This window comes from Streptomyces sp. NPDC047000 (genome assembly GCF_040644295.1).
Classification (GTDB): Bacteria; Actinomycetota; Actinomycetes; order Streptomycetales; family Streptomycetaceae; genus Streptomyces.
The window spans coordinates 1-57,671 of the sequence record NZ_JBEYWE010000014.1 but is presented as its reverse complement, the minus strand read 5'-3'; the positions used below and the strand labels follow the sequence as shown (position 1 = coordinate 57,671).

Here is a 57,671-nt window from a genome sequence, read left to right as displayed (position 1 = left end):
TGCGCAGCGACCGGCTGGGCGAAACGCTCCTGCCGAAGCGCATCGCGCTTCCCGTCTTCGCCTCCGACCCGTTGTCCTCCGTGGCATACGCACCGGGCGAGGTGCTGCTCGTCCTGTCCATCGCGGGCGTGTCGGCCTACCACTTCAGCCCGTGGATCGCGCTCGCGGTCGTCGTGCTGATGTTCACCGTGGTCGCCTCGTACCGGCAGAACGTGCACGCCTACCCCAGTGGCGGCGGCGACTACGAGGTCGCCACCACCAACCTCGGCCCCCGGGCCGGCCTCACGGTGGCCAGCGCCCTCCTCGTCGACTACGTCCTCACCGTCGCCGTGTCGATCGCCTCCGGCATCGAGAACCTCGGCTCGGCCGTCCCCTTCGTCGTCGAGCACAAGGTGCTCTGCGCCGTCGCCGTGATCGTGCTGCTGACCCTGATGAACCTGCGCGGTGTCAGGGAGTCCGGCAAGCTCTTCGCGATCCCGACCTACGTGTTCGTCAGCGGCGTCTTCATCATGATCGCGTGGGGTGCCTTCCGGGGCCTCGCCCTGGGCGACACCATGCGGGCGCCGACCGCCGCGTACACCATCAAGGCCGAGCACCAGGGCCTGGCCGGCTTCGCCCTGGTCTTCCTGCTGCTGCGCGCCTTCTCCTCCGGCTGCGCCGCGCTCACCGGCGTCGAGGCCATCTCCAACGGCGTGCCCGCCTTCCGCAAGCCCAAGTCGAAGAACGCGGCGACCACGCTCGCGATGATGGGCCTGCTGGCCGTCACCATGTTCTGCGGCATCATCGTCCTCGCCCTGGTCACCAAGGTCCGGATGGCCGAGAACCCGGCCACCGACCTGCTGCACAACGGCGTCGGGGTCGGCCCCGGCTACGTACAGGACCCGGTGATCACCCAGGTCGCCGAGGCGGTGTTCGGCAAGGGCAGCTTCCTGTTCGTCCTCCTGGCGGCGGCCACCGCGCTGGTGCTGTTCCTCGCCGCCAACACGGCCTACAACGGCTTCCCGGTGCTCGGCTCCATCCTCGCCCAGGACCGCTATCTGCCCCGCCAGCTGCACACCCGCGGCGACCGGCTCGCCTTCTCCAACGGCATCGTGCTGCTCGCGGGCGCGGCGATGCTCCTGGTCGTGATCTACGGCGCCGACTCGACCCGGCTGATCCAGCTCTACATCGTCGGCGTGTTCGTGTCCTTCACGCTCAGCCAGACCGGCATGGTCCGGCACTGGAACCGCCATCTGGCGACCGAGACCGACCCCGCGGTGCGCAGCCGCATGCTCCGCTCCCGCGCCATCAACACCTTCGGCGCGTTCTTCACCGGCCTGGTCCTGGTCGTCGTCCTCGGCACCAAGTTCACCCACGGCGCCTGGGTGGCGCTGCTGGGCATGTGCTTCTTCTACGCGACGATGACCGCGATCCACCGCCACTACGAACGCGTCTCCGCCGAACTCGCCGCCCCCGAGGGCCCGAGCGACGACAGCGTGCGCCCCTCGCGGGTCCATGCCGTCGTCCTCGTCTCCAAGATCCACCGCCCCGCCCTGCGGGCCCTCGCCTACGCCAAGCTGATGCGCACCGACACCCTGGAGGCCCTCACCGTCGGCGTGGACCCGGCCGAGACGAGCGAACTGCGGCTGGAATGGGAACGGCGCAACATCGAGGTACCGCTGAAGGTGCTCGACTCGCCGTACCGGGAGATCACCCGGCCGATCATCGAGTACGTCAAGCGGCTGCGCCGCGAGTCCCCGCGCGACGCCGTCTCGGTGATCATCCCGGAGTACGTGGTCGGCCACTGGTACGAGCACCTGCTGCACAACCAGAGCGCGCTGCGCCTGAAGGGGCGGCTGCTGTTCACCCCGGGCGTGATGGTCACGTCGGTGCCGTACCAGCTCCAATCCTCCGAGCTGGCCCGCGACCGGGCCCGCAGGCGCCAGGAGTGGAACGCCCCGGGTGCGGTGCGCCGCGGCCCCGCCGAGGAGGAAAAGCGCGCCAAGGAGACGGGGACACGCGGCTGACGGGAGCGCGGGGAACCGGCCCGTCGGGCACCCACCCCTTCGGGGAAGCGGCCCTTCGGGGACCACGTAGACTGGTGGGCTGTTGCCGACCGGGCACCGTCGCGCCGTGCGCGCGGTGACCGACCGGCGACGCCCACCGGTCGCGTACCGGGCCCTCTCGTCCCGTCCCCCTTGTCCCGTACCTCTCGATGTGGAGTCACCCCGCCATGCAGGCAGAACCGAAGAACTCGCTGGTGGGGCAGGAGTACGAGGTCGAGGTCGGCCCCGTGGCCCACGGCGGCCACTGCATCGCCCGCACCGAGGCCGGTCAGGTGCTCTTCGTCCGGCACACCCTGCCCGGTGAGCGGGTCGTGGCCCGGGTGACGGAGGGCGAGGAGGACGCCCGGTTCCTGCGCGCGGACGCGGTACGGGTGCTGGAGGCGTCCAAGGACCGCGTCGAGGCCCCCTGCCCCTACGCCGGCCCCGGCCGCTGCGGCGGCTGCGACTGGCAGCACGCCAAGCCGGGCGCCCAGCGCCGGATGAAGGGCGAGGTGATCGCCGAGCAGCTCCAGCACCTGGCGGGCCTCACCCCGGAGGAGGCCGGCTGGGACGGCACGGTGATGCCGGCCGAGGGCGACAAACTGCCGTCCGGCCAGGTGCCGCAATGGCGCACCCGCGTCCAGTACGCGATCGACGACGAGGGCCGCGCGGGCCTGCGCCGCCACCGCTCCCACGAGGTGGAGCGGATCGACCACTGCCTGATCGCCGCCGAGGGCGTCAGCGAACTGGGCGTGGAGAAGCGGGACTGGACCGGCATGGCGTCGGTCGAGGCCATCGCGGCGACCGGCTCCCAGGACCGCCAGGTGATCATCGAGCCGCGCCCGGGCGCCCGCCTCCCGCTCGTGGAACTGGACCGCCCGGTGTCCGTCCTCCGCATCGGCGAGAAGGACGGCGGCGTCCACCGCGTCCACGGCCGCCCCTTCGTCCGCGAACGCGCCGACGGCCGCACCTACCGCGTCGGCAACGGCGGCTTCTGGCAGGTCCACCCGAAGGCCGCCGACACCCTCGTCACGGCGGTGATGCAGGGCCTGATGCCGCGCAAGGGCGAGATGGCCCTCGACCTCTACTGCGGCGTCGGCCTCTTCGCCGGAGCCCTCGCCGACCGCCTCGGCGAGAAGGGCGCGGTCCTCGGGATCGAGTCCTCCAAGCGCGCCGTCGAGGACGCCCGCCACAACCTCGCCGGCTTCGACCGCGTCCGCATCGAGCAGGGCAAGGTGGAATCGGCCCTGCCCCGCACCGGCATCACCGAGGTCGACCTCATCGTCCTCGACCCGCCCCGCGCCGGCGCCGGCCGCACCACGGTCTCCCACCTGACCTCCCTCGGCGCCCGCCGCATCGCCTACGTCGCCTGCGACCCGGCAGCCCTGTCCCGCGACATCGCCTACTTCCGCGACGGCGGCTACCGGGTGCGGACCCTGCGGGCGTTCGACCTGTTCCCGATGACCTCGCACGTGGAGTGCGTTGTGATCCTGGAACCTGCCGGGAAGAGGCGCTGACCTGCGCGTTCTTGAATCCGGTAGGACCGCTCCACCTCTTTTGGGGCCTCGGGCGGGTACACCGTGCGGAGTGCGGCGGAGTGCCTGAATCTAACGCCGATATGAGGGTGATGGCGCCTCACGTGAAGGGCCGGCCGAATGTGGACCCCGCCGCCTGATGCCTCCAGGCCGGTCAGAACAGGTAGGGGCCTACGTGGGGTTTGTGACTCATGTGGTTCGCCGCCGTGGTGTTCCTGGCTGTCGGGTCGGGAGCACCCACGGCGGGCCAAATACCACGAAGATGAGCACATCAAGGCCATCTCCGGTAAGAACTCGGTTTCCGGTGCCGTCGCCGCAGCAGACGAGAAATGGGAAACGCGGCAGTACCTGGACGCGTCCCGACGCATACGCGCCGCGGTCGTCGCCCGCCTGCAGGAACTCAACGCCGACGGAGAGATCAGCAAGACCGACCTGCGGCGCTTCGTCACCATCACCGTCGCGTGGGACGAGAAGAAGAGAAAAATGTGCTGGGCGGCGCTCAAAGCGGCCACAAACGGAGACGCTGGGGTCTGCTCCGAGGACCACTGTGACGAGGAGACCGTGAGCAACGGCTCGGCAAAGGAAGACCTTCAGTATGCAGAGACTCACGGTGCCCGCAATGATCGGGAGATCTCCATCTGTACCCGGTGTCAGGAGAGTCGCGAACTCGAGCAGTTCGAGGCATCAGGGGCCGATCTGCGTGAGAGTGGTCGCCTCTGGCTGCAGCAACAGGCCGAGTCCGGTGCAGAGGCGCAGGAGGAAGCGATGACAGCAGCCGAGGAAGAGGCGGAGGTACTGGCCCAAGGACTCGCGCAAGCACTCGAGGACTAGTAGCGGTCAACGCCAGGCGTCCGGATGGAAACGGGCGGCTGGCTGTCTGCGACTTCGCGGGGGGGTAGGGTTGCTGTTACTCAGTTCTGGGCCCGTTGCGGGCCCAGCGGTGTGCGGTCGGCAGAGGCGTGCCGGGGGCAGCGAAATACCACCTGTGCGGACGGCGCTGTGTAGAGATGACGGAGCGGCGGACGATCTCCTCGAACCAGTCGGCAGCGATCCTCCCCAATTCCTCCGGTGATCCGGTGGCCTCCAGCGTCTTCACGTCCTTGCTGGGCTCTGGCCAGAAGTTATCGTTGCGTTCCATGCAGATGAGCTTGGTGTCGACCAGGGTAGCGCCCAAAACTTTGAGGCGAAGATTCCCTTCGAAGTCGATAAGATATACGATCGCCTCGAGCACGGGTTCCTTGTTGACGAAAGCCTGCTCCAGTGCGGCGTCATACTCCGCGTACCCGGACGGGTGGGGTGCGACGAACTCTTGATCTTCGTCATCCGGGTCTGGAAACAGAAGCACGGCAGTTTCATCGGGAGAGCATTCGGGCCATGAGCGCGCGGACTCTCGCACGACGTCCAGGAAAGCCTTCTGCTGGCTGTCAACGTCCTCATCGTCGAACCAGTCATCATGCATGTACCTAGTGTATAGCGGGTCTTCGAATTTAATTGGGGTGCGCCTCCAGTCGGTTCCGGCGGGTAGTTGCACAGCGTGAGCGCAGGCGCTGGTTCGTGCGGTTGCGGAAGCCGAAGGCGTTGCGTGCTTCGAGCTCGATGAGGCGGTTGTTGCCTTCGGACGCAGCGTTGGTGATGCCGGTGGCCAGGTAGGTCTCGATGCCGTCCCACCAGTGCTCGACGGTCTCGGCCAGGACGAGGAGTTCGGGCGGGTGGGCATGGTCAGCGATGTGGGCGTGGAAGCGGTAGCGGGCGGCGGAGATCGCGGAGCGGTCGGGGACGGTGTGGGCGCGGGTGACGGCGAGGTGGAGCACGTCGCGCAGGAGTTCCTTGGCCTGCCGGCCGGCGTGGATCTGCTTGCCGTAGGTTCCCGTCTGCTCCAACTCCGCTTTGAGGACGGTGAGTTGTTCTTCGCCGAGGTCTTCCTTGTTGCGGCGCAGGAGTTTGCGGACGGTGTAGATCGCGTCGCCCTTGCGGGCCCGGCGTCCGTGCTGTTTCCAGGTCAGGCGGCCGGTTTCGCAAGGAAGGGCAGGACCTTCAGGGTGCGGCCCTGGACGCCGGACCGCGCCTCGCTGCAGTCCTCAGCTTCATCGATCCGACGGACTGGGAGCAGTGCGCGGGGCCCGGACCACGAAGCCATTGACGCGATCGGCAGGATGGCCCGGAACGGCGCGCTGGGAATCCACGGAAAGGTCGCGAGCGTGGCCAGGCGGGCCACCGACACGCCGACGATCCCGGCTCAGGCGGCACATCGGAACAGAGCCGCACCGGCTGCTGTGATGGCCACGCCCATGATCGGGTGGCGTCCGGCCGGCAGTGCCCGGCGGGCGGCTCACGGCCCGTCTGCGAGTGGCTCCGCCAATCGGTCGACCTCCGGTGTGGGTCGGTTTCCGCCCCACGGGGGGCTGGGACGATGCGCGCATGGCACCCGGGACAAACACCGCCGAAAACCCTGTAACGGCGCGGACCGTTCTGCTGACACTCGCGGCCGGTCAGTTCCTGATGGCGCTCGACAGCTCGGTCATGAACGTCTCGATCGCGACGGTGGCCGAGGACGTGGGCACGACGGTGACGGGTGTCCAGGGCGCCATCACGGCCTACACCCTCGTGATGGCGATGTTCATGATCCCCGGCGGCAAGGTGGGGGCACTGATCGGCCGCAGACGCGTGTTCATGATCGGCTGCGTCATCTACGGCTGCGGCTCCTTCACCACGGCGCTCGCGCCGAACCTGACGGTGCTGCTGATCGGCTGGTCGTTCCTTGAGGGGATCGGGGCGGCGCTCATCATGCCCGCGATCGTGGCGCTCGTGGCCGGCAACTTCGCCACCGAACGCCGTCCCGCCGCCTACGGTCTCGTCGCGGCCGCGGGGGCCGTGGCGATCGCTGTCGGGCCGCTCATCGGGGGTGTCGCGACGACGTACTTTTCCTGGCGGTGGGTCTTCGCCGGTGAGGTCCTGGTGGTGCTCGGCATCCTGGTGCTCGCCCGCCGTATCGCCGACGCGCCGGTCGGCGAAGGCGCTCGCATCGATGTCGTCGGTGCCGTGCTGTCCGCGCTCGGGCTCGGGGTCTTCGTCTACGGCGTGCTGCGCTCCGACGAGTGGGGCTGGTTCCAGCCGAAGCCCGACGCGCCCTCGTGGCTCGGGGTCTCGCTGGTCGTGTGGCTGATGCTGGCCGGTCTTCTGCTGATCTGGCTTTTTCTCCGCTGGGAGGCCCGCACGGTGAAGCGGCGCAGGGAGCCGCTCGTCGACCCGGCCCTGTTGCAGAACAAGCAGCTCACCGGCGGACTGACGATGTTCTTCTTCCAGTACCTCGTCCAGATGGGTGTCTTCTTCGTCGTACCGCTCTATCTGTCGGTCGCCCTGGGCCTGTCCGCGCTCAAGACCGGTGCCTGGCTCCTGCCGCTCTCCGTGACCCTGCTGGCGGCCGCGGTCCTGATCCCCCGCTACCTCCCGGACGTCTCGCCCCGGAGGGTGGTGCGGCTCGGCGTTTCCGCGTTGTTCGCGGGGGCGGTGGTCCTGATGGCCGCGCTCGACGTGGACGCCGGCGCGGAGATCGTCACCATCCCCCTGCTGTTGATCGGGCTGGGCATGGGTGCGCTGGCGTCCCAGCTCGGGTCGGTCACCGTGTCCGCGGTGCCGGAATCGGAGAGCGCGGAAGTCGGCGGCGTCCAGAACTCCGTCACCAACCTGGGCGCCTCGATCGGTACGGCGCTCGCCGGGTCGATCCTGATCGCCTCGATGGCGACCTCCTTCCTCACCGGCGTGGAACAGAATCCGGCCGTCCCGGCCGAGGTCAAGAGCCAGGCGACCCTCCAACTCGAAAGCGGCGTACCGTTCCTGTCGGACGCCGACCTCGAGTCCGCGCTCGACGAAGCGGGCACCAGCGAGAAGGTGACTCAGGCGGCACTCGACGCGAACAAAGACGCCAGGATCGACGGGCTGCGCGCCGCAGTCGCCATCCTCGCCTTCATCGCGCTCCTCGCGATGTTCTTCACCGCACGGATCCCGAAGACCCAGCCCGGTTCGACGAAGCCGGAGCAGCCGGACGGCTGAGCCCGAGCCGTCTCCGTTTCACCGCCCCGACGGGACCAGGGCGTGACATGGAGCGCCCGGAAGGGTCGGCGTCGCGGGCCGGGTGGTCCCCGCGCCGCGCCGGAGCCATGCGCCCACCCGGAGCCGGTGCGGCCGTCGCGGTGCACGGTGCGCGCACGCGGTGCACGACTGGCACGGCCTCCGATCCCGGCCGGACGGCACATCCGGAGCGCGGGACCTACGGGCGTTCCTGTGCAGGCCGGCCACCGGCACATCGGATACCACCTTCCTGGTGTTCGAAAACCACGCCGCAGGGGCGTCGTCCCTGCGGACGGAGGCGTGGCGACTGCTGCTCCGCCAGGGTGATCTCCACGGTGGGTCCGCCGAGTGCGGTTCCGTATCCCTCGGGACGGGTGAGGGCCGGCAGCCGGCTTCCCGGCCGTGGCGTCGACCGCGGAGTGGAGCTGCGGGCCCAGTCCCCTCATGGCCTGTGCGGCACGTTCCGGCAGCCCCTGGGACTGCAGCCGTGCGGCGATGTCCGAGGCGGCCCGGCCGCCGTCCACCTGTACGTCGGCGGCAAGGGTGATGCGTTGGACCGCCGCGTCCTCGATCGCCGGTTCCGCGGCCGACGGCGGGACCGTTTCCACGTTCCGGTCGGTGTCCAGAGCGATGTCGTGCATCCACACGGTGAGCAGGGCGACCGGCGATCACCCCCTCCGGGTGAGGTGGTACGCGGCAGACCCACCTCTCATGGGAGTGCACCACGCCACGCCCGGGAAGGAATCGTGAACCACGGCCCGGAAAGAGACAGGCGCCGCAGGTGTCGCCGCCCTCGCCGAAGCGGACGTCCCGTAGGGGAGACGCTCGTCCGGACGACCCTCGACACGTTCGAACGTTCCGGGCCGGACCAGGAGACGTACCTGCCGGCATGTATCGCCGCACTGGTGGCCATGGACGCCTCCGCACCCTCCTGTCTCCTCGACCTTCGGGCGGGACGCACGAGCAGGTCCGCCGGGTCCCGCCGAGGTCCTGGCGGACGACACCCAGAGGAGAAGCAATGAGCAGCAGTGTGAACCTGGCCTACGACTTTCCCGTTCTGGGAGCTTTCTGGGCGATCATGTGGTTCTTTCTGTGGATCATGTGGTTCGTCCTGCTCTTCCGTGTCATCGTCGACATCTTCCGCGACGACGACCTGAGCGGATGGGCCAAGACCGGATGGCTCGTCTTCACCGTCGTCCTCCCCTTCCTGGGCGTCTTCGTCTACGTCATCGCCCGGGGCAAGGACATGGGCAAGCGCGAACAGCGCCACGCCAGAGCCCGGCAGGAGCAGACGGAGCGGTACATCCGCGAGACCGCGGGCAGCGCGGGCCCCAGCGAGGCGGACCAACTCGCCAAGCTCTCCGAGATCCGCGCCAGGGGCGACATCACCGACGAGGAGTACCGCCGGGCCAAGGAGAAGGTCCTCCACTGACCCGCACGTGCCCGTCCGGGCGCGGGACACCGCGGGTGCCGCCCCGGGTCGGTCGGCGGACCGGGGCGGACATCACGTGCCAGCCCGCGATGGGGCGCCCGACGGCCTCGACTTCTCGCCGAGGAACCCGACCTCGTCCGGGCAGGGGACATGACCGAGATCGACACCGGCGAGGGCAAGCTGTACCTGGCGACGGTGATCGATCTGTCCTCCCGCCGACTGCTCGGCTGCGCGACGGGCGCCCGGCACGATACCGAGCTGGTGGTGGCGTCGTTCCACATGGCTGCGGCCACCCGGGGCGGCGACGCCCGCGGCGTGATGAAGAGCTCCTGATCTGCTGTTTCCTGCGCGCAGGGTGTGCGGCGCGGGCGTCATGGGTGATCCGTCCGACTCCGCCCGCTGTTTCTGTTGCCCCGATGCTGCGGGGTCCTGAGAACCACGCGCGCCCCCGCACGCGTCATTCTTAAGGGTGACGGCGCGGGCGGCGGAGGGAACTGGGCGTGGGTATCGGTGACTTCATCAGTGACGTCACGCCGGATGCGGTCGAGGACGCGGTCGAGGACGGTGTCGAGTGGGTGGGCGGCAAGGTCGAGGACGCGGGTGACTGGACCGCCGACCGGCTTCAGGACGTGGGCTGGAAGTCCGGCGCCGACTGGGTGCGTGAGCAGTCCCGTTCGGTCGCGAACCGGCTGGGCGCGGAGGTCGACGAGCTGGACCTGGGGCAGACCGAGGACAAGACCAAGCTGATCTACGGCAGCCCCGCCAAGATCGACGCGACCGCCAGGCAACTCCAGGCTTTCCAGGTGGCGTTCGACACCACCGGGGGCGGGCTGAAGGGTCTGGACTCCTCCCGTCTCAAGGGCGGGACGGCCGAGGCGCTGCGCACCGCGGTGAGCACCCAGCCGCCGAAGTGGTTCACCGCCGCCGACGCCTGCACCAGCGCGGTCGGTGCGCTGGGGGCGTTCTCGGGCACGGTCACCTGGGCGCAGGCCCAGGCGCAGACGGCGATCGACCTGTGGAAGGCGGGGGTGAAGGCGTCCGAGGATGCCGCCGACGCCCACCGCAAGAAGATCGACGACTACAACAAGGCCGTCGACCTCTACAACGCCCGGCCGGCCGACCGGCGTGACCCCGCCTCCCTGCCGCCGAAACCCGCGGCGACGTTCGAGGATCCGGGCAGGACGCTGATGCAGGACGCGCAGGACATCCTCGCCGCGGCCCGCAAGCAGCGGAACACGGCGGCGGAGAGCGCGCGTTCGGTGATCCGTGCGGCCCGTGACACGGCGCCGAAGAAGCCGTCGTACGCGGAGCAGCTGCGGGACGGCTACGACGAACTCCAGGTCATGCAGGACCACGTGGCCGGTGGTCTGATCAAGGGCACGGCCGGGATGGTGAACTTCGTCCGCAGTGTCGATCCCATGGACCCGTACAACCTCACGCACCCGGCGGAGTACCTGACCTCGCTGAACAGTCTGGCCGCGGGTCTGGTGGTGGCCGCCAACGATCCGGTCGGCACCGGCATGCAGATGGTGAAGGACTTCATGAAGGACCCGGCCGAGGGTTTCGGCCGGCTGATCCCGGACATCGTGCTGACCGTGGCCACCGACGGCGGCGGCGCCGCGGCCAAGGGCGCACGCGTCGCGGAGGACGCGTCCGACGCGTCGAAGCTGCGCAAGCTCGTCGACGACGTCCCGGAGGGCACCCACACCCGTCCCGACGGCATACGGACCGTGGCCGGTACCGATCCGGTGGACCTCGCGACGGGCCGGATGTTCCTGCCCCAGACCGATGTGGAGATCCCCGGCGTCCTCCCGCTGGTCTTCACCCGCCGCACCGAGTCCGGTCTCGCGTCCGGCCGCTTCCTGGGCCCTGCCTGGACCTCGACGGTCGACGAACGGCTGGAGATCGACGCGATCGGTGTCGTCCACGTCACCGCCGACGGCCTCCTGATCACCTACCCGCACCCGGTCCCCGGCGACCCCACCCGCCCGCAATCCCCCTCGGGCAGCACCCGCACCCTGCTGGCACGTCACGCCGACGGCGACTACGAACTCACCGACCCCGACTCGGGCCTGGTCCGTCGCTTCACCGCCCCGGCGGCCACCGGACCCGGCGGCGACGGCACCGCCTGGCTGTCCGACGTCAGCGAGCGCAACGGCCACACGATCACCGTCGACCGCACCGACGACGGACTGCCGCTGGCCCTGGTCCACTCCGCGGGCCACCAGGTGAGGCTGACCACCGCCGACGGGCGGATCACGGCGCTCTCCCTGCCGGGCGCCGGGGAGGACGGCGCGGACCTGGGGCTGATCGGCTACGGCTACGACGAGGGGACCGGCGACCTGACCGCCGTCACCCGCCCCTCCGGCGCCGTCACCGTCTTCACCTACGACGACCGCCACCGCGTCACCGCCTGGACCGACTCCAACGACCGCCGCTACGACTACGTCTACGACGACCACGACCGCGTCGTCGCCGAGGGCGGCGAGGCGGGCCACGTCCAGATCGCCCTCGCCTACAGCGACCCCGACCCCGACACGGGCCACCGCACCACCACCCTTACCACCCCCGACGGGGCCGTCACCCGTCACCTCATCGGCCCCCACTGCCGCCTCCTCGCCACCACCGACCCCCTGGGCCACACCACCCGCTTCACCTACAACACCCACGGCAACGTCCTGACGCGCACCGACCCGCTCGGCGCCACCACCGCCTTCACCTACGACGACGAGGGCCGACTCGTCATGGTCACCCGTCCCGACGGAAGCGAACTGCGTGCCGTGCGGGGCCTGTTCGGACTGCCCACGGAGTTCCGCGGGCCGGACGGGGCCAGTTGGGTCCAGGAGTTCGACGCATGCGGCAACCGCACCGCTGTCACCGACTCGGCAGGATCCGTCACCCGATATGCCTATGACGACCGGGGCAGGCTCACCGCGGTCACCGACGCCCTCGGCGCCACCACCACCGTGCACTGCGACGCCGCCGGTCTGCCGGTGGCGGTGACCGACGCGGTCGGCGGCACCAGCCGACTGGAACGCGACGCGCTGGGCCGGACGGTGCGCACCACTGATCCGGTGGGCGGCGTCACCCGACTCGAATGGGACGCGGACGGCAATCTGGCTCGCCGTGTCGCCCCGGACGGTTCCACCGAGTCGTGGACCTACGACGGTGAGGGGAACCGCCTCACCCACACTGACGCCACCGGTGGCGTCTCCAGCTTCGCGTACACCCATTTCGACCTCTTGGCCGCCCGCACCCACCCCGACGGCGTCCGCCACGAGTTCGAGTACGACACCGACCTGCGGCTCACCCGGGTCACCGCCCCTCAGGGGCTTGCCTGGTCGTACACGTACGACCGGGCCGGCCGGCTCGTCTCCGAGACCGACTTCGACGGCCGCACCCTCACCTACCGTTACGACGCCGCCGGGCAGCTCGCCGCCCGCGTCGACACGCTCGGCGGGACGGTCTCCTTCGAGCGCGACCGGCTCGGACAGGTGGTCCGCAAGGACGCCGCGGGCAAGGTGACCATCTACACGTACGACCGGGCCGGACGCCTGCTGCAGGCAGTCGGACCGGACTCCGAGGTCGCCTACGTGTACGACCGGCGGGGGAGGATCAGAACCGAACTCGTCGACGGCCGCCCCATGAACTACGCCTACGACGCCCTGAGCCGTCGGATCCGCCGCGTCACGCCCACCGGCGCGGTCACCGAATACGACTACGACGCCGTCGGCCACCCCGCCCGGATGACCGTCGGCGGCCGCGAGGTCGCCTTCACCCACGACGCGGCCGGCCGGGAACTCGAGCGCGTCTTCGGCGGCGCACTCACCCTGGCCTCCGCATGGGACGAGGCCGGAAGGCTCTCCGTCCAACACCTGACGATCGGTGAGCGCTCCCTCAACCACCGACGCTACTCCTATCGGGCCGACGGCCATCTCACCTCCCTGTCCGACGATCTGTCAGGCTCCCGCACCTTCGCTCTGGACGCGGTCGGCCGGGTCACCGCCGTCCACGCCGAGGGCTGGACCGAGCGCTACGCCTACGACGCCGCCGGCAATCAGACCGAGGCGTCCTGGCCCGCCTCCCACCCCGGGCACGAGGCCACCGGCCCGCGCACCTACACCGGCACCCGCGTCACCCGCGCAGGGGGCGTCCGCTTCGAACACGACGCCCTCGGCCGGGTCGTCCTCCGCCAGAAGACCCGCCTGTCGCGCAAGCCCGACACCTGGCGTTACACCTGGGACGCCGAGAACCGGCTGATCTCCGTCACCACCCCGGACGGCACCCGCTGGCGCTACCGCTACGACCCCCTGGGCCGCCGCACCGCCAAGCAGCGCCTCGCCGCCGACGGCGAGAGCGTGGCTGAGGAGATCCGTTTCACCTGGGACGGCAGTACCTTGTGCGAACAGACGGTCCACGAACCGGACCTGCCGCATGTCGTCGCCCTCACCTGGGACCACCGCGGCCTGGCTCCGCTGTCCCAGACGGAACGCCTCCTCACCCCGGACGACCGCCAGGAGGAGATCGACCGGCGGTTCTTCGCCATCGCCACCGACCTGATGGGCACGCCCACCGAGCTGATCGGCGAATCGGGCGACATCGCCTGGCGTGCCAGGAGCACCCTCTGGGGGGCCACCGCCTGGACCCGCTCCAGTGCCGCCTACACCCCCCTGCGCTTTCCCGGCCAGTACTACGACCCCGAGACCGGCCTCCACCACAACTGCTTCCGCCACTACGACCCCGAGACCGCCCGCTACCTCTCCCCGGACCCTCTCGGTCTCGGACCCGCGCCGAACCCGGTCGCCTATGTGCACAACCCGTTCACCGTCTGTGACCCGCTCGGCCTGTCACCCTACTCACGGTTCAAAGGACTGGGCTGGCTGACCGACAAACAGCTCGCACGTCCGTCGTTCCGATACCAGCGACTCGTCACCGGTCAGAAATACGAGGAGCAATGGATCCTGCGGGACGGCCGGGAGGTTCATATCGACGGCGGTCCACGGGACGGCTGGATCACCGAAGCCAAATGGACCGGAGGCGACAACTACGGCGAGTGGGAGAAATCCCCGTACAATCCCGCTTCCGAGTTCTATGACGAGAACCGGATCACCGCGCAGACCGATAAGCTGCTCGCTCTCAACGAGGACCTTCAGGGCAAGGGGGTCCGCTACATGGTGTCCAACGAATGGGGCGCCGCGCACCTGAACGAGGTGCTGTCCAAGGCATTCCCCGAGGCCTACGCCAAGGGGCAGCTGAAGGCTTATTACGTGCCCGGCAACGGCATGAGTGGAATGAGTTCATGGCTGCAGTGACCGCGATGCTGGAAGAGCTCCGGGACCTGGTCCCGTTGACCGCCGAGGGTGCGGCGGGAAGGTTTGCCGCTCAGGAGTGGACGCCCGGTGGCAAGTCCCGCGACGGCGTGGAGACGTCCTGGCGCAAGGACGGCATCCGGGGGTGGATCCAGGAGTTCCGCAGCGGTGCCGTCCGTGTCTCGTTCGCCGTCTGGACCCGCGATGTCGACGAGTCCGGTTACTTCGACGACTTGGACGCCGTCTACGAGCAGGGAGAGCAGGCGCTGGCCACGTGGCTCCCCGAGATCCTCGACTCCCCGCTCGCCGGCCACTTCGCCGAAGCCGAGCCGACGTCCGCGGACGAGGACGAATACATCACGGCCCGCACCTGGACGCTCGGCGGACGTACCCTGACCGCCGGCGTGGTCCAGCAGGACACGGACCTGCCGGTGATGGTCGTGATCGTGCTGGAGGAACCGGCCCCCGCAGCGGAGTGACCACTGTTCCGCCGGTGTCCGGTTCCGCTCGTCAGCATTCCGCCGCCGGTCGCGGTGATGCCCACCGAACCCAACGGCCGGCCCTCACCGCAGCCGTGACTCGATGGTGTTTAGGGTGGTGGGTCGGGTCGGAGGCGATGGGGGGTCGTCGGTGGGGAGTCGGTGTCGGCAGGAGCGCGTGGTGCGCGGCGGGTGGTGCATGTGCGCCGCGGTGGGCGGGTGACCGGGCGGTCGGTGTCCGCGGTGCTGCCTCCGGTGCTGCGCGTGTGGCTCGGGGTGGTCGCGGGGCTTGCCGCGGTGGTGGTCGTCGCGCTCGGGGTGGTGTACTCCGGGCACAGCGGGCCCGGGAGGGTGGACGCGGGGATCCAGTCGGCGCTCGGCGGGCTGCGGCCGCCGTGGCGGGATGTCGCGCTGGCCCTGGACTTCCTGGGGGAGCCCGTGGGATCGGCGGTGGTGATGGTGGTCGCTGTGACGGGCTGCCTGCTGCTGCGGCGTCCTCGTGCGGCGGTGCTCACCGTGGCCGGCGTCGGTCTGGCCGTGGGGACGGCGACGCTGCTCAAGCACCTGGTGGGGCGCACCATCCACGGCGACGGCAACCTGTCCTACCCGAGCGGGCACACCGCCTTCCTCACCGCGCTCGCCCTGGTGGCGGCGCTGCTCGTGGCGGGTCGGCTCGGTCTCGGCAGGGTGGGCGGTACGTCACTCGTGCTCGGTGCGGCGCTGGTCGCCGGGGCCGCCATGGGGTGGGCGCAGGTCGCCCTGGGCGCGCACTACCCGACCGACGTCCTCGGCGGCTGGTGCACCGCGCTGGCGGTGACACCGGCGGCCGCGTGGCTCGTCGATCGGGTGGCCGACGCCGGTCGGCAGGAGCCTCGCTGACGGCGCGTCATACAGGGAACGTCACGCCTGGCGGCGGAACACCGGCCGCACCGGTCGGCCGCCCAGCCAGGGGGTGGGGTCGGCGGCGTCCAGTGCCTTCCGGTACACGGCACAGGCCTGGGCCACCACGTCGACGGTGTGATCGATGTCGGCGTCGCTGAGGGCGCTGCTCACCACGAACGACGGGGCCAGGACCCCGCCCGCGAGGAGCCGGCGCAGGAACAGGGTGCGGTACTGCTGGGACGGCTGCCGGTTCTCGTCGAGGGTGGCGAACACCAGGTTGCTGGCCCGGCCCCGGACGACGACGTGGTCGCCGACGCCCGCCTCGGCGGCGGCGTCGCGGACACCGGCGGCCAGCCGTTCACCGAGGGTGTGCAGGCGTGCGGTGACGCCTTCCTCGGTGTAGGTGGTGAGCACGGCCATCGCGGCCGCCAGGGAGTGGGTCTCCGCGCCGTGTGTGGTGGACAGCAGGAACACCCGGTCGCCGGAGTGCCGCAGCCCGCCCAGCTCCATCAGGGCGCGGCGCCCGGCCAGCGCGGCGACGGCGAACCCGTTGCCCAGCGCCTTGCCGAACGTGGAGAGGTCGGGGACGACGCCGTACAGGCCCTGGGCGCCCGCCTCGGACCAGCGGAAGCCGGTGATCATCTCGTCGAAGACCAGGACGCAGCCGTGCCGGTCGGCCAGTTCGCGCAGTCCGGCGAGGTATCCGGGGGGAGGCTCGGCGAGGGCGGCGGGTTCGAGGATCAGGCAGGCGACCTCGTCCTGGTACCGGGTGAGCAGTTCCTCCGTGGCGGCCAGGTCGCCGTAGGGGAAGGAGACGGTGAGTTCGGTGGTCGCCGCCGGGATGCCGGCGGACATCGGGGTGGTGCCGATGAACCAGTCGTCGACGGAGAAGAACGGATGGTCGGCGCAGACGGCCACCCGGGGGCGTCCGGTGGCGGCGCGGGCGAGGCGTACCGCGGCGGTGGTGGCGTCGGAGCCGTTCTTCGCGAACTTCACCATCTCGGCGGTCGGCACCGTGGCCAGGAAGCGTTCCGCGGCCTCGAGTTCGACGACGGACGGCCGGACGAAGTTGCTGCCGCGGCCGAGTTCCCACCGTACCGCCTCGATCACGCGGGGGTGGGAGTGGCCGAGGCTGACCGACCGCAGGCCGGAGCCGTACTCGATGTAGCGGTTGCCGTCGATGTCCCAGACGTGGGCACCGCGGCCGTGGCTGATGACGGGGGCCAGGCCGACGGGGTACTGGTCGTCGCCCTTGGCGTAGGTGTGCGCGCCCCCGGGGATCAGGGCGTGCAGCCGCTCGTTGGCCGTGCGCGACAGGGGCAGGGAGAACCCTCCGGTGTCTTCGGTGTCCACGGGGACCTCAGCTTTCTCTGTGCTTCAGGACCTCGGCGAGGCTCGGTGCCTCCCGGTCCCGCCGGGACATCGACGCGGCCGGCAGCGGCCACGGGATGGCGAGTTCCGGGTCGTCGAAGGCGATCGTCACGTCCTCGGCCGGATCGTGCGGACGGTCGATCCGGTACGAGGTGTCGGCGGTCTCGGTCAGGGACTGGAAGCCGTGCGCGCACCCCGCCGGGATGTACAGGGTCACCTGTGTCTCGCCGGACAGCTCGAAGAAGGCCCGGCCCAGATAGGTCGGCGAGTCGGGCCGCAGGTCCACGACGACGTCGAAGATCCTCCCGTACGAGCACCGCACCAGCTTCGCCTCGCCCGCGCCGGAGCGCAGGTGCATGCCGCGCAGCACGCCGCGGACCGAGCGGGAGAGGCTGTCCTGGACGAAGGCGTCCGGGTCGAGGCCCACCGAGCGGACCACGTCGGCGTCGAAGGTGCGGCAGAAGAAGCCGCGTTCGTCGGCGTACGGCGTCGGCTCGAACAGGTACGCGCCGGAGATCTCCGGGACTGCGGTCGCTCTCATGGGGACTCCTGCCGGGCGGGGACGGGGGTACGGCCGGTCGCCGGGAACAACGCCGCGGTGAGGGCGGTGAATTGCTCGTCCAGGTCGCGGGCGGCGGCCCGGTTCCGTTCGGCGAGGGTCTCGCGCAGCCGGGGCGATCGCTTCTCCAGCTCCCGGAACTGCTCCAGCAGCCGGTCGGCGTCGACCTCGCGCGCCGGGTGGCAGTACGCGCCGAGGCCCATCCGGGCCATGAGCGCGTCGCTCTTCGCCGCATAGCTGAGGGCCAGCACGGGCGTGCCGGTCTTCAGCGCGCAGATCAGGTTGTGGTAGCGGACCGCCACCACGGTGTCGGCGGCGGCCATCTCCGTCATCAGGTCGGCCAGTGAGGTCGGCTCGGCGGCGGTGACCAGCGGTGAGTCCACCGCGTCGAGGATCGCGGCGACCACCGACGCGTCGCACCGGTCGCCGGTGAGCAGCCGGACGGGCCTGTCCTCCTCGACCAGCGCGCGGACGAACCTGATCGTCCCGTCGAGGTAGCGCCGGTGGATCTCCTCGGCGCGGGCCCGGTCGTCGTTGCCGCCGTGGAAGTCCATGACGCCGACACAGACCGTCCCGGGCGAGCCCGAGTGCGCGCTCGCCGGCGGGGTCGGCAGCGAGAACGCGAGGTCCGGGTAGACCTCGTCGCGCGTGGTGTCCACGCCCATCGCCCGCATCGCGTCCCGTGACGGGGCGTCCCGGTAGGACCGGTAGGCGGCCAGCCGCGCCGACCAGCGCACCAGGGCCCGGGTGGGCCGGTTGCCGATCCCGGCGGCGCCGACGCTGACCAGCGCGACCCGGGTGCCGAGCAGCCGGCCGCTCGCGCAGAGCAGGAACAGCGCGTACGGGAAGCCCCAGGGCCGCAGCGGCAGGGTGGCCTCCAGGACGCCCATGCCGGGGACGATCACCACGTCGTGGCGGCGCACCCAGGCGGCGGTGCGGAAGACGTCGACGAGCTTGCCGAGCCCCTTCGACGCGATCGCGCCCGCGCGTGACGCGGTCCGGTACTCCGCGCGGTTCCAGTGCAGCCGGGTTGCCGGGATCCCGAACCGGGCCGTCACGGCCTCGGGTCCGCCGCACAGCGCGTCCACCACCGCCTCCGGGTGCGCGGTGCGGAGGTAGCCGAGGACGGCTTCGAGCGATCCGTCGTTGCCGAGGTTGCCGGAGCCGAGCAGGCCGAACACCCCTACGCGCACGGAAGTCCCGTCCGTCGGCGTCATGTCCGCCGCCCCTCGCGGCCGGCGACGAGGGCGTCGACGGAGACCGTGAGCCGGGCCGGGTCGACCGGGGCGCGGTCCTCGACCCGCTCGCCGGCGCCCGGCCGGACCCGGCTGGTCAGCCACGCGGCCAGGTGGCGGTGGCAGGCGCGGCGGTCGGCGGGGGACAGCGGTGCCCGCCGGATCGCCGAGGCGAAGCCCCAGACGTACTCGGCGAGCAGCCGGGGTGTCGGGTGCAGCGGGCCCGCCCGGCGCGGGTCCAGGTTGACGCACCGGGCGCGCTTGGACGGGTTCGCCCGCTCGGCGCGGGTGGGGTGGTCGCGGCGGAAGTACAGCAGCTCCGGCACCTGGTGGAAGGGCCCGTGCAGGGTGATCTCGGCGACGAACGTGCGGTCCGCGTGGTGGTAGCTGTCGAGCGGCTTCACCCGGCGCAGCATGTCGGCCCGCATCACGCCGTAGAAGTCGTCGCCGCCCGGCTCGAACAGCAGACTGCGGAAGCGCTCCGGCGCGTGCGGCGAGTCGGTGGTGAGCGTGTACGCGTAGGGCACCTTCACCCGGCCGTCGGCGTCGATGACCGCCTGGCCGGTGTGCGCGAGGACGACGTCCGGCCGCTCGTCCAGTGCCTCCACACAGCGCCGCAGCAGGTCGCGGCCGTAGAGGTCGTCGTGCGAGGCCCACTTGAACAGCTCGCCGCGGGACTCGGCGAACACCAGGTTGTGGTTCGGGGTGGCGCCGATGTTCCGGGGCAGCCGGTGGTACCGGATGCGTGCGTCCCGCGCGGCGTACCTGCGGCAGATCTCCTGGGTGCCGTCGGTCGAGGCGTTGTCGGAGACGATCAGCTCGAAGTCCTCGTAGGTCTGGCCGAGCAGGGCGTCGAACGACTCGGCCAGGTACTCCTCGCCGTTGTACACGGGCAGGCCGATGCTCAGCCTGGGTCGGGCGGTCATGAGGTCCTCACTTCGGGGACGGTGGTGTGGTGGTGGTCGCGCAGGGCGGACCGCAGGTGCAGCCACCACACGGCCGACCCGCTGACGGTCGCGGCGGCGACGCCCCAGGCCGAGCCAGCCGTACCGGCGAGGGCCGCGCCGCCGAGCCCGCCGCCGACGTAGCAGGCGGACGCGAACAGCTGGCAGCGCAGGCTGCGCCGGGCCGCGCCGAGGGCGCGCAGCCCGGCCGCCGCGCCGGTGCCGAGGCCCGCGCCCGCGACGCCGAGGGTGATCTGCACGATGAGCTGCGAGGAGGAGTGCCAGACGCCGCCGAGCGCCAGTTCGCCGAGCCGGCCCGGCATCAGCAGCAGCGCCGACCCCCACAGCAGCGCCCCGGCGGCCTGCCCGCCGCCGAGGAGGAGACAGAACCCGCGCAGCCGGTGCGGGGCCCGCCGCAGCACCCGGGCCGCCTCCGGGACGGTGACCAGCGAAAGCCCCATCAGCACGGCGAGGAACGGGCCCATCAGGAGCTCGGCGCCCCGCACCGCGCCGACCGCGCCGACCCCGGCGATCGCGCCGAGCCCGTACGCCCGCAGCTGGCTCGCCCCGCTGAGGCTGACGTTCTCGACCAGGTAGCGGTAGCCGAGATCACGCTGCTCGCGGAGCCAGCCGCGTGCCTGGGCCGGCCGGGGCCGGATGCCGGACTGGAGGCAGCCGTACCCGGCCGCCACCGTGGCGGACGCGCCCCAGGCGAGCACGAAGGCGGCCACGGTGTCCACCCGGGCGGCCACCACCAGGGCCGGGACCAGCGCGATGCCCCACACGACGTCGTTGACGAACGCCTTCCGCCCGGCGCCCGCGGCGAAGAACGCGAACCGCCAGGCGTCCTGGAGCAGCAGCCCCGGCAGCATCAGGGCGAGGGCGGTGAACGCGGGCCCCACCCGGCCGCCGAGACCCAGGCCGGCCACCAGGCACACCGCGCCGACGGCCGCGCCGACCCCGAGCGCGGTACCCGTCGAGCGGGTCACCGCCCCGCGCCAGGACGCGTCCGGCACGCCGCTGAAGCGCACCACGAGCGGGTCTGTGGCCAGGCCCCGGGAGACGTTGAGCACCACGCCGTAGGTCACCCAGGCCAGGCTGAACACGCCGAACGCGGTGACCCCCAGCGAGCGGGCCACATAGACGCCCACCGCGAAGTTGCTGATGCTGGACGCCGCCTGGTCGGCCAGTCCCCAGGACAGCCGGCCGACCAGGGCCCGCCGGGCGGACCGGGCCGGCGGTGCCGCCCTGGGCGGTTTCTCCCCCTCGGTGGTCATCGGCCTCATGCCTTGATCAGCCCGGCGTCGTGCAGGGCGTCGGCCGCGGCGGCGACGGCGTCGAACGGCAGCCCGGACCGCTCGGCGACGTCCAGCAGACCGTGCTCGCCGTCGGAGAGGCTGAGCACCCAGAGCATGGCCAGCTGGGCCTGCTTGGTGTCGCTGCGCCCGCCGAGCGCGTCGTACAGCCCGCGCCTGCCCAGCTGCGGTTCGCCGTAGGGGCTGAGGTTGACGTAGCGCCGGTTGCGGTCGAGCACGGCGAACGCCTCGCGGCAGACGGCGAGGGTGTCCGCCATCGCCGCCGGGGAGACGAGGTCCAGATCGTCCGCCGAGGTGTGGTACTCGGGGTAACCGGCGTACGGGGTCCGGGTGAGCGAGCCCACGCCCAGGTCGAACCCGGGCGAGCAGTACTGCCGCTCGTCATAGCCGTACGGGGTGAACTCGACGACGCGGTGCGGGCGTTCGGAGGCGGTCAGCACATGCCGCAGCACCCGGTCGATCTCCGCGTCGCCGCGCCTGCTCCGCTTGTACGTCAGCGGACCCGGGTCCCCGGCGCAGGCCAGCACCAGGCCGTGCCTGACCAGGTCCACCCGCTCCGCGTTGCGGGCCAGCCAGGTGATCGCCCCGATGGTGCCGGGCGCGTAGATGAACCGGTAGGTGTAGTAGGGCGTCTGCTCCGCCAGCGCGCGGGCCAGGAACGTCGCCACCGCGATGCCGGCCAGGTTGTCGTTGGCCAGCGACGGGTGGCAGACGTGGCAGGAGACGATCACCTCGTCGGGGACCCGGCCGGGGACCACGTGCTCGGCGTAGGTGAGGTGGCCGTCGGCGAGGGTGGAGTCGATACGCACCTCGTACTCGCCGTCCGGCAGCGCGTCCAGGGTCTCCTGCGCCAGGCAGAACCCCCATTCCGGCTGGTAGTAGCTGGTGCGGTACGGCACCCAGGACGGGTGGTCCGGCAGGGTGTGCAGGTGCTCGCGCAGTTCGGACAGGGGCATGGTCCGCGACACCGGCACGCTGTAGCCGAGCACGTGCAGGCTGGACGCGGCGAAGTCGACGACCCGCCGGCCGGCGGCGTCGGCGATGTACGCGTCCCTGATGTTCCACTCCTGCGGCACCGTCCAGTCGAGCACCTGCGTCCCGGTCGGCACCTCGTGCACCCGCAGCGGGACGTACTCCCCGACGATGTCCAGGGTGGCGCGCACCCCGTCGCCGGTGATGCTGCGGCACAGCGGGTACAGCCGCTCCACCAGCGCGTACATCTCCCCGCTCACGTCGGTCACCTTGCTCGCCGCGCTCGCCTCGCTCACGTCGGTCACCGGCGCCACCGCAGGGTGTCGTCGACGGTGCCGGCGCCGGAGGCCGCGCGCAGCACGGCGAGCCGGGTGAAGCGCTGCTCGAAGTCCTCCCGGGTCAGCCCGAACTTCTGGTACGCGTCGGCGAGTTCGAGCGCACCCCGCTGCACCGTCCATTCACACGCGAAACCGGGCACCGCGGCGCGGAACCGGGAGAAGTCCACCTGGTACGAGCGCGGGTCGGCGCCGGTCTCCCCGGTGATCACCACCTTCGCGCCCGCCACCGCCTCGGCGACCTGATCGGCGATCTCGGCGACCGTGACGTTGTTCGTCTCGCTGCCGATGTTGAACGCCCGGTCGTGCACCGCCTCGCGCGGCGCGGTCAGCGCGGCCGTGAAGGCGCGGGCGATGTCGGCGGCGTGCACCAGCGGGCGCCAGGGGGTGCCGTCGGAGAGCACCAGCACCTCGCCGGACAGGAGCGCGTGGCCGACCAGGTTGTTCAGCACGATGTCGGCGCGCAGCCGGGGCGAGAAGCCGAAGGCGGTGGCGTTGCGCAGGAACACCGGGCTGAAGTCGCCGTCGGCGAGCGCGTGCAGGTCGTCCTCCACCCGCACCTTGGACTCCGCGTACGGCGTCACCGGGCGCAGCGGGGCGTCCTCGGCCACCAGACCGGCGTCGCCGGCGGCGCCGTAGACCGAGCAGGTCGACGCGTACAGGAAGCGCCGCACCCCGGCGTCGCGGGCCAGCCGGGCGAGCCGCACGGACGCGTGGTGGTTGATGTCGTAGGTGAGGTCGGGCGCCAGTGAGCCGAGCGGGTCGTTGGACAGGGCGGCCAGGTGGATCACGGCGTCCACGCCGGCCACGTGGTCGGCCGTGATGTCGCGCAGGTCGACCTGGAAGCCCGGCGGGTCCGCGGGCGGCGGGCCGAGGACGCAGTCGGCGAACAGTCCGGCGTCGAGACCGGTGACCTCGTGTCCGGCTGCCGCGAGGACCGGGGCCATCACGGTGCCCAGGTAGCCCTGGTGTCCGGTGAGCAGTACGCGCAAGGTTCAACCCCCCAGGTTGAGCGTGAGTTTGGTGACGGAGAACGCCTCGGCGTACCGGGCGTGGCATTCGATGCCGCGGATCCGTGCCAGGCCGAGGAACGCCTCGCGGTCGTACCAGGGCCGGTGCCGCTGCGAGGGGTAGTGCTCCTGCAACAGCCGCACCTTGTGTTCGGCGGTCTCCGGCGACAGCGGCTGGTAGGCCGCCGGACGGCCGAGATCGCCGTCCCACTTGACGATCTCGTAGCCGAGCACGAGGTGGTCGCGGAACGCGGTGGTCATCAGCCGCGCCAGGCCGCGGTGGTCCTGGTGCGCGTCATCGGTGCGCGGCGCGAGGACCAGTTCCGGCTCGGTCCCCGCGCGCAGTTCCTCGACCGCGGCCTTGGCCTCCTCCCAGTGCGCGGGCAGCCGGCCGTCCGGCAGCTTGTGCACGGCCAGCCGCAGGTCCGCGCCCGGACAGAAGGCGGCCAGCGCGGCCCGCTCCTCCTGCTCCCGCTCACTGCCGCCGCCGGAGAGCACCAGCGCGTCGACGCGGATCCCCGGCCGCGCCAGGCACAGCGTCAGCAGGGTGCCGCCGGCGCCGATGGCGATGTCGTCGCAGTGCGCGCCCACCGCGGCGATCCGGTCCAGGGGGCCGGCCCCGAGCCGGATCACGCTCTGGCCCCGGCACTGTCCCGCTCCCACACGGCCCACGGCCGGTCGCCCCGGGCGTAGGCCTCGTCGAGCGCGGCCCGCTCCTTCACGGTGTCGGTCGGCTTCCAGAAGCCGCGGTGCTGGTGCGCCACCAGCCTCCCCCGCTTGGCCAGTTGGGCGCATCCGTCGGCGACTAGGTCCCCGTTCTCCGGGATGTGGTCGAAGACCTCCTGGCGGAGCACGAAGTAGCCGCCGTTCTCCCACAGCGGCAGTTCGCTCACCGGGGTGATGCCGCCCACCAGGCCGTCGTCGCCCAGGTCCACGCAGTGGAACGAGGACTGCGGCGGCACCACCATCATCGACGCGCCGACGTCCCGCCGCTCGAACCGGTCGATCATCTCCGGCAGCGGGGCATCGGTGAGGACGTCGGCGTAGTTGGCGAGGAACATCTCGTCGCCGTCCAGGTGGTGGCGCACCCGGCGCAGCCGCTCCCCGATCGGTGACTCGACGCCGGTCTGCACGAACGTGATCGTCCAGGAGGCGATGTCGGTGGACAGCAGCTCGGTCCGCCCGCCGCGCAGCACGAAGTCGTTGGACGTCGTCTCCTCGTAGTTGAGGAAGAAGTCCTTGATGTGGTGGGCCCCGTACCCGAGGCACAGGATGAACTCCGTGTGCCCGAAGTACGCGTAATAGCGCATCACGTGCCAGATCAGCGGCCGCGGGCCGACCATCGCCATCGGCTTGGGCACGTCGTCGGAGGTTCCGTTGCGCATCCGCAGCCCGTAGCCGCCGCAGAACAGTACGACCTTCATGCTGTGACCTCTCGCGACGCGGCCTCGACGATGCTCAGTTCCGGTACGGGAAAGACCAGCCGGCCGCCCCAGTCGTGCACGAAGGACAACTGCTCGGTCAGCTCGGCCCGCAGGTTCCACGGCAGGACGAGGACGTAGTCCGGCCGGTCGGCGGCTATCCGCTCGGGCGGCAGGATCGGGATACGGGTGCCCGGGGTGAACCTGCCGTGCTTGTAGGGGTTGCGGTCGACCGTGTACGGGAGCAGGTCGGGCCGGATGCCGCAGTGGTTGAGCAGGGTGTTGCCCTTGCCCGGGGCGCCGTAGCCGACGACCGTCTCACCGCGCTCGGCCGCCTCGATGAGGAACCGCAGCAGATCGCGGCGCACCTTGGCCACCCGGGCGGAGAACTCGGTGTACCCGGACAGCTCCCGCAGCCCGGCGGCCTTCTCCCGGTCCAGCACCTCGGCCACCCGGCGGCCGGGCTCGCCGGCCGCCTCGGCCGGCCGGGCCCACAGCCGGACGGAGCCGCCGTGCGTGGGCAGCAGCTCGACGTCCACGAGGGTGAGTCCGCCGCTCGCCAGCGCGCGGGCCGCGGACGCGACCGTGTAGTACTGGAAGTGCTCGTGGTAGATCGTGTCGTACTGGTTCTCCTCGATCAGGGTCAGCAGGTGCTGCACCTCGATCGAGACCCAGCCGTCGTCGGCGACCAGGGCGCGCAGCCCCCGGGTGAAGCCGACCACGTCGGGGATGTGCGCGTACACGTTGTTGGCCACGACCAGGTCCGCCGGGCCGTGCTCCGCGCGGACGCCGGCACCGGTGGCCGGGTCCAGGAACGCGGTGAGCGTCGGAACGCCCGCGTCCCGCGCCGCCGCTCCGACGTTCACCGAGGGCTCGATGCCGAGGCAGCGGATCCCGCGGTCCACCACGTGCCGCAGCAGGTACCCGTCGTTGCTCGCCACCTCGACCACGAAGGCGTCGGTGCCGAGCGTAAGCCGCTGTGCGGCGTCCTCGACGAACGTGCGTGCGTGCTCCACCCAGGACGTCGAGTAGGAGGAGAAGTACGCGTACTCGCTGAACGTCTCCTCCGGTGTGATCAGCGGAGGGAGCTGCGCGAGCCAGCACTCGGTGCAGACCCGCAGGTGCAGCGGGTACGCCAGCTCCGGCAGGTCCAGTTGGTCCGCGGCGAGAAAGCTCTCACACGGCGGCGTCGCCCCGAGATCGACGACGCTCGCCATCGCTTCCGAGCCGCAGAGTCGGCATCGTGTCATCTGCTGTCCCCATCCCCCCTGCCCACGCGGGACTCCCCGCCGCGGGCCTGTGCCGACCGACCCGCGATCGCGGTGCGGTACCCGTCCACCAGGCGCTCCAGCCCGACGGCCGGGCTGAAACCCTGCTCGTAGCGGCGCCTGGCCGCCCGGCCCAGCTCCCGGCCCAGGGCCGGGTCGGCCGTGATCCGGCGCAGGCAGGACGCGAGCGAGGCGGCCTCGCCCGGCCGGTGCAGCAGCCCGGTCACCCCGTCCTCGACGAGCTCGGCGAAGGCGCCGTGACCGGCGGCGACGGCCGGGACCCCGGCCGCCATCGCCTCCACGACCACCAGGCCGAACGCCTCCAGCCACGTCGAGGGAGCCACCACGGCGACCGACCGTGCGACGGCCCTGCGGCACTCCGCCGCGTTGTACAGGCCGACGTAGCGCACGTCGTCCCGGCCCGCCGCCCAGGCGGTCACCTCGCCCTCCAGCGGCCCCGCGCCGGCGATGACGAGCGGCACGCCCACCCCGCCGCCGGCGGCGAGCTCGTCCCACGCGGCCATCAGCAGCCGCACGCCCTTGGCCTCCGCGAGCCGCCCCAGGAAGAGCAACTGCTCGCCGTCCCCGGACCGGCGGACGTCCGGGTCGGGCACGAAGTTGTGCTTCACCGCCAGCCGCCCGGCCGGCATGCCGGCCCGCACCAGGACGTCGCGCTGGGCCGCGGAGATGCAGAAGAACCGCTCCACGCCCGACCACCACCGCCGCCGGTTGACCGCCAGGGAGACCGCGAGCGGCACCGTCGCCGGCCGGGAGCCGCGATAGCAGCCGTGCCGGACGGCGGGCAGCGGCACGGCCCCGACGCACTCGGTGCACGGCCGGCCGTCCCGCTGCAACGTGCCGGGCGGGCAGACCTGGGTGTAGTTGTGCAGCGTGGCCACGGCGGGTACGCCGGCGTCGGCACAGGCGGCCAGCACCGCCGGCGACAGGAGCGGGAAGACGTTGTGGACATGCACCACGTCCGGCCGCTCGGCGCGGAGCCGGGCGGCGAGCTCCGCGCGGACCGCCGGGTTCCACGGCACCAGCAGCGCCACCGCGGCCTTGCCCGGCAGGGACCGGCCGGCGATGTCGTCGCTGCGCCGCTCGAACAGCCCGACCCGGTGGCCGGCCTCGCGCAGCAGCGCCACCTCCTGGTCGACGACCTTGTTCTCCCCGCTCGGCTGCGCCGAGGCGTAGCGGTTGTGCACCACGAGAACGTGCATGATCAGCTCACCTCCGGTTCCGGCGCCCGTCGCGGGACGCGTCGGCCAGGGACGTCGGGCGCCGGGAGCGCAGAGGCCGCGCCGGGCGCCGCCAGCAGCGAGGCGGCCAGGGCCAGATGCAGCAGATAGGGCGAGGCGTCGCCGAGACCGGCCTCGGTGTACGACGCGAGCGCGCAGTAGCCGATCAGGAAGATCGCGCAGGCCCGCGACAGCGACGGCGGACGCAGCAGCGCGACGCCGCCCAGCACGACGACGAACGCCGCCACCAGGGCGACACCGATCACGCCCTGCTCGTTGAAGACGGCCAGCCAGCTGTTGTCGATGGGCAGCCCGCCGAACGACTTGTCGCCCAGGCCCACGCCGAACAGGTACTCCGAGGTCGTCCGGGGCGCCGTCAGCAGGGCGTGCCAGACCTTGGCCCGCCCGGTGAGGCTGCTGAAGTTCTCCTGGCTCTGCCCGCGCAGGAACCACGCCTGCAACGCGGAGGCGAACCCCACCGCGGCCACCGCCGCGCACAGCACCGCCCAGGCGAAGAACCGGCGGGCGGCGGCGCTGGTCAGGACGAGCGAACCGATCGCCAGCGCCAGCCCGAGGAGCAGACCGAGCGTGGCCGTGCGGGTATGGGTCAGCACCAGCAGCACGAGGGACGGCACGATGACCAGCGCCGCGCTGGTCCGGTCGGTCCGGCGGCCCACCAGGAGCAGCACGGTGAGCCCGATGATGACCGCGGCGTACTGCCCGATCTGCGGCGGGGTGAGCGGCCACAACGCGCCGACCAGCCGCCCGCCGTACAGGTCGGGCATGGCCGCGCCCGGCGAGACCACCGCGCCCGCTGCCACCGACCCGAGCACCGCGAAGTACATCCGGATGTGGTGCCGGACGAACTCCAGGCCGCCGTCCCACCACCGGCTGAGCAGCCACAGCGTGCCGACGAAGAGAGCCAGCCGGGCGCAGCGGAACAGCGCGCCGAACCCGGACTCCAGATGCGCGCTGGAGATCACGCTCTCCACCAGCAGCAGGGTCAGCAGGAACACGAAGGCGCCGGGCCGGATGCGCAGCCGGAGATTGACCAGGAGCGCCAGCGCGAACGCGGCGACCAGCGCCCCCATGGTGACCATCTGGATGAGGGAGCGGGGCAGCGGGACGATGGTCTTCGCCCCGGCGGAGCCCAGCGTGTTGAGGACCAGCAGCCCCCACACCGCCCCGACGATCCTCGACGGGTGGCCCGTGCCCGTCTCGTCCGTGCCCATCTCAACCCCCGTCCTCGGCGCGGAAGGTGCTCCCCGCGTCCTGCCGGTACGGCGCGCCCTGCCACTGCACGGAGTCGAGCACCCGGCTCGGGTCGTGGACGACGAACGTCCAGGACCCGACGTAGACGTTGTCGTGCCAGCGGTTGTGCTGCCTGCCGGTGATCGCCTCGGCGACCCGCTCGCCCTGGTACGGCGACCAGTCCGGATAGGTGCCGTAGTTGGCCAGCACCGCCATGCGGTCGCACTTCACCGTGCAGCCGACGACGGACTTGTCCAGCACGAACCGGTTGTCGTGGATGTCCACCCGCTGGGTCTTCCACCGGCAGTCGGAGTAGAGCGGCGCGCGGGCGATCGCCGGCTGCGCGCAGCGCTTGCCGTCCTTCACCAGCAGCGTGCAGTCACCGGACGAGGTGTTGGCCGGGCTGTTGCAGAACCGGTCCGCGTTCTCCCACAGGGTGATCCCGGACCAGTTGTCCTCCAGCACGTTCCGGTAGATCTCGATCTTGTCCGTGCGGGCCCGGACCCGTGGTTCGCCGCCGGACTCGGACAGATACACGGTCGCGAACGGGAAGGTGTCCCCGCGGTCGGCGTAACTGCGGCCCACGACCCAGTTGTTGCGCCGGATCGTGTTGTTGCGGATGACCGCGTTGTAGCTGGTCTCGTAGATCAGCGCGGCACCGTCGTTGGCCTCGAGCACATTGCCCTCGATGCGGAAGTCGTTGTTGTCGGTGTCCGCCCACAGACCGGCTCCGCGGTTGTCGTGCACCCAGTTGCCGCGTACGTCGGCGCCGTCGACGGCCCAGAACTTGACGCCTCCGGTGCAGCCGCAGCCCGGCCGCCGCCGCTCCCAGTCGTCCTTGTTGTTGCCCGTGATCTCGTTGCCCTCGACGACCAGGCCGCTGATCCGGCCGTTTCCCTTGTACGCGTTCATGCCGTACTGGCCGTTGCCGCGCAGGCAGCTGGCGCTGACCCGCTGATGGGCACCGGCCATCAGCCCGGCGCCGGAGTTGTTCTGGATGGTGGCGTGCTCGATCACCCATCCGTCGGCCGAGTCGTGGTTGACCACGCCCTCGTCGCGCGGCGCGACGAAACCCTGCACGGTCAGATAGCGGAGGGTGACGTCGCGGGCGGTGCCGCCGAACGCGTACTGGTTGGTCCTGCGGCCGTCGAGGACCGCGCCCGGCGCGCCGAGGTAGGTGTCCCCCTCCTTGGGGACGACCTGGGCGTAGCGGTCCGGTGCGAGCCGGTGCCTGCCCGGCCGGAGCCAGAACGTGGTGTGCGGGGGACTGTTCCTGGTCTTCGCGGCCAGGTCACCGGTCACCGCGGGGTCGACCGGCACGGCGCCCGCCGGCGCCTTCGCCGGCCCGGCCGCGGGCCGGGCGCACACCCGGGCCACGGACGCGGACGGCGCGGCGACCGGCTTCGGCGTCGCGGCCGGCGTGCTCTCGCAGCCGGTCGCCGCCAGCAGGGCCAGCACCAGCGCCGCCGCCGGCGGCACCCGGTGCCGCCACTTGATCCCCAAGCGTCTCTCCTAGTCGAAGAACCTGAGCACGGTGGTGAACCCCGCCGCGCCGTCGGTGAAGCCGGTGCCGACCAGCGTCGTGGCGGGTTCCTTGCGTCCGAAGCCGGCGGAGTACCAGCCCAGCGGCGGGTCGCTCTCGCCGCGGTGCGCCCGCCAGGACAGCTGCCCGGGCAGGTCGAGCGCCGCGGAGCGGTCCTCGCCGTCCCGGGTCCAGGCGAGCACCGCCCGGTCGCCCGTCAGGTCGGCGGCGATCGCCGGGCCGAGGTGGAACGCGAGCCGTACGGCCCGGCGCGGGCCGCGTACCTCGTCGACCACCCTCAGCTCCCGGCTCGCGGCCGTCAGCTCCACCCGGCGGCGGTGCACGGAGCCCCGGTAGCCGTCGTGCTCGGCGCACCAGCGGGCCGTCGCCGCGCCCGGGGCGCCGGAGGCGTCCGCGACCAGGACGCGGCTGCGGGCGTGCCGGGTCCACAGGAACGGCCCGCCGGAGACGGACTGGTCGGCGCCGTCCAGCTCCAGGGTGTTGTGGCCGAGGGTCGAGCGGAAGTACCGCCGCCACTCGGGCTGCCCGTGGTAGCAGAACGTCCCCGGGTCGGCGAGCACGTCGACCCCGTCGTGCCGGACCTCCACGGACAGCGCGTCCGCGTGGGCGTGGGCGGCGATGGACAGGAACCCGTGCGGACCGCCGTCGCAGCGGCACCAGATCTCGCCCGTCCCTCCCGTCCCTCCCGTCTCTTCCGGAGCGCGCAGGATGGTCATGCCCGCGTCGGCGAAGTGGGCCGGCCGGCTCGCCGGGCGGGTCACGGACGGTTCAGCGGGTTCGGTGAGCGCGGGTTCGATGAGCGCGGCCAGCAGCGGGGTGCGCACATCGGTGCCGGTCACCGCGGGCCACCAGGCGAGCCGGCCGAACACGGCGTCCCCGGTGGCCAGCAGCGAGGCCCAGCGGTCGGTGCCCGCGCCGTCCACGACCAGCCCGTGCCCGTCGTCCGCGTCCCCCTGGCGCGGCGGCCGCAGCCGGCCGTCCACGACGGCCGCGAGGGCGTCGGTCATCCGCAGCAGCACCAGCCGGACCGGCGCGGGCACCGGCACGCCCGCGGTGTCCGCCTCGGCCAGCGCGGCCAGACCGAGCTCCAGCACCAGCCCGTGGTACTCGGTGGCCAGCTCCCGGTTGAGACCGGAGCCGAAGGTGTTGCTCCGCAGCTGCCGCTCGAGCGACCGCAGCGCCTCCGCCCGCCAGCGCGCCGACGCGGGGAACCACCCGAACGCGCAGGCCGCGGCGAACTGCCCGGCGGCCTCGGCGACGACGTGGTTGTTCGCCGAGGACCCCCGGCTCGGGAAGGCGGCCAGCCAGCGCTGGTGGTGCCAGATCTGGTGCAGCGCCACCGGGTTGTCCTCGAACAGCCCGGCCGCGCCCGGCCAGCCGTCGAGCAGCCGGCGGATCCACACCCAGGACAGCAGCCGGATCCCCAGCTCGATGCCGCTGGTCCAGTGCACCCCGCGCAGCGGCGCGTTGGCCTCCCACCACGACCGCAGGTGCCCGGCGACGCGCTCGGCGTACCGCTCGTCCCCGGTGAGCGCGTAGGCGGCGGCGAGCACGGTGAGGTACTGATGCCGCGACAGCTCCCAGATCTGCTTGATGTCCCCGGCCACGTCCTCGTTCCGGTACGGCACGTCGAAGGCGTGGCCCTCCGGAGCCCGGCGCCCGGTCTTCGGGTCGTACCACCAGTCCGGGTCGGCCAGGTCGTCGCGGCCCACCCCGAAGAACTCGGCGTGCCCGGCCATCAGCCGGTCCGCCTCGGCGACCAGGCGTTTCGCGGCGTCCGGCGGCACCGCGGCGATCGTCCCCGCGGGCAGTACGGCGGTGAACCGGGCGCCGGTCGCACTCGGGCAGTCCGGCGGCGCCGACCGCCACCGCCGCCTGCGCACGGCGTCGGCCGTCCGGCCGCCGATCTCCCGCGGTCCCATCCGGGACAGCCGCCGCAGGTACCAGCCCGCGCTCCCCGCGCTCACCGTCATCGTGCCGTCGCCAGGGTCACCGGCGCGCCGCCGGCCAGGCCGGCCTGCACGGCGAGGGTGGCCGCCGTGGTGGCGGCCAGCGACTCCAGCGGCACCGGCATCGGCCCGCCGGTCCGTACGGCCTTGACGAAGGCGGCCAGTTGGGCGGCCTGGCCCTTGTCCCGGGCCCTGGGCAGCCGCGAACCGACCCACCGCTTGCTGCGGCCGTCGTACACGGCGGCCCGGACGAAGTCGTCGAGCCGCAGCACCTTGCCGTCCGCGGCCAGGTCCAGCGTCTCCTTGGGGAAGCCGGGCGCGCCGGTGGTGACGTAGCTGAGGGTGGCCGTGGACCCGTCCGGGTAGCGCAGCACGACCTGGAGATCCTCGGCGCCGGGCGTGGCGAGGGCGTACACCGAGACCGGGTCGGCCCCGATCAGCCGGCTCGCGGTGTCGATGAAGTGCCCGCCCTCGCCGGTGAACCGGGTCCCCTCGGTGCCCTGCCGGAGGTACCAGCTGCCGTGCGCCAGCCGGCCCGCGTTGACCAGGTAGCGCAGGCTCGCCGGACCGGTCCGGGCGCCGAACCGCTCGGCGGCCTCCTGGAGCAGCGGGGCGAACCGCCGGTTGAAGCCCACGTGCAGCCGGTCGTTGCCGGACTCCTCCACCGCCGCGAGCACACCGGCCAGTTCGTCCTCGGTGAGGGCCAGCGGCTTCTCCACGAACACCGCCTTGCCCGCGAGCAGCGCCTTGCGGGTCAGTTCGGCGTGCGAGCTGTGCCGGGTGACCACGAACACCGCGTCGACGGACTTGTCGCCGAGCACGGCGTCGAGATCGGTGGTCGCCTCGGCGAAGCCGAACTTCCGCTGCGCGTTGGCCGCGGACAGCGCCGTCGTGGTGACGACGGCCGACAGCTCGACCCCGTCGCGCCGCGCCAGGTGCGGCAGCAGCATCGACGTCGCGTAGTTCCCCGCTCCGACGAACGCCAGCCGCACCGGCGTCCCGGCGGCCCGGCCCGGGGCGGACCCGGTGCCGCCGCGCCGCCGCACCGCGGGCACGGCCACCGTCGGGGCCTCGGCCTGGGCCGGGGCATCGGCCTCGTGCCCCGGATAGCGGAACAGCACGGCCACGGCCTTCAGTTCGCCGTCCTCCAGACGCCGGTACGTCTCGACGGCGTCCTCGAAGTCGGCCGTACGGGAGACCAGGGGCTCCACGTCGACGCGGCCGCGGGCGAGGAGATCGAGGAAGCACGCCAGGTTGCGGCGCTCGGTCCAGCGCACGTAGCCGATCGGGTAGTCGCGCCCCTCGAGCTCGTACTCCGGGTCGTAGCGCCCGGGGCCGTAACTGCGGGAGAAGCGGACGTCGAGCTCCTTCTCGTAGTACGCGTTCCACGGCAGGTCCAGGCGGCACTTGCCGATGTCGACGACCCGGCCGCGGTCCCGGCTCAGCCGGGCGGCCAGTTCGACGGGCTGGTTGCTGCCGCCGCCGGCGGCCAGGTACACCTGGTCCACGCCGTGACCGCCGGTGAGTTCGGCGACGGCGTTCTCCACGGCCGCGGACGCGGGGTCGCCGCAGGCCGCCGCGCCCAGGCGCGCGGCGAGTTCGCAGCGCGCCGGGTCGGGATCGGCCCCGACGACGCGCACTCCCGAGGCGGTCAGCAGTTGCACCACCAGCTGGCCGATCAGCCCGAGGCCGATGACCAGCGCCACCTCGCCGAGCTGCGGCTCGCCGCGGCGGACGCCCTGCAACGCGATCGACCCGACGGTGCCGAAGGCCGCGTGCCGCGGCGCGAGACCGTCCGGGACCGGGGCGTAGAGGTTCCTCGGCACCCAGTTCAGTTCGGCGTGCAGCGCGTGCTCGTTGCCGGCGCAGGCCACCAGGTCGCCGACCTTCACATCGTCGATCCCGGCGCCGACCTGCTCGACCACCCCGCACAGCGAATAGCCCAGCGGCGTCCAGGAGTCCAGCTTGCCCATCACCTTGCGATAGGTGGCGGGCACCCCGTTGACGGCCACGCTCTGCACGACCTTGGCGACCTGGTCCGGCCGGGAACGGGCCTTGCCCAGCATCGACATGCCGGCCTCGGAGACCTTCATGAGCTCGGTCCCGGTGGAGATCAGCGAGTAGGCGCTGCGGACCAGCACACCGCCCGGTTTGCATCCCGGCACCGGCACGTCGAGCACCGCCAGCTCGCCGCTCTTGTAGTTCTGTACGACCTGTTTCACCCGAAGTCCCTTGTCTTCACGCCGTCGAGGGAGAGTTGTGGTCGGCCCCGGACCCGGTCCCGGTCCCGGACCGGGATCCGGAGATCGCGTCGCGGTACCAGTACTCGAGGGTCAGCACATGCCACAGATGCTTGGAGAAGTCCCGCTGCCCGGCGGCGTCCTCCGCGACCATGCGGGCCAGCGCGTCGCGGCGCAGGAGCCCCGAACCGACGAGCACGCCGTCGTGCACCACCTCCCGCACCAGCGGCGCCAGGTCCCGGCTCATCCAGGCGCGCAGCGGGGCGCTGAACAGGCCCTTGGGCCGGTACACGATCTCCCGGGGCAGGATCGAGACGGCCGCCTCCTTGAGGACGGCCTTGCCCTGCCGTCCGACGATCTTGCGGTCACCGGGCACGGTGAACGCCGCCTTGACCACCTCGACGTCCACGTACGGCACCCGCACCTCCGTCGACGCGGCCATGCTGGAGCGGTCCGTGTACGCGAGGTTCAGGCCCGGCAGGAACATCCGGGCGTCGCCCAGGCACATGCGGTTGACGAAGTCGTCGAGGTCGTTGTCCCGGTAGACGTCCGCGTGCTCGGTCAGCACGTCGTCGACCGACCCGGCCAGGTCCGGATCGACCAGGGCGAGCAGTTCGGCCCGGTCGTACATCGTGTAGCTGCGCCGGAACGCGGTCTCCTCCGGCAGCTCGGCGAAGGAGAGAAACCGCTTCGCGAACCGCACCGAACGGTAGCCCCGGCGGGCCGTGGCGACCGGCAGCCGGTTCACGGCCCCGGCCAGGCCGCGCCGCACGGGCCGCGGGACGCGCTGGTAGCGCAGCGCGAGCAGGTTGGCCAGGTGCTTGCGGTACCCGGCGAACAACTCGTCGGCACCCATCCCCGAGAGCAGCACCTTGACCCCGGCCTCCCGGGCGGCCGAGCAGATCAGGAACGTGTTGATCGCGGCGGGGTCGCCGATCGGCTCGTCCAGGTGGTACGTCATCCGCGGCAGCAGGTCGAGCACGTCCGGGGCGATCTCGATCTCCCGCAGGTCGACGCCGAACCGCTCGGCCACCCGCCGGGCATGGCGCAGATCGTCCGGCATCGCCTCGAACCTGGCGTCCTCGGCGCGGAACCCGATCGTGTAAGCCGAGATCCCGGGCCGCTCGCGGGCCGCCAGCGCGGTCAGATAGCTGGAGTCCAGCCCGCCGGAGAGGAACGTCGCCACGGGGACGTCGGAGAGCAGATGGCGCCGGGTCGACTCCTCGACGACGGCGGCGACATCCGGCCGCTCGCCGCTTCGGGCCCGTTCCTGGGCCTCGGCGGCGACGTCCCGCAGATTCCAGAACCGGCCGCGCTCCACCCGGCCGTCGGGCCGGCACCTCAGCCAGCTCCCCGGCGGCAGCTTCTCCGCCTCGCGGAACGCGCACCGCGAGTCGGGCACCCAGTAGTACAGCAGCGAGGCCACCAGCGCCGCATGGTCCACCTCCAGCGACCCGCCGCTCACGGCGGCGAGCGCCTTCAGCTCGGAGGCGAACAGCAGACCCGGGCCGCGCCGGAGCAGGAACAGCGGCTTGACGCCGAGCTGGTCGCGGGCGAGCACCAGCTCACCGGTCCGCTCGTCGAAGATCCCGAACGCGAACATGCCGCGCAGCCGGGGCAGGCAGTCCGTGCCCCAGCGCCGCCAGGCCTCCAGCAGGACCTCGGTGTCGGAGGTACCGCGGAAGCGCACCCCGGCGGCCGCCAGCTCGGCCCGCAGCTCGGGCGCGTTGTACAGCTCGCCGTTGTACGTCAGCGCGAGGCCGCCCGAGACCATCGGCTGGGCGCCGGTCTCCGACAGGTCGATGACGGCCAGCCGGCGGTGCCCGAGGTGCACCTCGCCGTCACCGGCCGGGTGACTGTACCGGCCCGCCCCGTCCGGACCGCGGTGGGCGAGGACATCGGTGAGCCGGTCGGCCACCGCCTTCCCGTCCGGCCACCGGTAGGTGCCTGCGATGCCACACATGTCCTACCGTGCCTCCTGGTCGCTGTCCGGCACCCGTGCCGCCCACCTCGGCAGCCGCTCCGGCTCCCGACGGCCTTCCCCCACTGCCTCGACGGCGGGGGAGGTGCCCCCGCCGTGCTGCCGGACGGGCCGCTCGTGCCGACCGCGCGGCGCGGTGCGCGGCCCGTCCCACAGCGTGCCGTCGGTCCGGTCCCGCGGATCGGGGTCGATCAGCACCACACCGATCACCGCGATGTGCTGGTCCGTGAGCTGCCGCGCCACGGTGTGCAGCCAGGCGGCACTGCCGTGCCCGGCCCGCACGACGAGCACGGTCTGCGTGCCGAGGTACCGGAGGTCGGTCCACGCCGTGCCGGGCGCCACCGAGCCGACGCCGAGCCGGCGCTCCTGACGCGGCACGGACTCGGCGCGCTCGCCGCCGACCACGGTCGGGTCCCCCGGTTTCGGGCGGCGGCCGGTGAGCCGCGGGCCCGCCAGGCCGTCGACGACGACCACCGGCCCGTCCGCCGCCAGGGCCCGCGCGAGGTCCAGGGCGATCGTGTTCGCGGTGCGCGCACACCCCAGTTCCAGCAGCGACACCGGTTCCGCGGAGGCGAGCACGGTGCGGGCCAGGGACGTGGTGAGCCGTTCGCGTGCCGCCCGGATCCGCCGGCGCCGCCACAGCCGGGGCGCCCGGCGGGGCAGTTCGGCGATGACCGACGCGCCGAGGTTCGCCGCGATCTCCCGGCGCAGCACGGGGCGGTCCGCCACCACCGTGCCGACCGCGGCCACCGCGAGCCCGAGGACGAGCCCGAGGACCAGCCCGATCACGGCGTCGGTCGCCGCGGCCTTGGTCAGGGAGTGCCGCAGCGCGCGCGGCGCGTCCACGACCTGGGTGCCCGCGATGAGCTGGGGTGTGCCGACGCCCGCCTCCGCGGCGCGCTGGCCGAAATCGGTGATCCGGGAGGTGAGATCGGCCCGGCGGGCGAAGAGGGACTCCAGGTTCGCCGACGCCTTCGGCCCGCTCTGCGACGAGCCGTCCCCGATCGTCCTGTCGACCTGGGCGAGTTCCTCCCGCAGCCGGTCACGCTGGGCGAGCAGCGCCTTGGCCTCGGCGTCCGCGCTGTCCCGTATCCGCCGCACATGGTCCGCGACGAACGCGTCCGCCAGCGCCTTGGCGCGGGCCTCGGCGTCCGCGTCGCTGTCCCCGGTCACGGTGATCTGCAACAGGTTGTTGGTCAGGCCGAGGCCCCCGTACTCCTGCATGAAGTCCTCCGGTCTCTCCGAGGAGCGGAGGGACCGCAGCGCCGCGTCGGCGATCCGCGTGGTCCGCAGCAGCGCGACGTCGGTGCGGATCAGCGTTCCGGGGTCGTTCGGCTGGTCCGCCTCATGGGCGACCAGCACCTTGGTCACCGCGGTCGGCGGCGGCGGCATCAGGACCGCCAGCGCCGCGCCGGCGAGCAGCCCCAGCACCGCCATGGAGCCCCACAGACGGCGCCGCCTGCGGACCGCCACCACCAGTGCCTGAAGGTCCAGCAGCGGAGCGGCGGCCGGCTCCGGCGAGCTTGTACCGGTCGTCACAGCGCACCTCCCCGCGCGTCGCCGTGCACCGCGAACGCCGGCGCGGGGTCCTCCGCGACACGCTCGGCGGACCGTGCCGGACGGGCCCGGACGGGGCCGGCGACGACGAAGCCGACGACCTCGTGCCCGGCGTCCGCACACGCCTCGGCGATGCCGCCGAGTTCCCCCGTGGTCCAGCTGCCCGGACTGAGCACGACCAGGGCACCGGACTCGGCCTCGCGGTCCGGCACCATCGGCCGGGACACCGAGACCTCCACCACCCGCAGCAGGGGAGACCCCCCGCCCGGAGAGCCCGGAGAGCCCGGAGAGCCCGGAGAGCCCGGAGAGGGACCGCTCCCGGCCTCGGCGGCGAGCCGTCCGGCGGCCCGGCGGGCGACCTCGTCGCCGTCCGGGACGACGACCAGCAGCCGCCGCGCGGCCGGCAGCCGGTCCCGGAGCCGGGCGCACACCCGCCGGTAGCGGATCCGCCTGCCGGCCTCGTCGCCCGACGCCCGCGGGGCCGGCACGTCCCACCGGGTGTCGACGCCCAGCAGCCGGCCGATCACGGCCCGCGGGCGACGCCCTCCCGACCGGGGCGCCCGCCGTTCACCGGGTACGTCGACGGTTCCCAGCGGCACCGAGCCGAGCGCCGCGGCGATCTCCGCGTCGGTGCGCGGCCGACGGCTCATCCGCGCGGCGGCGAGATGGCCGACGACCGCGAACAGGAAGAACAGCAGTGCCCCGCCGGCGATCAGCTGCGTCCTCGTCGGCGGCGCCTCGCCGGTCGGCCGGGCCGCCGACCCCATGACGACCATGGTGGTCCTGTTCGTCGCCGGGTCGGCCTGGTCCAGCTTCTTCATGGCCTCCGCCAGCGTGGTGCGCAGCTTCTCGAGCTCGGTGCGGGCCTGCACGCCCTCCACGGTCTGCCCGGGATCGGCCGCGTCGGCCAGGTCGGTGATACGGCGGTTGGTCTGCACCACCTGCTGCCGCAGGGCCTCGAGTCCCGCCGCCGCGTCGGGATCGGTGCCGTCGCCCAGGATCCGCGCGGCGAAGGTGACGAACTGCTGGGCCATCTGGTCAGAGAGCCGCTGCGCGCGCTCCGGGGTGTCGGCCGTACCCGAGATCTTGATGATGTTCCCGTCGGCGGCCGTGGCGCTCACCCGGTCCCGCAGCTCGCTCCCGCCGACCCCCCTCCAGCCCAGCGCGGCAGCCGCACGGTCGGTCACCGCCGAACTGGTGGCGACCTCCGCCTGGGTCAGCAGCGCGCGCTCGTCCCACTGCCCCGGCAGCAGCACCGACGCCGACGTCGTGTACCGCGGCGGGAACAGCACGGAGGCGCCGTAGCCGACCAGCGCGCCCAGCACGGCGAGGACGGTGAGCAGCCGCCAGCGCCGCCGGAGCAGCCGCCCGATCACGGCCAGGCGTATCGTGTCCTCGTTCAACGGCGCCGCCTCCTTGCCCGGCCCCGGCCGCCCGCCCCCGCCGGAGCGCGGTCACCGCAGGCAGCGGCGTAGGCCGCGAGCAGCGCTCGCTGGGAGTTCCGCCAGGAGAGCGGCCCGCCGATCCGCTCCTGGCCGATCTCGCCCATCCGGGCCCGCTGCTCCGGATCGTCCAGCAGCAGCGCGATGAGCCTCGCGAACTCGGCCTCGTCGTTCGCGGGTGCGTAGAGGGCGGCGTCACCGGCGGAGACCCGCGCCTCCCGCAGCTCGAACGAGACGACCGGCCGGCCCATCACCATGTACTCCAGGACCTTGTTCATGGTCGACACGTCGTTGAGCGGATTGTGCGGGTCGGGGGAGAGACACACGTCCGCGGTGGACAGGTAGCGCACCAGGTCGGCGTCCGGGACGCGCCCGGTGAACTGCACCTGCTGCGAGAGCCCGAGCCGGCGGGACAGCTCCGTCATCGCGTCGAAGGTGTCGCCGGCGCCGACGAACACCGCGTGCCAGTCGGTCCGCCCGAACTCGTCGCGCAGCTTCGCGAGGGCCCGTAAGGCGTAGTCGACCCCGTCCTGCGGGCCCATGACGCCGAGGTAGCACAGCAGATGAGGCTTGCCGCGCTTCAGCTCCGGCTCGGGCGGTACGGGGTGGAACCGGTCGGTGTCGGGCGCGCTGCGCACCACGAAGACGTCCGCCGGCCGCCGGCCGCCGCGGCGCACCGCGACGTCCCGGTAGCTCTCGTTCGTGGCGAGCACGATGTCGGCGGCCCGGTAGGTCCGCCGTTCCAGCGCGCACACGGCGCGGTACAGCAGGTCCTCGCCGCGGCCGAACCGGGAGAGGTACAGCTCGGGCACCAGGTCGTGCTGGTCGAAGACGAACCGCGCGCCGCGCCGCTTCAGCCACAGCGCCGGCAGGAACAGCAGATCGGGCGGGTTGCAGGCGTGGACCACGTCGACCGGGCCGACCTTCCGGGCCAGCCGGACCGTGTGCCACAACGCCGCCCCGTACTCCCGCAGATAGCCGGCCGGCCCTCCGGTGGCGGCGCGCAGCGGGTAGCGGTGGATCCGCACCCCGTCGATCACCGTCTCCGGCTCCGTGTCCCGCTTGGTCCCCCGGGGACAGACGACGTGCACCTCCCAGCCCGCGTCGCGCAGCGTGGTGCACTCCTGCCACACCCGCCGGTCGAACGGCACCGACAGGTTCTCCACCAGGATCAGCGCGCGCCGGGCCGGCCGGCCAGCGCCGGCCGCGGCATCTGACGAAATGTCACCGATGGGCGCATCACCGGACGATGCGCCGTTGAACGACGTGTTGAACGACGTGTTGAACGACGTGCCATTGGACGACGAGTCACCAAGCAAGGCCCATGTACCCCGGTTCGGCCCGGCGCGCCTCGGCGTCGGGAAGGCGGACGAGATCGACGATCACCGGGCCGTCACCGTGGGGCAGGGCCGACAGCACCGCCGGGTCCCTGGTCCCGACCAGGCACACCTCGGCGTGTTCGAGCACCTGGTCGACGGAGTCCGCGAGCAGCTGCCCGAGGTGCGGCAGCCGGGTCTCGATGTACTCGCGGTTCGCGCCGAGCAGCCGGGAGAGACTCACGTTGGCGTCGTAGATCCGCAGGTCGTACCCCTTGCCGAAGAGCCGCTCCGCCAGCTCGACGAGCGGGCTCTCACGGAGATCGTCGGTGCCGGGTTTGAAGGACAGCCCGAACAGGCCCACCCGGCGCCTGCCGGTGCGCTCGACCAGCTCCACCGCGCGCTGCAGATGGTCGGAGTTGGAGGGCAGCACATGGGACAGGATGGGCACCGAGACATCGGCCCGCTGCGCCGCGTGGACCAGGCTGCGCAGGTCCTTGGGCAGGCAGGAGCCGCCGAAGGCGAAGCCGGGCCGCAGATAGGCGGGGCTGATGTTCAGCTTGCGGTCGGCCAGGAACACGTCCATCACCTGGTGCGAGTCCACCCCGAGCGCCTGGCACACCGCCCCCAGCTCGTTCGCGAAGCCGATCTTGAGGCCGTGGAACGCGTTGTCCGCGTACTTGATCGCCTCGGCCGTCGGGACCGGCACCCGGAACACCTCGCCGGGCAGGCCGTCGTACAGCTCCGTCACCACGTCGCCGCTCGCCGGGTCGAGCTCGCCGACGACGGTCTTGGGCGGGTCGAAGAAGTCCCGCACGCTGGTGCCCTCGCGCAGGAACTCCGGGTTGACCGCGACCCCGACATCCACCCCGGCCGTGCCGCCGACGGACTTCTCCAGGATCGGCACCAGCAGGTTCAGGCAGGTGCCCGGGAGCATGGTGCTGCGGAACACGACGGTGTGCCGGCCCCCCTGCCCGGCTCCCTCGGCCTTCTCGGTGCTCTCGGCCTCCCTGGCCTTCTCGGCCAGCGCGGCGCCGATCTCCGCGGTGACCCGCTCCAGATACGTGGTGCACAGGCTGCCGTTGGGCTCCGACGGTGTGCCCACGCAGACCAGCGACACCTCGCTGTCCGCGATCGCCTCGCGGACGTCGCCGGTGGCGCGTAACGCCCCGGTCCGCACGGCCTCGGCGACGAGTTCGCCGATCCGCTCCTCGACCACCGGTGCCCTGCCGTCGTTGACCAGGTCGACCTTCACCTGGTTGACGTCCACCCCGATGACCTCGTGCCCCAGGCTCGCCAGGCACGCGGCCGACACACAGCCCACGTAGCCGAGCCCGAAAACGCTGATCCTCATGACCCGTTCCTCCCCCCGGGCGGGCCCGCCGGGCCCGCGGTCCGCGCGCCGGCGGTACGAAGTCCTCGCCGTCCCCCGCGCATCAGTAGGCCCCCTGTCCGTAGAGCACCGCACGCAGCGTCTTCCACAAGATCACGGTGTCCAGGGCGAGCGACCAGTCCTCCACGTACCGCAGGTCCAGCCGGACCGCCTCCTCCCACGACAGGTCGCTGCGTCCGCTGATCTGCCACAGGCCGGTGAGACCGGGCTTGACCAGCAGCCGCCGCCGGATGTCCGGGCCGTACGCGGCGGACTCCTCCGGTAACGGAGGCCGCGGGCCGACGAGCGACATCGATCCGGTGAGGACGTTGAAGAGCTGCGGGAGTTCGTCGATCGAGTACCGGCGCAGCACTCCTCCCACCCGGGTCACCCGCGGATCCCGGCGGAGCTTGAACAGCAGACCGGCGCCCTCGTTGCGGTCGGCGAGCCCGGCACGCGCCCCGTCGGCCCCGGCGACCATGGTGCGGAACTTGAGAATGGTGAACTCGCGGCCGTCCTTGCCGACCCTGCGCTGGCGGTAGAACACCCCGCCCCGGCTGTCCGCCAGGACGAGCAGCCCGACGCACACCATCAGCGGCGCGAACAGCAGCAGCAGGACGGCCGCGCCCAGCCGGTCGACGACCTCCTTGACCGCCCGGCGGCCCCCGGTGAAGGCCGGCATGCTGACCCGCAGCAGCGGGATCCCGAGCACCGCGTCGATGTGCAGCCGCGGGCCGGCCACCTCCATCAGCACGGGGGCCACGACCATCTCGGCGTCGCTGCCCTCGAGGTTCCAGGCCAGCCGTTGCAGCCGGCCCGGTGACCAGTGCGGGTCCGGGGTGACCGCGACGACACGGTAGCCGTCGCGGTGGACGTGGCTCGCGACGTCCGTCAGCCGGCCGACGACCGGCACTCCGTCCAGGTGGTCACCGTCGGGTCCGAGACCGTCCGTCGTACACACCGCGGCCACCCGCCAGCCGAGGTGCGGGAACTTGCGGGTCCGGGCGATCAGGTCGTGCACGGTGGCCCGGCTTCCGGCGGCGAGCACCGGTCGCAGGCACCGTCCCGCTTTCCGCTGCTTGTGCAGCCACAGGCGCAGCAGATACCGCGCCGTCATGGTGGTGAGCGCGATCGCGGGGATCGCGACGAAGATCCAGAGCTTGATGTTGCGCGAGGTGAGGGCGATCCCGCCGAGCGCCAGGACGACGGTCGCCGCGAACAGCGAGCGTCCGAGCCGGTGGAACTCCTCGGCGCCCTGGCCGAGCACGGCCGGAGCCCACGACCTGCTCACCGCCAGCGCCCCCAGCACCAGCAGCTCGGTGCCGAACGCGAGAATCCCCCATTTCTCGTGCCAGTTGGCCGCGTCCCGGGCCCCGAAGAAGTTGCCGATCGCCGTCACCACGAAGGCGGTGGCCGCGGTATCGCTGATGATCACGGTACGGCGGTAGCGCTGTTCCCAGTCGATCGCGGGCCGGCCGATCGCCCCGTTCGCCAGACGCTCGCGCGCCGGCGCGAACGGTCTGACAAGTCCCCCTTGCCGCACAGAACCCCCCAGGTTCCCAGTGGTTCGACGTGTTCGCCTCGCACTGTTGCTCCCCCTCGGGAGGCCTCGGCCCCCCGTCGTGCTGTCCCTCCCTTCCCCCAGGAGGCCCCCGCCTCCGCGCACGACGTCATGGCTGGTTCAAAGCACTGTGAACGACTCGCTCCGGCGGCAGTGGACTTGATGCCCTGCCTGACTCTCGAGGTGCGCCGGAACCTGCCGGAATCTCGGATGCTCCCCGCACCCGGGGCCCCTTGCCGGGCTCCGAGAAATTGATCAGCCCCCACGTCTGACGCCGGGGCGTGACTGCTGGCTTTGCGTAGCGCCGGACCGGTGGATCACTGCTGGTCGTTTGTGCCGAACGTCTGAAGCACGGTCAATCTAGACCATCGGGGCCAGTATGAAGAGGGGGATGTATGTAATTTGTGCTCAAGGTGTGAGACTAGATCGACCGATCGGTGACCGTCTACGGTGCCTTCACGCCACCCCGCGCTCCGGCGCGGTGACGCTCGGTGAGCTGCAACAGGCCCTCCACGGCGCCCTGTCGGACAACGACTTCGCTGCTCGCGCACTCTTGCGCGCCGTCGCCGGACACCCGACACGGACCGGACGACCGGCCACCCGGCCCACGGGACACCCGACTTGATCGCGCCGGTGTCCGGCGGCACGCCCGAGATCGAACGCGATCACCCGTGCCGGCATAGCGATACGTCCCCGGACGCGGTCGCACGCTCGGGCTCGGTGGCCTCCCCTTGGCGGATCGTCACGGTGCCGGGGTAGGGCTGCGGGCCGTATGAGCCGCGGTGAACGCATCTTGTCCGGCGCCGGATCGCCTCATGTCCCGGAGACGGACGGAGGGGGACGACGCGAAGATCCCCGGTTCGGACTTGCCAACCCGCTCTTCAAGCAGCCTGCACCGTCGTCCTCTTCACCCGTCGCCCCCGACGCCCCGACTGATCAGCCGTCATCGCGGGTTCACGGACCGCAGTGTGTGGGGCGATTGCAGTGCGGGCACGGTGGTCCCGCACGGTATAAGGGGGAGGGCGACCAGAGGACATGGCGGCGTTGGAAGAGAGCCAGGGGCGCACCCGGGACCGGCGGTCGGTGGCGGAAGATCCGCCTCGCCTATATCGGCAGCAAGATCGAGGTCAGGGACCGGTCCAGGCTGCTGACAGGGTGAGCCCTTGCGGCGGTGAGGCGCCTGCTGCTGGAATCAGACCGAGTGGGGCAACCCCGTTCGCTTCAATGAAGTTGACTGTGCTGCCGGAGAACAACGCTTCGCTGAAGTCGGCTGCGCTGTCGAAGAAGATCGCCCTCGTGAAGTTGACCACGCCGTGGGAGAACACTGTGCTGCCAAAATGGACTTTACCGCCGGTGAACGCCGCCAGGGTGAAGTCGACCTCGCCACCGGTGAACTCCGCCCCGCTGAAGTCCACCGTGCTGCCAGAGAACCTTGCCCTGGTGAAGCTGACCGGGCCGTCGGTGAATTCCGCCTCGTTGAAGTGGACCGTGCTGCCGGAGAACTCCGCCCTGCCGAAGTGGACCACGCCGCCGGAGAACCTAGCCCTGCCGAAGCGAACCGTGCCGCCGGAGAACACGCCCCCGTTGAAGTAGATCCGGCCGCTGGAGACCATCGCCTCGTTGAAGTGGACCGTGCTGCCGGAGAACACCGCCTCGTTGAAGTGGACCGTGCTGCCGGAGAACTGCGCCCACCTGAAGTGGATAGTGCCGCCGGAGAACACTGCCCTGCGGAAGAGGACCGTGCTGCCGGAGAACACCGCCTCGTTGAAGTCGACGGTGCTGCCGGAGAACACCGCCTCGCCGAAGTGGACCCGGCCGCTGGAGAACACCACCTCGTTGAAGTGGATAGTGCCGCCGGAGAACACTGCCCTGCGGAAGAAGACCGCGCTGCGGGAGAACACCGCTCTACTGAAGTCGACCGTGCCGCCGGAGAACACGGCCTCGTCGAAGTCTCCGCCATCGAATGCGACGCCCGTGAAGTCGAAGTCGTGGCCTTGCCAGGAGTGGTGATGTTGGAGGGGCAGGCGGAGGTGGTTGCGGATGAGCCGGATGACGGTATGCCGCACTTCCCGTAGTGCCAGATAGGTGTGGCGGGCTTCTGCGTTGTTCGCTGGCAAGTCACTTTCGGGGGTGTACGGCAGTCGGAGATAGGCGCACAGGACGTCGATGCAAGTCTGGCGCAGCTCACGGGTGGGGGCGTCGTCGGCGAGTTCGGCCAGGGCATGTACGCCGCCGAGGCGAACCGCTGCGGATTCGCTGCCGAGTTGGGAGACAGCGGTGGTGAAACGTTCGGTGTGCAGGCGGGTGTTGTCGCGCAGGGCGCCGTCCTCGTCGACACGCTGGCGGCGGTAGGCCACGATCAGGGCGACCAGGGCACCTGCACCAGCCACCACGCCGAAAGCGAGTTTGATCAGGTCGAACAATGTTTTGGAGTCGATGCGTCGTTGGCGCTGTATCCCGTGTGCGCCGAGCAGGTCCCATCCGGCGTAGAACACGGCAGAGGCGGCCAGGATGGCAGTGGCGAAGGCCAAGGCCAGGGCGATACCGACGGGCCAGAGACGCAGGCCACGCCGTTCAGTCTGGCGTCGGGTCAGACGTGGGTTCATGTCGGGCAAGACAGGCCGTGGGACCGGCTGGTTGCATGTCTCTCCGAACTGTCTGAGCTGCCACGTGGTGAGCGGCCGATGGCGCTGAGGACGAGGTGGCAATGGGCGGCGTGGAGGGTGTGGACCGCAGTGAGGCACCCTGCTCCGGCGAGGTGACGCGCTCCTTCGTCCTGCCTGCTGGGCGGGGGCCGCGGAACAGACAGCGGAGGCGCTGTTGGCCGCCATGGGGCGCATCGGCCGCGTGCGCAATTTCGCCAAAGCCATGGAATTCGCGGTCCCGCTGATCGGCATCGCCCGGTCCGGTGACGGGTGGCCCCGCAATCCGCCGTCCCGTCTGCTGCGGGCGTTGGCCTCGGCGAGCAGGGCGCTCAGCAGTTCGTCCTGGCTCAGGGGGTGGACGTGGTGCGGGTCGGCGTCCCATGCGCGGCCGCCGCCGAGCGGCCGGATCTGGAGGCAGGGGCCTTCGTGGCCCATGACCCGGCCGACCCGGTCGCGGGCGGTGTCGCGTACGGCGTCTCCGACTGCGGGGGTGTCGCCCGGGTCGGAGTCCCTGCCGTCCTCGTCCGTCACGTGGTGATCCCCTTCAGGATCACGTCCGCGAGCATGAGTGCCACGGGTGCGGAGCACACCCCGAGGTGGACGAGCGCGTACCGGGCCTCGCCCTCGGCGTCGTCCGCCCACGGCGTACGGATGTCCATCGCGGGGAGCTGGATACCGGCCCGGGTGAGGGCGTGGGCGAGGACATCGCGGGCGTCGGCGGCCTCCTGGATCTTCGGGCCGCTGCGGGGCGGGCCGTCCGGGGCGTGCGTGCGCCCGGTCGCCGTGGGGTGGTCAGCCGGGTGGTGTGGTGTGGGGGGCATCGTCATCCTTGTCGGTGCATTCCTGCGGATTCTGGTACCGGGCTGCGCTGCGTGTATTACGTTGCGTAGTCCTGGCGTTACCGAGGATGCGCCTGGGTTCGGACGGCCGGGGCGTGGACGGGATCGTGCTTCCCCGTGTCCCGGAGGCCGTTCCACACCGTCCACGTATATCGCCCGGAGGGGAGTCAGCCGTATGCCGCAACGACGCGTCGTCACCGGCCGCAGCCAGGAACCACGTCAGCGTTTCGCCGAGGAACTGCGCCGTCTGCGGGCGGTTAGCGGGTTGAGCCTGCGGCAGCTCGGGGAACGTCTGGGCTGGGACTGGTCCCTGTTCGGCAAGATGGAGAAGGGCGAGACGCTCGGCAGCCCGGAGGTCGTCCAGGCCCTCGACACGCACTACGGGACGCCCGGACTGCTCCTGGCGCTCTGGGAGTTGGCGGCGGGGGACCATACGCAGTTCCGTGAGCGGTACCGCCGCTACATGGCCCTGGAGGCGGAAGCGGTGAGCCTGTGGCACTTCGCGGTGAGTGTTCTGCCGGGCCTGTTGCAGACGCCGGGATACGCCCGGGCGGTGCTGGTGGCCGGTGGATTGAAGGGAAAGGAACTGGAGCAGCAGGTCGAGGCTCGGCTGGGGCGACGGGAGTTGCTGGAGGGGGAGGAGGCACCGCCGTTCCGGACGATCCTCTCGGAGGCGGTGCTGCGGACGCCCTTGCAGGATGCCGACGACTGGCGGGAGCAGTTGGAGTGCCTGCGGGAAGTTGCGGAGCGTCCGAACGTCACGATCCAAGTGCTGCCGCAGAGGGCTGGGTTGCATGGCCTGCTGGGGGTGGACGTCTGGTACCTGCTTCTTCCGCAAGGGCGGACCGTGGCGTATACCGAGAACGGGTATTGGGGCCAACTCATTGAAGAAGCCAGTCCCGTTGTGCGTTTGCAGAAGACGTACGATGCGGTGCGCGACCTGGCGCTCACCCCGGCGGAGTCTCGCAAGTTCATCCTGCGGATGTTGGAGGAAGCGACGTGCGATCCAGCGACCTGAGTGCCGCGTCCTGGCGTAAGAGCAGCTACAGCAATCAGGACGGTGGAGCGTGCATCGAGGTCTCTGACGACTTCGCCACGGCGGTACCCGTGCGGGACAGCAAGGTCTCTCACAGCCCGGTGCTCATGTTCCCGGCAGGCGAGTGGTCGTCCTTCGTCGCGGCCGTCAAGGGCGGTCGCCTGGGCGGCTGACACGGAACTTCCACGGCCCCTGCAGTGAGCGTCACCGCGAGGGCGGGCCCGCGTTCGGGTCCCCGGGGGCGGGGACTCAGTCCGTGCGGTGACCCGGCGTGACCATGCCGTACTCGTAGGCCATGACCACGACCTGGGACCGGTCCCGGGCACCGAGTTTGGCCATGATGCGGCTGACATGGGTCTTCGCGGTCAGCGGTGAGACCACCAGCTGCCGGGCGATCTCGTGGTTGGTGCGTCCGGCCGCGATCAGCCGCATGACCTCGCGTTCACGGGCGGTCAGGGCGTCGAGGCGGTGATCGGGCTTCCGGATGTGGTCCGGGCGGCCGGCGAACTCGGCGATCAGCCGACGGGTGACGGAGGGGCTGATGAGCGCGTCGCCCCGCGCGGCGACGCGCACCGCGTGCAGGAGCTCGGCCGGCTCGGTGTCCTTGAGGAGGAAGCCCGTGGCGCCGGCCCGCAGCGCTCCGTACACGTACTCGTCGAGGTCGAACGTCGTCAGCATGACCACTTTCACCGCCGCCAGCCGCGCGTCGCCCGCGATACGGCGCGCGGCCTCGAGCCCGTCCATGCCGGGCATCCGGATGTCCATCAGCACCACGTCGGGCCGCAGTTCGCGGCAGGTGGCGAGGGCCTCGTGCCCGTCGCCGGCCTCGGCGGCCACCCGCAGGTCGTCCTCGTCGTCGAGGATGCCGCGGATGCCCGCGCGCACCAGGCGCTGGTCATCCGCCAGCAGGATCCTGATCATCAGTCGCTCCGCCGATCGGCTCGTGGTGGTCCAGGAACGGTAGCCGGGCCCGGATGGCGAATCCGCCCGCGCCGCCGGGTCCGGCGCTCAGCGTTCCGCCCAGGGCGCGCACCCGTTCCGTCATGCCCGCGATCCCGCTGCCGCCCCCTGAGCCGGTCCGGGCCGCGGCGCCCCGCCCGTCGTCCCGGACACTGAGCGCCAGTTCCCCGTCCTCGCGGCGGATCCGGACGACGACGTGCCGGGCACCGCTGTGCCGGACCGCGTTGGTCAGCGATTCCTGGACGATCCGGTAGGCGGCGAGGTCCACCGCCGTCGGCAGCGGCGAGTCCGCCCCGCTCCGCTCGACGCGTACGTCCAGGCCCGCATGGGCCGCCGAGGAGACCAGCTCGTCGATCCGGGACAGACCCGGTGCGGGAGCGGTCGGAGCGGCCTCGTCGGCCTGACGCAGCACCCCCAGGGTGGCGCGCAGTTCCCGCAGGCCCTCCTTGCTGCCCTGCTTGATGGCGGTGAGCGCTTCCCGCGCCTGGCCGGGGTCCTTCGGGAGCCGGTGCAGGGCGGAGGACGCCTGTACGTGGATCATCGACATGGTGTGGCCGACCGCGTCGTGCAGTTCGCGCGCGATGCGCAGCCGTTCCCGCGTGGCGCGCAGCCTGGCCTGCTCCTCGGCGTAGGCGATCCGGCCGTGGCGCATCGCGCCCAGCGCCACCACCGCGACCAGCCAGCCGGTCAGCATGAACACCGCCGTGCCGGTCACGTCACCGGTCCCGGCCAGTGCTCCCGCGCCCACCCCGACGACCATCACCGCGGCCATCGCGGCCGACGCCCGGAGCCGTCCCCGGGCCGCCAGGGCGTACAGCGCGGCGACCGGGATCACGACGAGCGGGCCGTCGACCGTGCTCAGCAGGTGGTAGGCGCCCGTGCCGAGCACCGTGAACCAGCCCACCGCCACCGGACGGCGGCGGCGCAGCGGCCATGCCGCGCACACCGCCACCGCCAGGAACCAGGAGCCGGCCACCGTCGCGGGGGCGTCCCAGTCCGAGCCCAGCCGCTGCCCCTCGGCCACCCCGGTCAGCACCAGTACGACCCCGGCGAGCGCCAGGTCGGCCCGTGGACCGGTGGGCAGGCGGAGGCGGGTGACATCGATGCGGGGCATTGCCTCATTCTGCCCGCGGGGCGAGCGGACCTGGGGGTTGTGTCCGCAGATGCGCCGGGAGTGCGTGCCGGAGGAGTACGCGGCGGCGCGGGGCGTACCTCCGCCGGTGTACGGCGCGGCCGTCACCTCCTGCCGCTGGTGCAGGCCGGCTGTCAGCCGTGGGCCGACGACCGCGCCGGGGGCGTACGGGCACGATCGGGGCACGTCGTCGTCCCCCACTCCCGCACTCCGCGGCTCCGGACGACTCTTCGCTCGAATCCGAGGTACGCCATCGTGTCTTCCCCCCGCGGCTCTGCCGCGCCCCTCGTCCCGCCCGCGGCGCAGGACCGCCCGTCCGCGCCCCTCGGGCGGTTCGGTGCCCTGGCCGGCTGGGCGCAGCGCCATCGCTGGGCCGCGCTCGTGCTCTGGGTGGCCGTCGTGGCCGCCATCACGCTGGGCTCCACCGCGGCCGGCTCCGCGTACCGCAACGACTTCTCGCTGCCGGGCACCGATTCGCAGGCGGCCACGGACCTGTTCAAGAAGCACGGCAGTGACCAGGCGGGCGACAGCGTCGAGATCGTCTTCAAGGACACCGACGGCATCAGGAGCGCGAAGGGCAGCGTCGAGCCGATGCTGGCCGAGGTGCGGCGGATGGCGGGGGTCGCCGACGTGAGCAGTCCCTTCGCGGACGCCTCGGCGGTGTCCGAGGACGGCACGATCGCCTACGCGTCCGTCACGCTGGACGGCAAGACGGAGGAGGTCCCCACGGAGGACGTCGCCGCGATCATCGACACCGCGCAGCGCATCGCCGGCGGGCATCTTCAGGTCGAGGTGGGCGGCGAGGCCGCGCGCAACGCGGAGGACAAGGCGGGCCCGACCGCCGAACTCGCCGGCATCGTCGCCGCGGCGGTCATCCTGGTGCTGCTGTTCGGCTCGCTGCTGGCGGCGTCCCTGCCGCTGATCACCGCGCTGTTCGCGGTGGGCGGCGCCATCGGGCTGATCGCCCTGGCCTCCCACGTCTTCACCGTCGCAGACTTCACCCCGCCCATCCTGATGCTCGTCGGGCTCGGGGTCGGTGTCGACTACGCCCTGCTGATCTTCTACCGCTACCGCCACGAACTCCTGGCCGGCAGCCCTCACGCGGCGGCCGGCCGCAAGGCCCTCGACTCGGCGGGCCGTACGGTCTTCTTCGCGGGCTGCACGGTCATCGTCGCCCTGCTGGGCCTGGTCGCCCTCGGGCTCGGTTCGCTGCAGGGCATCGCCCTCGCGGTGGCCGTCACCGTCCTGATCACCATGGCCGCCTCCCTGGTGCTGCTGCCCGCGCTGCTCGCCCTGTTCGGCGGGCGCATCCAGCGGCAGGTACGGAAGCGGCAGGCCAGGGCCGCGGCGAAGGGCGGCCGGGAGGGCGACGGCTGGCGCGCCATGGCCCGTGCCGTGCAGCGCCGCCCGGTCACGACCCTGCTGGCCGGTGTGATCGCGCTCCTGGCGCTGTCCGCGCCGGCGCTGGGCATGCGCCTGGGCTTCGCCGACTCCGGCAACGACCCCGCCGAGACCACCTCGCGCCACGCCTACGACCTGCTCGCCGAGGGCTTCGGTCCCGGCTTCAACGGTCCGCTCGTCGTCCTGGTGAAGGGCGATCAGGAGGCCGGCCGGACCGTCCGGGCGACGCTCGCCTCCACCGACGGGGTGGCCGCGGCCGGCCCCGCGATGCGCTCCGCGGACGGTGCCCTGTCCACCGTCTTCGTCTACCCGGCGACCTCGCCCCAGGACGAGGGCACCGTACGACTCGTGCACCGGCTGCGCGACGACGTCCTTCCGCCCCTGGAACACACCACCGGTGCCGAGGTGCTGGTCGGCGGTGCCACGGCCGCCTCCCTGGACGTCTCCGAGACCCTCGCCGACCGGCTGCCGCTGTTCGTCGCCGTCGTCGTCGGCGTCTCCTCGGTCCTGCTCCTGCTGGTCTTCCGGTCCGTCTGGATCCCCGTCAAGGCGGCCGTCCTGAACCTGCTGTCCATCTCCGCCGCGCTCGGCGTGATCACCCTGGTCTTCCAGCACGGCTGGCTCGGGGCGCAGCCGGGCCCCGTCGAGGCGTTCATCCCGGCGCTGATCTTCGCGATCGTCTTCGGGCTCTCCATGGACTACGAGGTCTTCCTCGTCTCCCGCATCCACGAGGAATGGACGCGCACCCAGGACCCGTCGCGCTCCGTACGGGAAGGGCTGGCCTCCACCGGCAAGGTCATCACCGCCGCCGCGGCCATCATGATGTTCGTCTTCGGGGCGTTCGTCCTCAGCTCCGACCGCATGCTCCAGCAGTTCGGGCTCGGCCTGGCCGTCGCCGTCCTCCTCGACGCCGTGGTCATCCGCTGCCTCATCGTCCCGGCCGTCCTACAGCTGCTCGGCAGGCGGGCCTGGTGGCTCCCCGCACGGCTGGCCCGGACACTGCCCAGGGTGTCCCTCGAACACGCTGAGCAGCGCGTCTGACCGGGGACAGCGGCGGCTGTGCGTTGCGCCGGCGTCAGCTGCCGTCGTCCTCCACCATGCCGTAGTACTCCACCATGGTGGCGATCCACTCGCGCAACGCGGCCGCGCGGTGGTGATCCTCGTGCTGGGCGCGCAGGGCCTCGTCGGTGGCGCGGAGGCGGGCCAGGGCAGGCGGTTCGCCGTCCGCCACGTCGTAGAACAGCGGCAGGCTGATCAGGTCCAGGCAGTCGGTGAACAGGCGGCGGACGGCGGGTGAGGGCGGGGTGGGGTCCGGGTCGGCGAAGGCGCTGGTCACGTAGCGGATCGGGTCGGTCAGGCTCCAGCCGACGACGGTGCCCTGCTGGACGAGGAGCGCCAGGTCGGGGGCGATGCCGATGCGGGCCTGAAGCGGCTCGTCGAGAACGGCGAGGTCACGCAGACAGGTGAACGCGGTGTCACCGGGGGCGCGGTACGCGACCGTGCACATCTCATGCCGGAAGTCCCGGGCCTCGTCTGCTCGGAGGCCGCCGGGGCGCGCCTCGGGCAGGCTGCGCACATGGGTGGCGTCCTCGACGGAGTGCGACTCGAAGGGGATTCGGAGCTGGACCCCGACCAGCTTCCGGCTGTACGGGGCGAACCGGAGGACGTCGGGGAAGTCCCACAGCCAGTCCTCGCTGCCGAAGGTGTCCGCGAGGAACCGCACCCGTTGTGCCGCGCTCGCGTACTGCGCGATGTCCACGGTGGTGCCCAGGAAGCGGGGCTTGATCCGGAGCGGCTCGTCGGTCACCGTGGCGCGCCAGTCGTTGCCGAAGGTCAGTTTCATGGTCCAGTGGTGGTCGGAGTGGGTCGCAAGGGAGCTCTCACCAGTTCCCGTAGTCCTCGGCCAGGCCGCTGATGAGGGAGAGCAGGGCGTCGACGCGGTGGCGGTCATCGGACCGGGCCCGCAGGGCCCGTTCCAGCTCGCGGAGCCGGACCAGGGCCGCCGGGTCCCGGTCCTTGACGCCGTCGAGCAGCGGGGTGGTGATCAGGTCCAGGCACTCGGTGAACAGGCGGCGGGTGGCCGGGGCCGGAGGAGCCGGGTCGGGGGAGGCGAAGGCGATGGTCAGATACCGCACGGGGTCGGTGAGGCTCCAGCCGACGACGGTGCCGTGCTGGACGAGGAGCGCCACGTCGGGGGCGATGCCGACGCGGGCCTGAAGCGGCTCCTCCAGGACGTCGAGGTCGCGCAGGCAGGTCAGCGCGGTGTCCCCGGGGGCCCGGCAGAGCTCCGTGGTCACCTCCAGGTGGCAGTCGCGGGCCTCGTCCGCCTGGAGTCCGCCCGGGTGTGCGGGGGGCGTGGCGGGGACTCGGGCGGAGTCCTCGGCGTCAGCGGCCTCGACGCCGGGCATCTGGAGTTCCGCGCCGGCCAGTTCCCGGCTGACGGGGTCGAACCGGAGCTCGTCGGGCGTGTCCCACAGCCAGGGGCCGCTGCCGAAGGTCTCCAGGAGGAAGCGCCCGCGCTCCTCGACATCCGCGTACCTCGCGATACGCACGCGCAGGTCCCAGAAATCGAAACGCGGGGTGATGTCCAGCGGAGCGCCCGTCACCGTCGCGGTCCAGTCCTCGCCGATGGTGATTCTCATGGTGAATGCCGCCTCATCTGACCTGCTCCGCGGGAGCCATGTAGCCGTTCTTGGCCGGGATCCTGCCGTTCACCACGTCTGAGTGCGTGATCGGGTTGCCGGGATCGGTGGGCAGGCCGCCGCCCAGCGCACTGACACCGGAAGGACCCTTGATACCGGACGAACCGTATGCCGTGATGACATTGCCTGCCCCGGTACGGTCGGCCCGGACCACCACGATGTCCTCCCCCTTGCGGAAGATCAGGTTTCCGCTGCCTGCCGTCGAGTGGTATATCGCGTCCGGCTCCTTGAGGATCTCCAGCACCATGTCCTCGGTGAAACCATGGTCATGCGCGTGATAGTTACCGGCCTTCTTCATCTTGCCGTCCCGCGCCCTCTCGATGACGTCATCCGCGGCCTTGAGGGCGTCCTGCCTGGCCTTGAGGGCCTTCTCCTCCTTCGTGTACTTCGGCATCAGCCCCAGCGGGTCGCAGCCCGCGTGCGGGTTGTCGACGTAGCTGACGGGGTTGGGCGACGGGGCGAGACCCAGGGGGTCCGGGGAGGTGTAGCGGGCGGTCTCGGGGTCGTAGTGGCGGAAGTAGTTGTAGTGGAGGCCGGTTTCGGGGTCGTAGTACTGGCCGGGGAAGCGGAGTGGGGTGTAGGTGCTGCTGTCGCGGGTCCAGGCGGTGGTGCCCCAGAGGGTGGTGCGGCTGCGCCAGGCGATGTCGCCGTTGTCGTCGACGAGTTCGGTCGGTGTGCCGATCAGGTCGGTGGCGATGGCGAAGAAGCGGCGGTCGATCTCCTCCTGGCGGTCGTCGGCGGTCAGGATGCGTTCGGTCTGGGTGAGGGGGACGACGTCGCGGTGGTCCCAGGTGAGGGCGACGGTGTGCGGGGTGCCGGGGTGGTGGGTGGTCTGTTCGCAGAGGGTGAGGCCGTCCCAGGTGAAGAGGGTCTCCTCGGTGATGTGTTCGCCGTCGGCGGCGAGGCGCTGCTTTGCGGTGCGGCGGCCGAGGGGGTCGTAGCGGTAGCGCCAGCGGGTGCCGTCGGGGGTGGTGACGGAGGTGAGGCGGTTGTCGGTGTCCCAGGTGTAGCGCCAGGTGTCGGGCTTGCGGGACAGGCGGGTCTTCTGACGCAGGGTGACGCGGCCGAGGGCGTCGTACTCGAAGCGGACGTCTCCGGCGCGGGTGACGCGGGTGCCGTCGTACGTGCGGGGGCCGGTGGCCTCGCTGCCGGGGTGGCGGTCGGGCCAGGTGGCGGAGGTCTGGTTGCCGGTGTCGTCGTAGGCGTACCGCTCGCTCCAGCCGGGTGCGTGGACGGCGGTGACGCGGCCGAGGGGGTCGAGGTCGAAGGTGCGGGTGCCGGAGAGGCGGTCGGTGAGGGTGAGGAGGTGGCCGTCGGCGCGGTAGGTGTATGCGCGGCCGGTGAGGGGACCGGCGGGGGTGGTGAGGTGCTGTTCGGTGAGCCGGCCGGTTTCGTCCCACGCCGACGTCATGGTGAGCGTGTCGCCGTAGGTGCGGGTGAGTTCGCGGCCGGTGGCGTCGTGGGTGAAGGCGATGTGCCGTCCGCCGGTGGTCAGCCGGGCGGGGAGGCCGTCGGTGTCGTAGGCGTAGGTGGTGGTGTGGCCGGTGGGTGTGGTGCGGCGGGTGCGGCGGCCGAGGGCGTCGTAGGCGTAGAGCATCGGGCGGCCGTCGACCAGTTCCGTCGTGACCAGGCCGCGGCGGTCGTAGCGGTAGCGCAGCTCGCTGTCCGGGCCGACCGCTTCCAGGAGGCGGCCCGCGCGGTCGTAGGAGTAGGCCGTCACCCGTCCCCCGGCGTCCTTGCGGATCACCTGGCCGAGGGCGTCGCGCTCGAAGGAGACCGTTGTGCCGAGGGCGTCGGTGCGCCGGGTGAGCCGGTCGGCGGCGTCGAAACGGTAGGTGAGGGTGCGGCCGTCGAAGTCGGTCTCGGAGACGATGTTGCCGACCGCGTCGTAGGTGTAGGTCCAGGTGAGGCCGGACGGGCCGGTGACCTGGGTGAGGCGCAGGTCGGTGTCGTGGTCGAAGGTGTAACGGGCGCCGTCGGGGCGTGTGGTGGCGAGTGGGAGGTCGAAGTGGGTGTATTCGTGGCGGGTGACGGCACCGGTGGCGTCGGTGTGGGTGAGGCAGTTGCCCTCGCCGTCGTAGGTCCATGACTCGGCGGTGCCGTCGGGCGCGGTGCGGCGGGCGAGGTGGCCGTCCGGGTGCCAGGTGAGGACGGTGACCCTGCCTGCCGGGTCGGTGACGCGGACCGGGCGGCCGAGGCCGTCGCGTTCGGTGCGGGTGACGGTGCCGGACGGGTCGGTCACGGTCACGGTGCGGCCGGCGGCGTCGCAGTGCACGCGGGTGGTGTTGCCGAGGGCGTCGGTGACCGAGGTGAGGCGGCCGGTGTGGTCGTGGGCGGTGCGGGTGGTGTGTCCGGCCGGGTCGGTGACGGTCGTGCGGTTGCCGCGTTCGTCGTAGGTGTAGGCGGTGCGGGTGCCGTCCGGTCCCACGATCTCCACCGGCAGGCCGAACGGGCCCCGGACGATGTGGAGTTCGGATCCGTCGGGACGGACGGCCGAGAGGAGGTGGCCTGCGTCGTCGTAGGTGAAGGCGGTGGTGCGGCCGAGGGGGTCGGTGCGGGTGAGGAGGTTGCCGTGGGCGTTGTGGGTGTAGCGGGTGGTGTGGCCGAGGGGGTCGGTGGTGGCGAGGAGGCGGCAGTGGGGGCCGATGAGGTGGCGGGTGGCCCTGCCGTCGGGGGTGGTGAGGGTGGTGGTGCGGTGGCCGGTGGCGGGGTCGGGGTGGGTGTAGGTGAGGGTGATCTGGACGTGGCCGGCTTCGCCGCCCTCGGCGATCACGCGGTCGTGGTCGTCGTAGGTGTAGTCGTAGCGGCGGTCGTTGGAGTCGGTCCAGGCGGTGACGCGGTGGCGGTCGTCGTAGGTGAAGACGGTGACGGCGCCGGAGGGGCGGGTGACGGTGGTGAGGTCGCCGGTCCCCTCGTCGTAGCCGTAGCCCATCAGGGGGAGGTCCGTGCCGTCCTCACCGGCTCCGGCGAGGGTGAGGGCGGTCACGAGGCCGTCGGCGGTGGTGAGGCGGATGTGGTGGCCCGCGGAGTGGACCAGGGCGAGGGGGAGTCCGTCGTCGGTGCGGTCGACGGTGATCGTGTGGCCGTTGCGTTCACTGATGCCGGCCAGCCAGGCGGTGCCGTCCCCGCCGGGCTCGGCGCCCGCCGGGGCGGTGAAGCGGAAGGTCAGGCCCGAGTCGGGGTCGGTGAGGGTGTAGTCGCCGTCGGGGTCGCGGGCGAGCAGGGTGCGGGTGGGGCCCGATACCGGCCGGGTGGGGGTGCCGGGCACGGGGTGGGGGTAGGTGATCAGGAGGCCGTCGGCGGTGGCGTGGACGACACCGATCGCGTCGATCCGCAGGCGCTCGTC

At 72.0% G+C, this 57,671-nt stretch carries 41 protein-coding genes and 2 pseudogenes (1 of these 43 running past the window's edge); 12 read left to right on the top strand and 31 right to left on the bottom strand.

Going from position 1 to position 57,671, the window contains the following annotated elements; translation table 11 throughout:
* The 3 genes from ABZ862_RS22280 to ABZ862_RS22270 all read left to right on the top strand — a co-directional run.
* Nucleotides 1-2,006, top strand: partial view of an APC family permease gene (locus ABZ862_RS22280; RefSeq protein ID WP_360960654.1) — the 3' portion only. The gene continues 49 nt to the left of window position 1, outside the view; the window shows 2,006 of its 2,055 coding nt (coding positions 50-2,055); its start codon lies beyond the left edge, outside the window; the stop codon is at nucleotides 2,004-2,006.
* A 206-nt stretch (nucleotides 2,007-2,212) separates the two neighbouring features.
* Nucleotides 2,213-3,541, top strand: coding sequence for a TRAM domain-containing protein (locus ABZ862_RS22275; RefSeq protein ID WP_360960652.1), 1,329 nt, complete (start codon nucleotides 2,213-2,215; stop codon nucleotides 3,539-3,541).
* Nucleotides 3,542-3,679: 138 nt separating this feature from the next.
* Nucleotides 3,680-4,390, top strand: coding sequence for a hypothetical protein (locus ABZ862_RS22270; protein WP_360960650.1), 711 nt, complete (start codon nucleotides 3,680-3,682; stop codon nucleotides 4,388-4,390).
* A gap of 76 nt (nucleotides 4,391-4,466) precedes the next feature.
* Here the strand turns inward: ABZ862_RS22270 and ABZ862_RS22265 are convergent, their stop codons facing one another.
* Nucleotides 4,467-5,018 carry a hypothetical protein gene (locus tag ABZ862_RS22265; protein WP_360960648.1) on the bottom strand — a complete coding sequence of 184 codons (552 nt, stop codon included), beginning with the start codon at nucleotides 5,016-5,018 and terminating at the stop codon, nucleotides 4,467-4,469.
* A 28-nt stretch (nucleotides 5,019-5,046) separates the two neighbouring features.
* Nucleotides 5,047-5,562 (bottom strand): transposase, encoded by a 516-nt coding sequence (locus ABZ862_RS22260; protein WP_360960840.1) that lies wholly within the window; start codon nucleotides 5,560-5,562, stop codon nucleotides 5,047-5,049.
* 415 nt (nucleotides 5,563-5,977) lie between these two features.
* Between ABZ862_RS22260 and ABZ862_RS22255 the strand changes: the two genes are divergently transcribed.
* The 6 genes and pseudogenes from ABZ862_RS22255 to ABZ862_RS22230 all read left to right on the top strand — a co-directional run bounded on the left by ABZ862_RS22255 (nucleotide 5,978) and on the right by ABZ862_RS22230 (nucleotide 15,726).
* Nucleotides 5,978-7,609, top strand: a complete 1,632-nt coding sequence (locus tag ABZ862_RS22255) for an MFS transporter (RefSeq protein ID WP_360960646.1) — start codon at nucleotides 5,978-5,980, stop codon at nucleotides 7,607-7,609.
* Nucleotides 7,610-8,645: 1,036 nt separating this feature from the next.
* Nucleotides 8,646-9,059: an SHOCT domain-containing protein gene (locus tag ABZ862_RS22250; RefSeq protein WP_360960645.1), complete on the top strand. Its 414-nt coding sequence runs from the start codon at nucleotides 8,646-8,648 to the stop codon at nucleotides 9,057-9,059.
* A gap of 135 nt (nucleotides 9,060-9,194) precedes the next feature.
* Nucleotides 9,195-9,392 (top strand): annotated as a pseudogene (locus ABZ862_RS22245) (DDE-type integrase/transposase/recombinase); the annotation flags it as partial.
* Nucleotides 9,393-9,559: 167 nt separating this feature from the next.
* Nucleotides 9,560-14,371: a putative T7SS-secreted protein gene (locus tag ABZ862_RS22240; RefSeq protein ID WP_360960643.1), complete on the top strand. Its 4,812-nt coding sequence runs from the start codon at nucleotides 9,560-9,562 to the stop codon at nucleotides 14,369-14,371.
* Nucleotides 14,359-14,847 carry a hypothetical protein gene (locus tag ABZ862_RS22235; protein ID WP_360960641.1) on the top strand — a complete coding sequence of 163 codons (489 nt, stop codon included), beginning with the start codon at nucleotides 14,359-14,361 and terminating at the stop codon, nucleotides 14,845-14,847. The genes ABZ862_RS22240 and ABZ862_RS22235 overlap by 13 nt, the downstream gene beginning before the upstream one ends.
* A 219-nt stretch (nucleotides 14,848-15,066) precedes the next feature.
* Nucleotides 15,067-15,726: a phosphatase PAP2 family protein gene (locus ABZ862_RS22230; protein ID WP_360960639.1), complete on the top strand. Its 660-nt coding sequence runs from the start codon at nucleotides 15,067-15,069 to the stop codon at nucleotides 15,724-15,726.
* 21 nt (nucleotides 15,727-15,747) lie between these two features.
* Here the strand turns inward: ABZ862_RS22230 and ABZ862_RS22225 are convergent, their stop codons facing one another.
* The 24 genes and pseudogenes from ABZ862_RS22225 to ABZ862_RS22110 form a co-directional block, all read right to left on the bottom strand.
* The gene (locus ABZ862_RS22225) at nucleotides 15,748-17,082 is read right to left on the bottom strand and encodes a glutamate-1-semialdehyde 2,1-aminomutase (RefSeq protein WP_360960638.1); all 1,335 of its coding nucleotides are present in this window, start codon (nucleotides 17,080-17,082) and stop codon (nucleotides 15,748-15,750) included.
* A 7-nt stretch (nucleotides 17,083-17,089) separates the two neighbouring features.
* A complete protein-coding gene (locus ABZ862_RS22220) occupies nucleotides 17,090-17,641 on the bottom strand; it encodes a dTDP-4-dehydrorhamnose 3,5-epimerase family protein (protein ID WP_360960636.1) in 552 nt (183 codons plus the stop codon).
* Complete coding sequence (locus ABZ862_RS22215; protein WP_360960634.1) at nucleotides 17,638-18,876, bottom strand: polysaccharide pyruvyl transferase family protein; 1,239 nt, start codon at nucleotides 18,874-18,876, stop codon at nucleotides 17,638-17,640. The genes ABZ862_RS22220 and ABZ862_RS22215 overlap by 4 nt, the downstream gene beginning before the upstream one ends.
* Entirely contained in the window at nucleotides 18,873-19,820 is a 948-nt protein-coding gene (locus ABZ862_RS22210; RefSeq protein WP_360960632.1) for a glycosyltransferase family 2 protein, read from the bottom strand. Before ABZ862_RS22210 ends, ABZ862_RS22215 begins: the two co-directional genes overlap by 4 nt.
* Nucleotides 19,817-21,115 carry a hypothetical protein gene (locus ABZ862_RS22205; protein WP_360960630.1) on the bottom strand — a complete coding sequence of 433 codons (1,299 nt, stop codon included), beginning with the start codon at nucleotides 21,113-21,115 and terminating at the stop codon, nucleotides 19,817-19,819. Before ABZ862_RS22205 ends, ABZ862_RS22210 begins: the two co-directional genes overlap by 4 nt.
* 5 nt (nucleotides 21,116-21,120) lie before the next feature.
* Complete coding sequence (locus ABZ862_RS22200; RefSeq protein ID WP_360960838.1) at nucleotides 21,121-22,374, bottom strand: DUF4910 domain-containing protein; 1,254 nt, start codon at nucleotides 22,372-22,374, stop codon at nucleotides 21,121-21,123.
* A gap of 53 nt (nucleotides 22,375-22,427) precedes the next feature.
* A complete protein-coding gene (locus ABZ862_RS22195; protein ID WP_360960628.1) occupies nucleotides 22,428-23,453 on the bottom strand; it encodes an SDR family oxidoreductase in 1,026 nt (341 codons plus the stop codon).
* Nucleotides 23,454-23,456: 3 nt separating this feature from the next.
* On the bottom strand, nucleotides 23,457-24,104 hold the full coding sequence (locus ABZ862_RS22190; protein ID WP_360960627.1) for a PIG-L deacetylase family protein: 648 nt from the start codon (nucleotides 24,102-24,104) through the stop codon (nucleotides 23,457-23,459).
* On the bottom strand, nucleotides 24,101-24,895 hold the full coding sequence (locus ABZ862_RS22185) for a glucose-1-phosphate cytidylyltransferase (RefSeq protein ID WP_360960625.1): 795 nt from the start codon (nucleotides 24,893-24,895) through the stop codon (nucleotides 24,101-24,103). The genes ABZ862_RS22190 and ABZ862_RS22185 overlap by 4 nt, the downstream gene beginning before the upstream one ends.
* The gene (locus tag ABZ862_RS22180; RefSeq protein ID WP_360960623.1) at nucleotides 24,892-26,142 is read right to left on the bottom strand and encodes a class I SAM-dependent methyltransferase; all 1,251 of its coding nucleotides are present in this window, start codon (nucleotides 26,140-26,142) and stop codon (nucleotides 24,892-24,894) included. Before ABZ862_RS22180 ends, ABZ862_RS22185 begins: the two co-directional genes overlap by 4 nt.
* Complete coding sequence (locus ABZ862_RS22175; RefSeq protein WP_360960621.1) at nucleotides 26,139-27,380, bottom strand: glycosyltransferase; 1,242 nt, start codon at nucleotides 27,378-27,380, stop codon at nucleotides 26,139-26,141. Before ABZ862_RS22175 ends, ABZ862_RS22180 begins: the two co-directional genes overlap by 4 nt.
* Nucleotides 27,381-27,382: 2 nt before the next feature.
* Nucleotides 27,383-28,630 (bottom strand): O-antigen ligase domain-containing protein, encoded by a 1,248-nt coding sequence (locus tag ABZ862_RS22170; protein ID WP_360960619.1) that lies wholly within the window; start codon nucleotides 28,628-28,630, stop codon nucleotides 27,383-27,385.
* A 1-nt stretch (nucleotide 28,631) separates the two neighbouring features.
* Nucleotides 28,632-30,152, bottom strand: a complete 1,521-nt coding sequence (locus tag ABZ862_RS22165; RefSeq protein ID WP_360960617.1) for a right-handed parallel beta-helix repeat-containing protein — start codon at nucleotides 30,150-30,152, stop codon at nucleotides 28,632-28,634.
* Between the two features lie 9 nt (nucleotides 30,153-30,161).
* Nucleotides 30,162-32,165, bottom strand: coding sequence for an alginate lyase family protein (locus ABZ862_RS22160; RefSeq protein ID WP_360960615.1), 2,004 nt, complete (start codon nucleotides 32,163-32,165; stop codon nucleotides 30,162-30,164).
* Nucleotides 32,162-34,363 (bottom strand): bi-domain-containing oxidoreductase, encoded by a 2,202-nt coding sequence (locus ABZ862_RS22155; protein WP_360960613.1) that lies wholly within the window; start codon nucleotides 34,361-34,363, stop codon nucleotides 32,162-32,164. The genes ABZ862_RS22160 and ABZ862_RS22155 overlap by 4 nt, the downstream gene beginning before the upstream one ends.
* Before the next feature lie 16 nt (nucleotides 34,364-34,379).
* Complete coding sequence (asnB, locus tag ABZ862_RS22150; RefSeq protein ID WP_360960611.1) at nucleotides 34,380-36,344, bottom strand: asparagine synthase (glutamine-hydrolyzing); 1,965 nt, start codon at nucleotides 36,342-36,344, stop codon at nucleotides 34,380-34,382.
* 3 nt (nucleotides 36,345-36,347) lie between these two features.
* Nucleotides 36,348-37,901, bottom strand: coding sequence for a Wzz/FepE/Etk N-terminal domain-containing protein (locus ABZ862_RS22145; protein WP_360960609.1), 1,554 nt, complete (start codon nucleotides 37,899-37,901; stop codon nucleotides 36,348-36,350).
* Nucleotides 37,898-39,322 (bottom strand): Wzz/FepE/Etk N-terminal domain-containing protein, encoded by a 1,425-nt coding sequence (locus tag ABZ862_RS22140; RefSeq protein WP_360960607.1) that lies wholly within the window; start codon nucleotides 39,320-39,322, stop codon nucleotides 37,898-37,900. The genes ABZ862_RS22145 and ABZ862_RS22140 overlap by 4 nt, the downstream gene beginning before the upstream one ends.
* On the bottom strand, nucleotides 39,319-40,593 hold the full coding sequence (locus tag ABZ862_RS22135; protein WP_360960836.1) for a glycosyltransferase family 4 protein: 1,275 nt from the start codon (nucleotides 40,591-40,593) through the stop codon (nucleotides 39,319-39,321). Before ABZ862_RS22135 ends, ABZ862_RS22140 begins: the two co-directional genes overlap by 4 nt.
* 76 nt (nucleotides 40,594-40,669) lie before the next feature.
* Complete coding sequence (locus ABZ862_RS22130; protein WP_360960605.1) at nucleotides 40,670-42,031, bottom strand: nucleotide sugar dehydrogenase; 1,362 nt, start codon at nucleotides 42,029-42,031, stop codon at nucleotides 40,670-40,672.
* A gap of 82 nt (nucleotides 42,032-42,113) precedes the next feature.
* On the bottom strand, nucleotides 42,114-43,544 hold the full coding sequence (locus ABZ862_RS22125; protein ID WP_360960834.1) for a sugar transferase: 1,431 nt from the start codon (nucleotides 43,542-43,544) through the stop codon (nucleotides 42,114-42,116).
* A gap of 1,193 nt (nucleotides 43,545-44,737) precedes the next feature.
* The gene (locus ABZ862_RS22120) at nucleotides 44,738-46,216 is read right to left on the bottom strand and encodes a pentapeptide repeat-containing protein (protein WP_360960832.1); all 1,479 of its coding nucleotides are present in this window, start codon (nucleotides 46,214-46,216) and stop codon (nucleotides 44,738-44,740) included.
* A 333-nt stretch (nucleotides 46,217-46,549) separates the two neighbouring features.
* Nucleotides 46,550-46,786 (bottom strand): annotated as a pseudogene (locus tag ABZ862_RS22115) (hypothetical protein); the annotation flags it as partial.
* On the bottom strand, nucleotides 46,783-47,076 hold the full coding sequence (locus ABZ862_RS22110) for a hypothetical protein (RefSeq protein WP_360960603.1): 294 nt from the start codon (nucleotides 47,074-47,076) through the stop codon (nucleotides 46,783-46,785). The gene ABZ862_RS22110 and the pseudogene ABZ862_RS22115, both read right to left, overlap by 4 nt.
* Before the next feature lie 193 nt (nucleotides 47,077-47,269).
* Between ABZ862_RS22110 and ABZ862_RS22105 the strand changes: the two genes are divergently transcribed.
* A complete protein-coding gene (locus tag ABZ862_RS22105) occupies nucleotides 47,270-48,112 on the top strand; it encodes a helix-turn-helix transcriptional regulator (RefSeq protein WP_360960601.1) in 843 nt (280 codons plus the stop codon).
* Nucleotides 48,094-48,303, top strand: coding sequence for a DUF397 domain-containing protein (locus ABZ862_RS22100; protein WP_360960599.1), 210 nt, complete (start codon nucleotides 48,094-48,096; stop codon nucleotides 48,301-48,303). Before ABZ862_RS22105 ends, ABZ862_RS22100 begins: the two co-directional genes overlap by 19 nt.
* Before the next feature lie 76 nt (nucleotides 48,304-48,379).
* On the opposite strand, the gene ABZ862_RS22095 is transcribed toward ABZ862_RS22100, so the two are convergent.
* Both ABZ862_RS22095 and ABZ862_RS22090 read right to left on the bottom strand, forming a co-directional pair.
* A complete protein-coding gene (locus ABZ862_RS22095) occupies nucleotides 48,380-49,051 on the bottom strand; it encodes a response regulator transcription factor (RefSeq protein WP_360960597.1) in 672 nt (223 codons plus the stop codon).
* A complete protein-coding gene (locus tag ABZ862_RS22090) occupies nucleotides 49,026-50,204 on the bottom strand; it encodes a sensor histidine kinase (RefSeq protein WP_360960595.1) in 1,179 nt (392 codons plus the stop codon). The genes ABZ862_RS22095 and ABZ862_RS22090 overlap by 26 nt, the downstream gene beginning before the upstream one ends.
* Before the next feature lie 273 nt (nucleotides 50,205-50,477).
* Between ABZ862_RS22090 and ABZ862_RS22085 the strand changes: the two genes are divergently transcribed.
* A complete protein-coding gene (locus tag ABZ862_RS22085) occupies nucleotides 50,478-52,664 on the top strand; it encodes an MMPL family transporter (RefSeq protein ID WP_360960593.1) in 2,187 nt (728 codons plus the stop codon).
* Nucleotides 52,665-52,698: 34 nt separating this feature from the next.
* On the opposite strand, the gene ABZ862_RS22080 is transcribed toward ABZ862_RS22085, so the two are convergent.
* The 3 genes from ABZ862_RS22080 to ABZ862_RS22070 all read right to left on the bottom strand — a co-directional run.
* Entirely contained in the window at nucleotides 52,699-53,466 is a 768-nt protein-coding gene (locus tag ABZ862_RS22080) for a hypothetical protein (protein ID WP_360960591.1), read from the bottom strand.
* A gap of 37 nt (nucleotides 53,467-53,503) precedes the next feature.
* Entirely contained in the window at nucleotides 53,504-54,265 is a 762-nt protein-coding gene (locus ABZ862_RS22075) for a hypothetical protein (RefSeq protein ID WP_360960589.1), read from the bottom strand.
* A 13-nt stretch (nucleotides 54,266-54,278) separates the two neighbouring features.
* Nucleotides 54,279-57,671, bottom strand: a 3,393-nt coding sequence (locus ABZ862_RS22070) for an RHS repeat-associated core domain-containing protein (RefSeq protein ID WP_360960587.1), incomplete at its 5' end; no start/stop codon positions are given.

What these genes read in the sequence shown, in the direction of transcription:
- ABZ862_RS22275 (WP_360960652.1), top strand. Translation starts at nt 2,213, where the DNA reads ATGCAGGCAGAACCGAAGAACTCGCTGGTGGGGCAGGAGTACGAGGTC.
- ABZ862_RS22270 (WP_360960650.1), top strand. Translation starts at nt 3,680, where the DNA reads ATGTGGACCCCGCCGCCTGATGCCTCCAGGCCGGTCAGAACAGGTAGG.
- ABZ862_RS22265 (WP_360960648.1), bottom strand. Translation starts at nt 5,018, where the DNA reads ATGCATGATGACTGGTTCGACGATGAGGACGTTGACAGCCAGCAGAAG.
- ABZ862_RS22255 (WP_360960646.1), top strand. Translation starts at nt 5,978, where the DNA reads ATGGCACCCGGGACAAACACCGCCGAAAACCCTGTAACGGCGCGGACC.
- ABZ862_RS22250 (WP_360960645.1), top strand. Translation starts at nt 8,646, where the DNA reads ATGAGCAGCAGTGTGAACCTGGCCTACGACTTTCCCGTTCTGGGAGCT.
- ABZ862_RS22235 (WP_360960641.1), top strand. Translation starts at nt 14,359, where the DNA reads ATGGCTGCAGTGACCGCGATGCTGGAAGAGCTCCGGGACCTGGTCCCG.
- ABZ862_RS22220 (WP_360960636.1), bottom strand. Translation starts at nt 17,641, where the DNA reads ATGAGAGCGACCGCAGTCCCGGAGATCTCCGGCGCGTACCTGTTCGAG.
- ABZ862_RS22215 (WP_360960634.1), bottom strand. Translation starts at nt 18,876, where the DNA reads ATGACGCCGACGGACGGGACTTCCGTGCGCGTAGGGGTGTTCGGCCTG.
- ABZ862_RS22210 (WP_360960632.1), bottom strand. Translation starts at nt 19,820, where the DNA reads ATGACCGCCCGACCCAGGCTGAGCATCGGCCTGCCCGTGTACAACGGC.
- ABZ862_RS22205 (WP_360960630.1), bottom strand. Translation starts at nt 21,115, where the DNA reads ATGACCACCGAGGGGGAGAAACCGCCCAGGGCGGCACCGCCGGCCCGG.
- ABZ862_RS22200 (WP_360960838.1), bottom strand. Translation starts at nt 22,374, where the DNA reads ATGTACGCGCTGGTGGAGCGGCTGTACCCGCTGTGCCGCAGCATCACC.
- ABZ862_RS22185 (WP_360960625.1), bottom strand. Translation starts at nt 24,895, where the DNA reads ATGAAGGTCGTACTGTTCTGCGGCGGCTACGGGCTGCGGATGCGCAAC.
- ABZ862_RS22180 (WP_360960623.1), bottom strand. Translation starts at nt 26,142, where the DNA reads ATGACACGATGCCGACTCTGCGGCTCGGAAGCGATGGCGAGCGTCGTC.
- ABZ862_RS22175 (WP_360960621.1), bottom strand. Translation starts at nt 27,380, where the DNA reads ATGCACGTTCTCGTGGTGCACAACCGCTACGCCTCGGCGCAGCCGAGC.
- ABZ862_RS22170 (WP_360960619.1), bottom strand. Translation starts at nt 28,630, where the DNA reads ATGGGCACGGACGAGACGGGCACGGGCCACCCGTCGAGGATCGTCGGG.
- ABZ862_RS22160 (WP_360960615.1), bottom strand. Translation starts at nt 32,165, where the DNA reads ATGACGGTGAGCGCGGGGAGCGCGGGCTGGTACCTGCGGCGGCTGTCC.
- asnB (WP_360960611.1), bottom strand. Translation starts at nt 36,344, where the DNA reads ATGTGTGGCATCGCAGGCACCTACCGGTGGCCGGACGGGAAGGCGGTG.
- ABZ862_RS22130 (WP_360960605.1), bottom strand. Translation starts at nt 42,031, where the DNA reads ATGAGGATCAGCGTTTTCGGGCTCGGCTACGTGGGCTGTGTGTCGGCC.
- ABZ862_RS22120 (WP_360960832.1), bottom strand. Translation starts at nt 46,216, where the DNA reads ATGAACCCACGTCTGACCCGACGCCAGACTGAACGGCGTGGCCTGCGT.
- ABZ862_RS22110 (WP_360960603.1), bottom strand. Translation starts at nt 47,076, where the DNA reads ATGCCCCCCACACCACACCACCCGGCTGACCACCCCACGGCGACCGGG.
- ABZ862_RS22105 (WP_360960601.1), top strand. Translation starts at nt 47,270, where the DNA reads ATGCCGCAACGACGCGTCGTCACCGGCCGCAGCCAGGAACCACGTCAG.
- ABZ862_RS22095 (WP_360960597.1), bottom strand. Translation starts at nt 49,051, where the DNA reads ATGATCAGGATCCTGCTGGCGGATGACCAGCGCCTGGTGCGCGCGGGC.
- ABZ862_RS22090 (WP_360960595.1), bottom strand. Translation starts at nt 50,204, where the DNA reads ATGCCCCGCATCGATGTCACCCGCCTCCGCCTGCCCACCGGTCCACGG.
- ABZ862_RS22080 (WP_360960591.1), bottom strand. Translation starts at nt 53,466, where the DNA reads ATGAAACTGACCTTCGGCAACGACTGGCGCGCCACGGTGACCGACGAG.
- ABZ862_RS22075 (WP_360960589.1), bottom strand. Translation starts at nt 54,265, where the DNA reads ATGAGAATCACCATCGGCGAGGACTGGACCGCGACGGTGACGGGCGCT.